Raw genomic sequence first — 57,671 nt, 5'->3', positions numbered from 1 at the left:
CTTGTTCACGGGCCAGCACATGGCCGCCCATGGGCGCGGTCAACTGGCCATCGGGCAGCTGACGGGTGGCGTCGGCGTCCATCAGGGTGATGGTCAGCGCAACCGGCTGGCTGAGACCTGGGGCCCAAAAGTGCGCCTTGTTGCCCAGCTTCAAGCGCTTGACCTGCTCTTCATCCAGCCAGGTTTCGACTTTCCAGGGCTCATCGGCGGTCAACACGCCGATTTGCTCATGACGCGCCAGCCATTGGCCCACCGCCAAGTCCGGTTGCGTCCAGCGGAACACGCCTGCAAAAGGGGCCACCGGGGCAAACGGCGCCATCTGGTCTTGCAGCCTGCGCGCATCGGCTTGTGACATCTGAAACTGCTCACGCGCCAGCTTCAGGGGCTGACTGGAGGCATAAGCCAAACTGGTCGTGGCCGCCTGCCAGCTCAGGCGGGCACTTTTGGCCTGCGCCACATCGGTTTGTGCCAGCAATTCCGGCTCGCTCATGCGGGCCAGCAGCTGGCCTTTGGCCACCCGGGCGCCATCGGCCAGGGGCAAGGCCTGCAGCTGCGCAGGGCCGGGCGCATAAACAGGCCACGACTGCCCGGGCCGCAGCATGGCATGCGCGGTGATCAATGTGGGCAGGGGCAGCGCCATGAGCGCGCCCAGGGCCAGCAGCAAAGCGCCGCTCCACAGGCTGCGCCGACGCTGGCGAATGACCGCCGAACGCTGCATCCAGGCCACGATTTCAGAGCGGATCGGATTCACGATGAACCAGTAAATCTCGATGACAAACAGCAGCACCCCGAGCAGCTTGGTGAACAGGTGGTACACCATCAAGGCGATGCCCAGAAACAGCACCAGCCGGTAAACCCACACCGCCAATGCAAAGACCACCATGCCCCACTGCCCCAGTGGCGTCATGCGCTCGGGCGGCGCTTCGCCCAATTGGAACAACCATTCACGCAACTGCCAGCGCGCCAGCGCAAAACTGCGCGCGTGCAAATTAGGCAAGTTCAACAAATCCATGGCGATGAAATAGCCATCAAAGCGCATGAAGGGGCTGGCATTGATGGCCAGCGTGGCCACCCAACTGAGCGTGGCCACAAAAAACGCGCTGGAGCGCAAGCCCCCGTCCGGCAACAAGGCCCAGGCCAAGGTGGCCCAGCAGGCGATCACCAGCTCGGTGACGATGCCCGCCGCCGCAATCTGCACACGGGCGCGCCGTCCGGGCAAACGCCAGGCCTCGTTGGTATCGGTGTAGGCCATGGGCCACATCACCAAAAACGCTACCCCCATGCGCGGCACACGGCAGCCTTGGCGCTTGGCGGCAAAAGCGTGCCCCAATTCATGCAGCACCTTGACCACCGACAAGGCCACCCCATAAGACAGCAAGCCTTGCCAGGTGAAGGTGTCCACCAAAGTGGCCGTGAACAAGCTCCACTGCTGCATCACCTGGTACACGCCCACCAAAAGCACCAAGCCGGTCAGGGCCATGAAGCGACGCGAGAAAAACACCTCCGCCACGCCCATCCAGCGGCTCAGCCAGGCATCGGGTTTGACCAGCGGCATGCGGAAAAACAGATAGTGGTGAACCAGCCAGGTCCAGACGCTTTGGCGGGTGCGGGCCACTTTTTGGGCCATCTCGGCGGCGGCTTTGGCATCAGTGGGCAGCAGCAGCTCATGCTGCGACAAGAAGGTCATCACCTCTTCGATGTGCTTGGCCTCGATTTGCAAAGGCGTGTCCCGCGCCACCGCATGCACGATGGCTTCGGTGTGCCCCAGACCCCAGCGCGACAAGACCTCCCAGGTCAGCCAATCAATCTGAAAGTATTGCTGACGCACCGGGTCATGCAGCACCCAGCTGGGCTGCCCCTCGGAACTGGTGGGGCCGGCAAACACATCCAGCTCTTCGCGCAACAAGGGCCAGGCCATGTCAGAGCCCCAAACTGGTGCGGATCAAGGCCAGCGGCTTGCGCAGCAGCCAGTAACCCAGAAAAGTCCACTCGCCACTCACGCGCGCCGTGCCCTTTTGCCCCACGCTGTGGGGCGTGGGCGCCAGCAGCCGCGCACGCAAGCGGTATGCGTAGGTGGCATCGGGCCGCAGCACGGCTTCATGCGACAGGTAGGTCAACTCGGCATGCACGGGCGACAAAGGGCTCGATTGCAAAAACAAGGTGAGCGTCGAGCCCACGGGCAGCTGCACCACATCGTCGAGCGGCAGCCAGGCCTGGACCTCGATGTCGCTCGGGCGGGCGATGCGCAAAATCTGCTCGCCCACCGCCACCGGTTTGCCCACCCAGGTCAGGGGGTCGTCCAGCAAGACCATGCCCGCGCCGCTGGCGCTGACCTGGGTGCGCTGCAATTGGGACTTGAGGAACTCGTACTCGCTGCGCCGCTCCTGAATGGCACCGGCCACAGCCGCCAATTCGGCCTTGTACTTGGCATCATCCAGGGCCAGTTGATGGGTCTGGCGAAATTGCGCCTGCGCCGTCTCCAGCGTCTGCTGGGCCACCGCCACACGGCTTTGCAGCAAAGCCTCGTCAAACTCGAACAGCTGCTGCCCGCTGCGCACGGTCTGGTTGGGCTGCACATGAAAACGCGCAATCACCCCCTCGATCGGGGCGCGCACCACCACAGGCTGGGCAGGCACCAGCTCGCCGGGCGCCAGCACCGTCATGCGCACCGGCAAAAACAACAAACCCAGCAGCACCGCCATCAACCAGACCCCTGGCCGCTTGAACCAGGGCTTTTGCCCGGCCAGGCGCCACTGGCGCCGCCAGCTGCGCAAACGCTGACCCAGCGCAGGCCTTTGCTGCCGGGCCAGTGCACGCCAGGCGTGTTGCCACACAGACAGCCAGGCCATGAGTTTGGCTTGGTCGGCTTCAGAAAACTGCACATCGCGGGCCAGCAAGAGGCGCGCACCCGGCGCCACATCCAGCGGCAAACTGAGCGCGTTTTGTGGCCACCATTCGGCCCAGCTGGGCTGCTGCTGCGCTGGCAAGTCGAGCGCACTCAAGGCCTGCACACCCGGCTGCGATGCCCAGGGCTGGGCCAGCAAGGCCTTGACCCAATCGAGGTAAGGCGTGTTGTGCTCCACCTGGCTGACGCCCGACAAGGCGCGCACACCTTCGTCGCCCAGCCACAACACCGCTTGCCGGTAAGGCAGCAACGCGTGGGTGGTGTTGCACAGCAAAAACGCCAATTCATCGTGTGACTGCGCCTGCCTCGCTTGTTGACCCAGCTCGAACAGGGTCAACAAGGGCGAATTGTCCAAAGCCGCTGGTGGCCCGCTTGATTGAGTCATAAGGTATTCAATTTATCCATTCGCCCTGCAGTTTGCCAGAAGCCGTCCACTGGCGCGATTGCGCCAATTTGTCTGACAAACCCACACGGCCAGTGCTCTGAGCCTCAGCACCGACCTTGATGCGCAGTACCGTAACCGCCGCCTGGCCGTGCTGGTCCAGGGCCATCAGGCGCAAGACCACTTCACCTTCCACCACATCGGGCGGGTTGAGTGTGATGACGCCGGTCTTTTGGTCCACTTTCACCCAATGCGGTGCGGCCTCGCCGTCGAGCATGTCCACCGAAAGCCGCACCACGGCCCGGGGGTCATGGTGCACAAAGGTGTCCGGTGGCAGGGTGAAGACCAGGCTTCGCCCCGCTTCGATCTGCAAATCGGGCAAGCCGCGCAGCACGCCAAACAGGCCGTCCAGGGGGCTCAAGCGCACAGGCAAGCCCTCGGACTGCGTGGTTGTGGTTTCGCTCAGCAACTCCAGGAACTGGCGCAAGCGAATGGCCTCACGCTCCAGGTTTTGCTGCCGCTGGACCCAATCCTCAGGCACGGCAGGCGCTGTCGCTCGCGTCCAGGACGAAGGGGTGTCTTCCACCCAGGATGGCAGCTCGGCACGCTGCGCCATCGCTTTGGCTGCGGGCACCACCTCATCCAAAGGCATGAATGCGGTAGGGCCACCTGCGCCTTTGCTCAACGGGGCCTCCTGCTGCGTCAACGGCTCCAGCCACGCCGTCACGCCCGTGAGGGGCGCGGGTTCAGATATGGGCGGTTCTGGCGCTGGCGCTGGCGCTGGCACTGGCACTGGCACTGGCACTGGCACTGGCTCAGGCACTGGCTCAGGCACTGGCTCAGGCACTGGCTCAGGCACTGGCTTAGGCACAGTAACGGGCACCGACTTGTCCAGCTGCACAGTGTCGGCCAAAGCGGTGGCGTCACCCACCTGGTTGCTGACCGACAGGCTCAGGCTCACGGGCCCATCCGACAAGGCACGCAAATCCACGCCCTGCAGCGCCCAACGGCCCTGACTGTCCACGTTGGTCACCGCAGTGACGGTGTGCACACCGTCGCTGAACACCACCGTCAAGGGCTGGCCCGCTTCCACGCCTGTGGTGCTGCCCGACAAGTTCACCTGCCCGGCTTCACCCGCAGTGATCACGCCATCGGCGGCCACAGGGAAAGACTCCAGGCGCACTTGCGGTGCTTCACGCACGGCCGCCACAAAGCCTGGGTCGAACACGACGCCATCTGCCACGCCATCGTCATCGCCACGCCCACCATCACGGATGAACAGGCGCACCAGGTCGATGAACCCGTCGCTGTTGGTGTCCAGGAATTTGGCACCGGTGCCGCTGGCCTCGTCCCAGGTGAAGGCCCACACGCCTTGGCTACCCACTTTGAAATAGGTGTTGTAGAGACCCTCGGCAACTTTCACATCGACTTCATGCACCTGCCCCACATAGGCGCTGAGCACCTGTGCAGACAGCGCATCGACGGCGGTTTCATCCACATCCCCCAGACGCACCACTTGCGGATAGTGACGGAATGAAATCACGTCGGTGGCCGCAAACACGTCGGCACTGTCCAGCTGGCTGCCCGACAAGGCCTGCGCCCGCTCGGCTGCGGTGACCGCACGGCTGGTGACGCTGTCGATTTGCACCTCCACCCGCAGTTGACCGCCAGGGTTGTTCACCGGATCACCCAACAGCGCCTGCATATTGCCCGCGCCCTGACGGGTGGTGTCCAAGGCCATGACTTGGCCTGCAGAGGTTTGGAAAGTGACCACATCGCGTTGATCAGCATCATCCAGGCCATCGCCGTTGATGTCGCCAAAGTTCTTCTCGTTGGAAAACAGCACCCCGTCGCCATCCAGAGATTCCAGATCCATACCGTTTTGCGGCGAGACGATGCGCATCTGCAAGGACGGACTGACTGTGGACACATTGCCCGCCATGTCCTGGAACTGGTACTGCAAATTCCAGTTGCCTTCGGGCAGGGCCGACAGCGGCATCAGCGTCAACGTGGCCACATGGAACAAGCTGGGCACTGCCCGGCCATCGACCAGCAAGACCACATTGGCTGTGCCGTCTGGCAAGTTGTCCACTTTCAGGCGCACCAGCCCGCTGGGCGAGGGGTTGCCGCCTTCGGGCACTGGCGCATTCTGTGGCGCCGTCTGTGCAAGCAATTCGCTGATCCATCGGTAATCCTGCACCCGAGCCTCGCTGGTACGCAGCGGATCGGCACCGTTGTCGCGCACGACCTGCAAGACCAGGCTGCGGGCAGGGCCCGCCAAGAGCTGCGCGTCCGGCCATTGAAGCAATGTGCCGTCCACATGCGCGGTCAAGTCAGTCCAGCCTGCAGCCACCCAGTTGGCATCCGCGGGCATGGCTTGCAGGCCATCAAGTCGGCCATAGACGCGGTCAAAGATGCCCAGTGGCGCATTCAGGGTGCCACTGATGAACTGGTTGTTGTTGGCCGTGATGAAATCGCTGGCCGACGGACCGGTGTCGCTCGACAACTGAACCCCCACCACACGGGCCAGGCGATCGGTGACGGTGAAGACCAGGCCTTGCAACGCAGACAAACGGGCCACATCGCGGCCATCGTCGGCCAGGTCCACCAACTCCGACACCACCACCGCCAGCTGTCCGGCCGACATGCCCGTGGTGTCCACACCCAGACGCTGCAGGTCGGCCACGCTCAGCGAAGCCGCTTGGCCCGCCACCACCGCCATGAGGCGCTGCACCGTATCGGCCAGAACTTCAATCTGCGCCACCGTCGACACATCGGCCGCTTGCATGTTGGCGATGCTGTCGTTCAGCAAGGCCAGCGCAGGCGCGGTCAAGGCCGCAGCTGTGGTGGCGCCGATGGCGGCGTAATCGGCCGCTGTGGGCTGGCTGTCGGGGGTGGCATCCACCAGCGTGCCGTTGGCTTCGGCCAGGATGCGCGCACACGCATCGACCACGGCCTGCACTTTGGCGGCCGTATCCAGCACTGCGCCTTTGGCAGCCGCACTGCTCAAAGCCGAGTGAATGGCCGCCAAATTGCGGGCATCCACACCGGTGATCTGCGCGTATGCAAAGTCGGCCACAGCGGGCGCGGCCGCCGTGGCATCTTGCGTGTAACGGGTGAGCACGGCCAGCGCCGCGCTTTGGCTGGCTTGCTGCAGCCAGCTGCGCACATCGGTCATGGACTGCAGATCAGACGGATTGACCGCTGGCGACTTGAGCAAGTCGGCCAGCGCCACCAGCGCTGTGCCTTGCACACCGGTCATGCCCAGGGCTTGCATCTCGGCCACTGTCAGGGGCGATGCCGGGTCTTGCCCATCGGCCAGGCTCATGAGCTTGTCCACGGTGGAGGCCAGCGATTGAAGCTCGTCCACCGAGTCGACCAGATAGAAAGGCTGATCGGCCAGCACCGCGTCCATGAGGCGCAGGCCCTCGGGCGACAAGGCTGCCGCCGTCACCGCGCCGATGCGGGCATAGTCTGCCGCCTGCACCTGGAACTGTGGCGAGGCATCGGCCGCAGGACCATTGGCTTCGGCCAGGATGCCGGCATACGCATCGACCAGCGCCTGCACATCAGGCAAGCTGGCGATCGCATCCCCCGTGATGGCGCTGCTGGCCAGTGCACTGTTGAGCGCAAACACATTGCGACTGTCCACGCCTTGCACATCGGCACGCTGCCAATCGGCCAAGGTGGGGGCGGCACCACTGTTGCTGCTGGCATAGCGCTGCAAGACCTGCAACAAATCGCCCCGCACCGTGTTGACCAGGCCCTGCAAGGCCGCCAGATCGGTCACACCAGCACCGCTGTCGGCTGTCGCGGCCACCGCCGCCAAAATCGCGCTCAGGTTGAAGGGCGTGACACCGCTCAGACCCAGGGCCTGCAAATCGGCGGCGCTCAAGGCCACGCTGGGCGTACCACCAGCGGCGGTCACCAGCAAGGCCTGAACCGTGTTGGCCAGCGCTTCGATCTCGGCCACGCTGTCGATGGCAGACGTCGTCTTGTCGGCCATCACCTGGTTGAGCAACTGCTGGCCAAAAGAGCCATCAGACAGCGCAGCCGCTGCAGTGGCACCAATGGCCGCATAGGTCGCGGCCTGCGGATTGGCTGCCGTGCTGTCGGCGGCCGCGCCATTGGCTTCGGCCAAGATGAGCACATACGCATCCACCATGGCCTGGATTTGGGCCGCTGTGCGGACCTGCTCGCCCTGCACTGCGCTGCTGGCCAGCACGCTGTTGATGGCCGCCAGGTTGTTCGTGTTCACGCCGCTGACACCGGCCACGAGGTAATCGGCCAGTCGCGGCAATGGCGCAGCCGTGTCGTCTGCCGACTGCGCAATGACCGCCAAAGCCGCCTGAATGACCGCCTGGGCTGCTTGACTGCTGCGAATCACCTCGCTGACGCTTTGCTGCAAGTCATTGAGGCTGAGCACACCGCTGCCCGCTGCCGATCCTGCGGCCACACGGGCCAACACATCGGCCAAATTGTCGGCATCCACGCCGAAGATACCCAGAGCAGCAAAGTCATCCGCGCTCAATGCGGGGCTGGCCGCCAGGCCTGCCGCCGTGTGCATCAGGCCCTCCACCGTCTGGGCCAGGGCGTCGATCTTGCTGACCTGATCGACCGCTGTGGACTGCGCATTGGCGATCACATCGAGCAGCAATTGCTGAGCCACCGAGCCGTCTGCCAGCGAGGCGGCGGCAGTGGCACCGATGGCCGCAAAGGTGGCCGCAGTCGGGTTCACGGCACTGGCATCGGGTGCGCCGCCATTGGCTTCGACCAGCACCAACTGGTAGGCATCGAGCACGGCCTGCAAGGCTGCAGGCGTGACAGTCGAGATGGCACCGCTTTGCAGGGCATCGAGCAGCGCCAGGCGATTGGCCTCGGTCACACCGGTCAGGCCCGCTTGCACCCATACATTCAGGTTGGGGTTGCCCGACTGGGTGTCGACCACGGCTTGCAAGACACCGATGGCTGCTGCTTGCTCAGATGCCGAAGTCACCACGCTTTGCAAGCGGGCCAGCGAGTTGATCGCATCCCCGGTATCGGGCGTGCTGACCAAGGCAGCCAGCACTGCGTTCAGATTTTGAGCCGTGACGCCTGTGACCCCCAGCAAGGCGAAATCCGCCGGTGTCAGCGCCTGTGCAGGCGTCAAGCCAGCGGCCGTCTCCAGCAGCGCCGAGGTGATGCTGGCCAGCGCCTGGATCTGCGCCACGGTGTGCACCGCTGGCGTCGTTTGTGCGCCGATGACATCGTTGAGCAGCGCCAAGGCGTTTTGCCCCAGGGCCGTGTTTTGCGCCGCCACACCCAGGTCCACGCCGATGCGCTCGAAGCTGGCCGCCGTGGGGTCGCTCACGGTCAGGTCGTTGGCGCTGCCATTGGCTTCTGACTGGATGCGGTTGTACGCATCCACCATGGCCTGCAAGGCCTGCGCCGTGATGCCGCCGCTGAACGGCTGTGTGGCCAGCGCCTGATTGAGGAACGCCCGTGTGTCGGCATTCACAGCGCTCACACCCAGCAAGGTGTAGTCGGCCAGGCTTGGCACGGCAGCGTTGGCGGGGTCATTGGCATAGGCCTGCAAGCGGGCTTGCGCATCCACTGCGGCTTGCTGATCACGCACGGTGGTCAATACCAGCGTTTGCAGCTGCGCCAGCGTCTGAATCTGGCTGCCGTCATTGGCGGTGTTGGCGATGGCGCTCAGGACCTGCGCCAAATTGGCGCTGTCCACGCCAGAAATTCCCAAGGCCAGGAAGTCTGCCGGGCTCAGGGCCTGGTTGGCAGTCAATGCACTGGCCTGGCTGGCCGCCACCACCATGAAGCGCTCGGCCAGGCTGGCCAGCGCATCGATCTTGGCCACGCTGTCCAGCATGGCCGGGCTGGCGGAAGCGATCAGATCGTTGAACAAAGCCAGCGCTGCCGAGCCAGGGCGCAAAGCAGCCACCTGAGCAGCACCGATCAAGGCGAAATCTATCGCCACAGGCACCACGGCTGGGGTGGCATCCAGCGCCTGGGACAACACGGCCTGGACCGCACGGGCCAGTGCGTTCACTTCGCCGGAGGTGTCCACGGCCGTGCTGGTCTGGCTGGCCACCACGTCTTGCAACAAAGCCATGCCGCTGGCGTTGCCACGCAAAAGGCCCAGATCAACCCCCATCGCTTGGTAGTCAGCAACGCCCGGATTGACAGCGCTGTCGGCATCTCCTGCTGCGCCATTGGCTTCCGCCAGGATGCGCGTGCAGGCATCGACCATGGCTTGCAAGGCCCCCAAGGTGCTCACACCCGAGCCATCATCGGCAGACGCGGCCAGGGCCGACTGCACGGCAGACAAATTGCCTGCCGTCACAGCCGTGAGGCCCAGAGCCTGCAACTGCGCCAGCGTTGGCACGCCTTGGCCTGCGGCACTGGCCACCACCGCCTGCACAGCATCGGCCAGCACTTGCAGTTTGGCCACACTGTCCACATCGGCTGCGGTTTTGCCGTCAATCACTTCGCCCAGCAGCCCCAGCTTCAAGGCGCTGTCCATGCCATTGATGCCCAGCGCCGCATAGTGCGCTGACGTTGGGGGCGTGCTGTTGCTGGCCTGGCCATCTGCGCTTTGCAAGACAGCGGCATAAGCATCCACGATCACCTGAACGTCTGCAGCGCTGTCGGCTTGCACGCCGGTGATGTCTCGATCGGCCAGCACGCTGTTGACCATGGCCACGCTGGGTTGAGCTGCGGCACCCACACCGGCCACACCGGCCAGCGTGTAAACGTTCAAGTCAGCCGATGCGGTACGGTCGATTTGCGCCGAGCTGCTCAGCACAGCCGCTGCGGCCTGCTGCGCCGCTGCAGTCGCTGCACCCGAAGCGGCGTTGGCTGCTGCCACGCTGGCAGGTTCGGTTTCGTTGGCGGCAGTGGCGGCGGCCTGGGCTGCTGCTGCGGCTGCCGTCGCCGCTGCGGCTGCGGAACCAGCTTCGACTGTCGCTGCTTGCGCTGCGGCTTGTTTGACTTCCAATGCCGTCAGCTCCTCTGGCGTTGCCGGACTGCTCAAGGCATTGACTGCCTCGTCCAAAGCAGTCTTGGCTTCTGTTGCTGCCTCGGCTGCCGCTGTTGCTGCAGTGGCTGCGTTGGCAGCTGCCGTGGCCAGGTCAGCCACTTTGGCGTCGGTTGCTGTTTCGCTGGCCGTGGCCGATGCGGTGGCGTCGGTGCCCGCAGTGCTGGCAGCGGAGGCGGCAATGTTGGCATCACCCACGCTGTCAGGTTCGGCTTCGCCTGCTGCTGCGGCGGCGGCCTGTGCTGCGGTCGCAGCCGCTGTGGCGGCTTGCGCTTTCGCTGCGGCATCTGCGGCAGCATCCAGCGCTGCGGCTTGTTTGGCTGCGACATCAGCCAGTTCGTCTGCTGTTGCCGGATCGCTCAATGCTGAGACGGCGAAGTCCAGAGCGTCCTTAGCTTCAGTTGCTGTTGCAGCCGCTGTTGTCGCTGCGGTCGCGGCATCAGCGGCTGCCGTGGCAAGGTCTGCCACTTTGGCGTCTGTCGCGGTTTCGCTGGCATTTGCGGCAGTTGTTGCGGCTGAGCCTGCTGCGCTTGCTGCATTCGCAGCGGCGATGGCTGCTGCCACGCTGTCAGGCTCGGTTTCGTTGGCGGCTACAGCGGCGTCCTCGGCTGCTCTTGCGGCATCACTCGCCGCTGCAGCTGCGTTTGCAGCGTCGACTGCCGCTGACTGTGCTGCGGCCTGTTTGTCTTGCACTGCCGCCAGTTCTTCTGGCGTTGCCGGACTGTCCAGGGCATTGACTGCCTCGTCCAAAGCAGTCTTGGCCGCTGCTGCTGCATCGGCTGCCGCTGTTGCTGCATCGGCTGCGTTGGCAGCTGCCGTGGCAAGGTCTGCCACTTTGGCGTCTGTCGCAGTTTCGCTGGCATTTGCGGCAGTTGTTGCGGCTGCGCCCGCTGCGCTTGCTGCATTCGCAGCGGCGATGGCTGCTGCCACGCTGTCAGGCTCGGTTTCGTTCGCGGCTACAGCCGCGTCCTCGGCTGCTCTTGCGGCATCACTCGCCGCTGCGGCTGCGTTTGCAGCGTCGACTGCCGCTGCCTGTGCTGCGACCTGTTTGTCTTGCACTGCCGCCAGTTCCTCTGGCGTTGCTGGACTGCCCAGGGCATTGACTGCCTCGTCCAAAGCAGTCTTGGCTTCTATTGCTGCATCGGCTGCCGCTGTTGCTGCAGTGGCTGCGTTGGCAGCTGCCGTGGCAAGGTCTGCCACTTTGGCGTCTGTCGCGGTTTCGCTGGCGGTGGCAGATGCAGTGGCGTCGGTGTCCGATGCATTTGCAGCTGTGGCCGCACTGATGGCAATGGCAACGCTGTCGGGGACTGTTTCACCGGCCGCTGAAGCGGCGGCTTGCGCAGCGGTCGCGGCAACTGTGGCTGCTTGTGCTTTCGCTGCAGCATCTGCGGCAGCAGCCAAAGCTGCGGCTTGCTTGACCTCTACGTTGGTCAATTGCTCTGCAGTTGCCGGACTGCCGATGGCATTGACTGCCTCGTCCAAAGCAGTCTTGGCCGCTGTTGCTGCATCGGCTGCCGCTGTTGCTGCATCGGCTGCGTTGGCAGCTGCAGTGGCCAAGATGGCCACTTTGGCGTCTGTCGCGGTTTCGCTGGCATTTGCGGCAGCTGTTGCGGCTGCGCCCGCTGTGCTTGCAGCGGCGGCAGCATTGTTGGCAGCTGCCACACTGTCAGACTCGGTTTCGTTCGCGGCTACAGCGGCGTCCTCCGCTGCTGTTGCGGCATCACTCGCCGCTGCGGCTGCGTTTGCAGCGTCGACTGCCGCTGCTTGTGCTGCGGCTTGCTTGACCTCTACGTTGGTCAATTGCGCTGGCGTTGCCGGACTGCTCAAGGCTTCAACTGCGTCGTCCAAAGCAGTCTTGGCCGCTGTTGCTGCATCGGCTGCCGCTGTTGCTGCATCGGCTGCATTGGCAGCTGCCGTGGCCAAAATGGCCACTTTGGCGTCTGTCGCGGTTTCGCTGGCATTTGCGGCAGTTGTTGCGGCTGTGCCCGCTGTGCTTGCAGCGGTGGCAGCATTGTTGGCAGCTGCCACACTGTCAGACTCGGTTTCGTTCGCGGCTACAGCGGCGTCCTCCGCTGCTGTTGCGGCATCACTCGCCGCTGCGGCTGCGTTTGCAGCGTCGACTGCCGCTGCTTGTGCTGCGGCTTGTTTGACCTCAACGTTGGTCAATTGCGCTGGCGTTGCCGGACTGCTCAAGGCTTCAACTGCGTCGTCCAAAGCGGTCTTGGCTTCTGTTGCTGCATCGGCTGCCGCTGTTGCTGCATCGGCTGCGTTGGCAGCTGCCGTGGCCAAGTCTGCCACTTTGGCGTCTGTCGCAGTTTCGCTGGCCGTGGCCGATGCAGTGGCGTCGGTGTCCGCTGCATTTGCAGCTGTGGCCGCACTGATGGCAATGGCCACGCTGTCAGGGACTGTTTCACCGGCCGCTGAAGCGGCGGCTTGCGCGGCGTTCGCGGCAGCTGTGGCCGCTTGTGCTTTCGCTGCAGCATCTGCGGCAGCAGCCAAAGCTGCGGCTTGCTTGACCTCTACGTTGGTCAATTGCGCTGCAGTTGCCGGACTGCTCAAGGCTTTAACTGCGTCGTCCAAAGCAGTCTTGGCCGCTGTTGCTGCATCGGCCGCCGCTGTTGCTGCATCGGCTGCGTTGGCAGCTGCCGTGGCCAAGATGGCCACTTTGGCGTCTGTCGCGGTTTCGCTGGCCGTGGTCGATGCGGTGGCGTCGGTGTCCGCTGCATTTGCAGCTGCGGCCGCACTGATGGCAATGGCAACGCTGTCGGGGACTGTTTCACCGGCCGCTGAAGCGGCGGCTTGCGCAGCGGTCGCGGCAGCTGTGGCTGCTTGTGCTTTCGCTGCAGCATCTGCGGCAGCAGCCAAAGCTGCGGCTTGCTTGGCCTCTACGTTGGTCAATTGCGCTGGCGTTGCTGGACTGCCCAGGACATTGACTGCCTCGTCCAAAGCAGTCTTGGCCGCTGTTGCTGCATCGGCTGCCGCTGTTGCTGCATCGGCCGCGTTGGCAGCTGCCGTGGCCAAGATGGCCACTTTGGCGTCTGTCGCGGTTTCGCTGGCATTTGCGGCAGCTGTTGCGGCTGCGCCCGCTGTGCTTGCAGCGGCGGCAGCATTGTTGGCAGCTGCCACACTGTCAGGCTCGGTTTCGTTCGCGGCTACAGCGGCGTCCTCGGCTGCTGTTGCGGCATCACTCGCCGCTGCGGCTGCGTTTGCAGCGTCGACTGCCGCTGCTTGTGCTGCGACCTGTTTGTCTTGCACTGCCGCCAGTTCCTCTGGCGTTGCTGGACTGCCCAGGGCATTGACTGCCTCGTCCAAAGCAGTCTTGGCTTCTATTGCTTTTGTAGCTGCCGCTGTTGCTGCAGTGGCTGCGTTGGCAGCTGCCATGGCAAGGTCTGCCACTTTGGCGTCTGTCGCTGTTTCGCTGGCGGTGGCAGATGCAGTGGCGTCGGTGTCCGATGCATTTGCAGCTGTGGCCGCACTGATGGCAATGGCAACGCTGTCGGGGACTGTTTCACCGGCCGCTGAAGCGGCGGCTTGCGCAGCGGTCGCGGCAACTGTGGCTGCTTGTGCTTTCGCTGCAGCATCTGCGGCAGCAGCCAAAGCTGCGGCTTGCTTGACCTCTACGTTGGTCAATTGCGCTGCAGTTGCCGGACTGCCGATGGCATTGACTGCCTCGTCCAAAGCAGTCTTGGCCGCTGTTGCTGCATCGGCTGCCGCTGTTGCTGCAGTGGCTGCGTTGGCAGCTGCCGTGGCCAAGATGGCCACTTTGGCGTCTGTCGCGGTTTCGCTGGCATTTGCGGCAGCTGTTGCGGCTGCGCCCGCTGTGCTTGCTGCATTCGCAGCGGCTATGGCTGCTGCCACGCTGTCAGGCTCGGTTTCGTTCGCGGCTACAGCGGCGTCCTCGGCTGCTGTTGCGGCATCACTCGCCGCTGCGGCCGCGTTTGCAGCGTCGACTGCCGCTGCTTGTGCTGCGGCTTGTTTGTCTTGCACTGCCGCCAGTTCTTCTGGCGTTGCCGGACTGCTCAAGGCTTTAACTGCGTCGTCCAAAGCAGTCTTGGCCGCTGTTGCTGCATCGGCTGCCGCTGTTGCTGCATCGGCTGCGTTGGCAGCTGCCGTGGCCAAGTCTGCCACTTTGGCGTCTGTCGCAGTTTCGCTGGCCGCGGCCGATGCAGTGGCGTCGGTGTCCGCTGCATTTGCAGCTGTGGCCGCACTGTTGGCATCACCCACGCTGTCAGGTTCGGCTTCGCCTGCTGCTACTGCTGCGTCCTGTGCCACTTTCGCGGCAGCTGTGGCTGCTTGTGCTTTCGCTGCAGCATCTGCGGCAGCAGCCAAAGATGCGGCTTGTTTGACCTCTACGTTGGCCAATTGCGCTGGCGTTGCCGGACTGCTCAAGGCTTTAACTGCGTCGTCCAAAGCAGTCTTGGCCGCTGTTGCTGCATCGGCCGCCGCTGTTGCTGCATCGGCTGCGTTGGCAGCTGCCGTGGCCAAGTCTGCCACTTTGGCGTCTGTCGCAGTTTCGCTGGCCGTGGCCGATGCAGTGGCGTCGGTGTCCGCTGCATTTGCAGCTGTGGCCGCACTGTTGGCATCACCCACGCTGTCAGGTTCGGCTTCGCCTGCTGCTGCTGCTGCGTCCTGTGCCACTTTCGCGGCAACTGTGGCTGCTTGTGCTTTCGCTGCAGCATCTGCGGCAGCAGCCAAAGCTGCGGCTTGTTTGACCTCTACGTTGGCCAATTGCGCTGGCGTTGCTGGACTGCCTAGAGCATTGACTGCCTCGACCAAAGCAGTCTTGGCCTCTGATGCTGCATCGGCTGCCGCTGTTGCTGCATCGGCTGCGTTGGCAGCTGCCGTGGCCAGGTCTGCCACTTTGGCGTCTGTCGCGGTTTCGCTGGCCGTGGCCGATGCAGTGGCGTCGGTGTCCGCTGCATTTGCAGCTGTGGCCGCACTGATGGCAATGGCCACGCTGTCAGGGACTGTTTCACCGGCCGCTGAAGCGGCGGCTTGCGCGGCGTTCGCGGCAGCTGTGGCCGCTTGTGCTTTCGCTGCAGCATCTGCGGCAGCAGCCAAAGCTGCGGCTTGCTTGACCTCTACGTTGGTCAATTGCGCTGCAGTTGCCGGACTGCTCAAGGCATTGACTGCCTCGTCCAAAGTAGTCTTGGCCGCTGTTGCTGCATCGGCTGCCGCTGTTGCGGCATCGGCTGCGTTGGCAGCTGCAGTGGCCAAGATGGCCACTTTGGCGTCTGTCGCGGTTTCGCTGGCCGTGGTCGATGCGGTGGCGTCGGTGTCCGCTGCATTTGCAGCTGCGGCCGCACTGATGGCAATGGCCACGCTGTCAGGGACTGTTTCACCGGCCGCTGAAGCGGCGGCTTGCGCGGCGGTCGCGGCAGCTGTGGCTGCTTGTGCTTTCGCTGCAGCATCTGCGGCAGCAGCCAAAGCTGCAGCTTGCTTGACCTCTACGTTGGTCAATTGCGCTGGGGTTGCCGGACTGCCCAGGGCTTTTACTGCGTCGTCCAAAGCAGTCTTGGCCGCTGTTGCTGCATCGGCTGCCGCTGTTGCTGCATCGGCCGCGTTGGCAGCTGCCGTGGCAAGGTCTGCCACTTTGGCATCTGTCGCGGTTTCGCTGGCGGTGGCCGATGCGCTGGCGTCGGTGCCCGCAGTGCTGGCAGCGGCGGCAGCATTGTTGGCAGCTGCCACACTGTCAGACTCGGTTTCGTTCGCGGCTACAGCGGCGTCCTCCGCTGCTGTTGCGGCATCACTCGCCGCTGCGGCTGCGTTTGCAGCGTCGACTGCCGCTGCTTGTGCTGCGGCCTGTTTGTCTTGCACTGCCGCCAGTTCTTCTGGCGTTGCCAGACTGCTCAAGGCATTGACTGCCTCGTCCAAAGCAGTCTTGGCCGCTGTTGCTGCATCGGCTGCCGCTGTTGCTGCATCGGCTGCGTTGGCAGCTGCCGTGGCCAAGATGGCCACTTTGGCGTCTGTCGCGGTTTCGCTGGCATTTGCGGCAGCTGTTGCGGCTGCGCCCGCTGTGCTTGCAGCGGCGGCAGCATTGTTGGCAGCTGCCACACTGTCAGGCTCGGTTTCGTTCGCGGCTACAGCGGCGTCCTCGGCTGCTCTTGCGGCATCACTCGCCGCTGCGGCTGCGTTTGCAGCGTCGACTGCCGCTGCTTGTGCTGCGGCTTGTTTGACCTCTACGTTGGCCAATTGCGCTGGCGTTGCTGGACTGCCTAGAGCATTGACTGCCTCGACCAAAGCAGTCTTGGCCTCTGATGCTGCATCGGCTGCCGCTGTTGCTGCATCGGCTGCGTTGGCAGCTGCCGTGGCCAGGTCTGCCACTTTGGCGTCTGTCGCGGTTTCGCTGGCCGTGGCCGATGCAGTGGCGTCGGTGTCCGCTGCATTTGCAGCTGTGGCCGCACTGATGGCAATGGCCACGCTGTCAGGGACTGTTTCACCAGCCGCTGAAGCCGCGGCTTGCGTGGCGTTCGCGGCAGCTGTGGCCGCCTGTGCTTTGGCTGCAGCATCTGCGGCAGCAGCCAAAGCTGCGGCTTGTTTGACCTCTACGTTGGCCAATTGCGCTGGCGTTGCTGGACTGCCTAGAGCATTGACTGCCTCGACCAAAGCAGTCTTGGCCTCTGATGCTGCATCGGCTGCCGCTGTTGCTGCATCGGCTGCGTTGGCAGCTACCGTGGCCAGGTCTGCCACTTTGGCGTCTATCGCAGTTTCGCTGGCTGTGGCTGCAGCAGTCGCGGCTGTGCCCGCTGCACTTGCAGCGGCGGCAGCACTGTTGGCAGCTGTGACGCCAGATGGCGTTGTTTCACCAGCCGCTGTGGCAGCTGCTTGCGCGGCTGTTGCGGCAGCAGTCGCTGCTGCGGCTTTGGCAGCGGCATCCGTGGCTGCTGCTTGGGCAATGGCCTGCTTCGCTTCGACATCGCTCAACTGCGCTGGCGTTGCCGGATTGCCCAGTGCTACAACGGCGCTCTCCAAAGCTGCCTTGGCCGCTGTCGCTGCAGCTGCGGCTGTTGTGGCATCAGTTGCGGCAGTGGCGGCAACTGCTGCCAGGTCGGCCACTTTGGCGTCTGTGGCTGTTTCGCTGTCTGTGGCTGCAGCAAGCGCAGCGGTGCCCGCTGCGCTTGCAGCGGTGGCAGCAGCGTTGGCAGCTGTCACGCCAGATGGCGTTGTTTCACCAGCCGCTGTGGCAGCCGCTTGCGCGGCTGTTGCGGCAGCAGTCGCTGCTGCGGCTTTGGCGGCGGCATCTGCGGCGGCTGATTGGGCAGCGGCCTGCTTGGCTTCGACATCGCTCAACTGAGCTGGCGTTGCCGGATTGCCCAGTTCTGCAACGGCGCTGTCCAAAGCTGCCTTGGCGGCTGTCGCAGCGGCTGCGGCTGTTGTGGCTGCAGTGGCGGCAGTGGCGGCAACTGCAGCCAGGTCGGCCACTTTGGCGTCGGTCGCTGTTTCGCTGGCTGTGGCTGCAGCAATTGCAGCGGTACCTGCTGCGCTTGCAGCGGCGGCAGCGGTATTGGCCACATCCACGCTGGATGGCGTTGTTTCACCTGCCGCTGCGGCAGCAGCTTGCGCGGCTGTTGCGGCAGCGGTCGCTTCTGCGGCTTTGGCAGCAGCATCAGCAGCAGCTGCGAGCGCAGCCGCTTGGTTTGCCTCTACGGCGCTCAACTGTGCTGGCGTTGCCGGATTGCCCAGTGCTGCAACGGCGCTTTCTAACGCTGCATTGGCGGCTGTCGCTGCTGCTGCGGCTGTTGTGGCTGCAGTTGCGGCATTGGCGGCAACTGCTGCCAGGTCGGCCACTTTGGCGTCTGTCGCTGTTTCGCTGGCTGTGGCTGCAGCAGTTGCAGCGGTGCCCGCTGCACTTGCAGCGGCAGCAGCACTGTTGGCAGCTGTGACGCCAGATGGCGTTGTTTCACCAGCCGCTGTGGCAGCCGCTTGCGCGGCTACCGCGGCAGCGGTCGCTGCTGCTGCTTTGGCGGCGGCATCTGTGGCTGCTGCTTGGGCAATGGCCTGCTTGGCTTCGACATCGCTCAACTGAGCTGGCGTTGCCGGATTGCCCAGTTCTGCAACGGCGCTGTCCAAAGCTGTCTTGGCGGCTGTCGCTGCAGCGGCTGCCGTTGTGGCTGCAGTTGCAGCCGTGGCAGCGGCGGTGGCCAAGCTGGCCACTTTGGCGTCGGTCGCGCTTTCGCTGGTTGTGGCTGCAGCAGTTGCGGCTGCTGCAGCTGTACTTGCAGCTGCAGCAGCACTGTTGGCAGCAGCCACGCTGGATGGCGTTGTTTCTCCAGCCGCTGTGGCAGCAGCTTGCGCGGCTGTTGCGGCAGCGGTCGCTTCTGCGGCTTTGGCAGCAGCATCAGCAGCAGCTGCGAGCGCAGCCGCTTGGTTTGCCTCTACGGCGCTCAACTGTGCTGGCGTTGCCGGATTGCCCAGTGCTGCAACGGCGCTTTCTAACGCTGCATTGGCGGCTGTCGCTGCTGCTGCGGCTGTTGTGGCTGCAGTTGCGGCATTGGCGGCAACTGCTGCCAGGTCGGCCACTTTGGCGTCTGTCGCTGTTTCGCTGGCTGTGGCTGCAGCAGTTGCAGCGGTGCCCGCTGCACTTGCAGCGGTGGCGGCAGCGTTGGCAGCTGTCACGCCAGATGGCGTTGTTTCACCAGCCGCTGTGGCAGCCGCTTGCGCGGCTGTTGCGGCAGCAGTCGCTGCTGCGGCTTTGGCGGCGGCATCTGCGGCGGCTGATTGGGCAGCGGCCTGCTTGGCTTCGACATCGCTCAACTGAGCTGGCGTTGCCGGATTGCTCAGTTCTGCAACTGCACTGTCAAGCGCGGTCTTGGCCGCTGTTGCTGCTGCAGCCGCCGTTGTGGCTGCAGTTGCAGCCGTGGCAGCGGCCGTGGCCAAGCTGGCCACTTTGGCGTCGGTCGCGCTTTCGCTGGTTGTGGCTGCAGCAGTTGCGGCTGCTGCCGCTGCACTTGCAGCGGCTGCAGCACTTTTGGCATCAGTCACGCCCGATGGCGTTGTTTCACCAGCCGCTGTGGCAGCAGCTTGCGCGGCTGTGGCGGCAGCGGTCGCTGCTGCGGCTTTGGCAGCGGCATCAACGGTAGCCGCCAAGGCCGCGGCCTGCTTGGCCTCCACGTCTGCCAACTCAGCGGGCGTTGCCGGACTGCTCAAGGCTGCAACCGCACTGACCAAAGCCGTTGCAGCTGTTTCGGCGGCTGTTGCTGCAGCCGATGCGGCGGTGGCTGTACCCTCGGCATGGTCAGAAGCACCTGCCAACACCAGCGTTTGCACAGCCGCAAGGCTGCTCAGCTGCGTGGCATCGGTCACGCTGGCCAGTGCGGCTTGCACGGCTGCCAGGTTTTCAGCGGTGACCCCCTGTACACCCAAACTGGCCAATTGCGCCAGGCTGGGCGTGCCGGCCATGACGGCTTGCACGGCATCGGCCAAGGCTTGCACTTCGCTCACGCTGTCAACTGCGCCAAAGGCTTGGCCGTCGATCACATCGCCCAGCAAGCTGGCTTTGTCTGCGCTGTCTACCCCGGTCACACCGATGGCGGCGTATTGCGCCTGTGAAGGCGCTGTCGTATTGTTGTCCGATGTGCCATCGGCGTGGGCTTGAATCGCCTGGTACGCATCGACAATGGCCTGCACTTTGGCCACCGTGTCGGTCTGGGCGGCAGTGACGGCACTGCTGGCCAAGGCGCTGAGGATGGCGTCCAGGTTGCTGGCATCGACCCCGGTCACGGCGCATGCCGTGAACACAGCCAGGTCCGGCACCGCGGCGGAACCACTGCCGTTGCTGTCTGCATAAGCCTTGATCACGTCCAGTTCAACTGGGGTGACGGGCTCTGGCGTGGTGTCGATCGTCAAACGCTGCACCGCCGTCGTGGCCACATTGCCCGCTGCATCGGTCACTTGCGCCCGGAACTGGTAGCTGCCATCAGCCAGATGGACCTGGGCTGTGGAGGTGGCGCTCCAGCTTGCGCCGCTGTCGGTGGACACTTGGTACACCACGCTGGCATCGGCGTCTGGATCTGTCAGTTTCAGATCAAAGCTGTTGTCGGTGGTGTTGATGCCACCTGACTGGCTGACGCTGTCGGCCAAGCCCTCCAAGCTCAACACGCCTGCTGCCACAGCGGTGTCAATCGTCACGCTGTGCACATTGCTCAAGCTCAGGTTGCTGTCGGCATCCAGCATCTGCGCGCGGAACTGGTAGCTGCCGTCTGCCAGCGGGCCTTGTTCGGCCGAAGTGGTGTCCCAGTTCAACCCGCCGTCTGTCGAGACCTCATAAGTCACCAAGGCCGCCGGGTCTTGACCCGTCAAAGACAGCGTGAAACTGTTGTCTTGCGTCAGGCCATCACTGTCGCTGTCGCCGCTGTCCGTGAAGGCCAACAAGGACAGTGTTCCGACGGCCGGTGCTGCGGTGCTCACGGTCAAGTCAAACAGACTGGCCATGGCCGATATGTTCAGTGCCCTGTCGGTCGACAAAGCGGTGAAGCTGTAGGTGCCATCGGCCAGCGGTGCATCGGTCAGGTCCAGGGTGAAGACCCCTGTGCTGTCGGCTGTGGGGGTGCCCAACAAGATCCCGTCGCGCCAGACTTCCACCACAGCACCCGGCTCGGCCATGCCTTGCAGCACCTGCTGCTGCACCTCGGAAATCAAGGCCGTGGGTGTGCCGCCTACGGTGCCAAAGCCCGTCAATGTCGGGGCATTGGGCGCTCGGGTGTCCACCAGCAGTGGCAAGGGCTCGGACCTGGAGGACACATTGCCCGCCAGATCCAAGACTTCCGCCATCAGGCTGTAGTGGCCATCGGCCAGATCAGCGCTCGGTTGCCAGCTGAATAGCCCATCCGCATCGGCCTGAACCACCGGCTCGGTGTTCAGACCGGTGCCCAGAATACGCACCTGGGCATCGGGCTCGGCGCTGCCCGTCAATGTAGGCCGTGCCTGGCCTGTCACATCAGGACCTGTCAGGCTGGTGGCCAAGGGGGCCGTCGTGTCAACCGTAACGCTCAGGGCACCACTCACCTCACTGGTGTTGCCCGCTGCATCCAGGGCGACAGCGGTGTAGTGGTAAACACCGTCTGCCAAGCGCTGTGCAGGCGTGAAGCTGAATTGCCCATCGCTGACGGCCACAGTGGCTTGGAGTGAACTGCCCAGATACACCTTGACCCACTGCGCGCCCTCAGCACGGCCCGCCAGCGTGGGCAGGGTGTTGGCCGTGATCGCGTCGCTGGCACTGCGCCCGCTGTCGGTGTCAACGGTCAAACCGCTCAGGACAGGCGCAGTCGGTGGCGTGCTCATCAGCGTGATGCTGCGCGTGATGCGGCTGACGTTGCCTGCAGCATCGGTGGCGCTCACGGTCAGGTTGGTGAGGCCATCCTCGCCCAAGGCCTGCAGATCGGTGGCACTCAGCTCCAGGATCCATTGCCCCGTGGCGTCGGTCGTGGCGGGCAAGTCCAGCATGCCTTGCGCACCGGTCCAGGACAGCTGCACCGAAGCGCCTGCTTCGCTGCTGCCGCGCAAAATCAGGCCTGCAGATTTTTCTGCGGCATTGACGATGTCATTGCCCGCCACAGCGGCCACCGACAAATTGGGAGCCGCCGTATCGACGTTGACCACCAGAGGCGCACTGAGGCCACCGATATTGCCTGCCGCATCGCGGTTCTTGACCGTCAGGCTGTGCTCGCCATCGAGCAATGCTGTGCTGGTCACACGCCACTGGCCAAGGCTGTCGGCCACCGCCACGCCCACCGTGGTGACGCCGTCCAGCAAAACCACTTCACTGCCGGGCTCCGAGGTGCCAAACACCGTCAAGCGGCTGTCGCGGGTGAGCAGATCTCCGGCCTCACCGGTGTCGTTCTCCAAGCCGTCAATGCGTGCTGCAAACGGCGATGTCTTGTCCAGCGTCACATCCTGGACGGCACTGGCGGCGCTCAGATTCCCGGCCGCATCGAGCAAGCGGGTCGTCAAGGCATAGACACCTTCAGGCAAAGCGCTGGCCAGGCTCACCCCGACCACGCCTTCAAGGACCTGGGCCTGCGTCAACACCACACTGCCCAGCACCTGCGTGCCCTGCAACAGCTGCAAGGTGTCACCGGCCACGGCCTGGGTGTTGGCCAGGCTGACCGAGAAACGCGGCAACAACTTGCGCGTGATCTGATCGGTGCTGGAAACGCCCGTGTCATCTGCAGGCAGCAAAGTGGGCGCAGAACTTGCTGTGGGCGCTGCCGTGTCCACCACCAGGTTCAGCACTGGCGAGTCGGGGCTGCTCAGCGCCACACCCGTGCGGTGCACCAGGCCCACCAGGGTGTACAGGCCATCGGCCAGGTCCACCAAAGGCTGCACGGTCACGGTGGTCTGGACAGCGGGGTCAAAGCCATCGGCCAAAGTGGTGCTGCCCAGCAAAACCCGGGCATTACCCGAGGGGCCTGCGTTGGTTTGCCACAGTTCCACCACATCACCGGCCACCAGGCTTGCGCCTGCGACTTGGGCAGTGTCAATCTCCAGCGTCACCACGGGCCGCTTGACCTGGGTGCGGTTATCGCTGGCAGAGCGACCACTGTCGTCACTGTCGTTCAGGTCCGGGGCGCCGGGGGCGTCCGGCACGCGTGTGTCAATGCGCAAGTCCAGGGCATTGGCCGAGAACACGCGGGTGCCCGAACGGTCCGTCAACCGCGCGTTCAAGGTGTAGAGGCCATCGGCCAAAGGCGCTGTGGCCCCCAACTGCACCGTTGCCACGCCTGCGCTGACTTGCTCAGACGTCAGGCTGATTTCAGCCCACACATCGCCCGCCGCATCCACCAGCGCCAGCATGTCACCGGCACTGGCCCTGCGGCCTGCGCCATCAAACAGCACGACCTGCAGCTTCGGTGCATTCACCGATGTGCGGTTGTCCACATCGCTCAGGCCCAGGTCATCTGCCGTCAGCAAATCGGGCATGCCCGGCGCTGCCAGAGGCGTGGTCAGCACCTCCACCGCATGGGTCAAGGACGTGCTGTTGCACGCCACATCGGTGACCACCAGGCGGATGCTGCGCCCTGAACCTTCGCCCAGGGCCGCCAGGTCATCGGCGCTGAGCGCATACGACCATTGCGTGCCAAAACTCTCGGGCTCCACGGTTCTGGCCGAGCCCCCGGTGCCCAGCACCAGCGTCAAGGCGGCCCCCGCCTCGGCCGTGCCGCTCAGCGTCACGCCCTGCTGCCAGTCGGCCGTATTGATGATGTTGTCGTCCGTGACGGCATCCACCGACAGGCTGCCTAGGGCAGGCGCTGCGGTGTCCAGCTGCACCACCAGGGTGGCCGAATAGGCGCTGACCAGGCCCGCGGCATCGGTGGCGGTGGCTTTGAAGCCATAACGACCGTCGCTGGCCAAGGCCGCGGGCAAGTTTGCCGACCAGCTGCCATCGGCCCCGGCGGCCACCGTCACCAGCGGACTGCTGCCCAGCACCAGGGATGACAAGTTGTAGGCATACACCTTCACGGTGCTGCCCGGCAAGGCCGTGCCGCTCAGACCAGGCTGAGCCAGGCGGGTGATGCGGTCGGTGTTGCTGCTGCCCGTGTCGGTGGCAGAGCTCAGGCCCGTGATCACCGGCGCCAGGGGTTGCGTGGCATGCACCTTGAAGTCAAACGTGCGCATGCCGCCCAAATTGCCCGCCAGGTCTTCGGTTTGCACCGTCAGGGTGTAGGCCCCGTCATCGAGCACGCTGGCACTGTCGTCAAAGCTCCACAAGCCAGTCACGGCATCTGCCGTGACCACACCCAGGAACTGCCCATCCAGAGCCAGTGATACGCGAGCGCCCGCCTCGGCCTGGCCAGAAAAACTCAGGTTGGCACTGGGCACCGTGTCCGACACCTCAAAAGCCACGCCGTTGAGGGCCAGACCGTTGACAGCGGCCGGTGCCGTTGTGTCCACCGACACGTTGAACACCGCAGAAGCTTCGCTGGCATTGCCTGCCAGGTCCACCGTTTTGGCCTGGAAGGCATAGTCGCCTTCCTCCAGTGCCAGGCTGCCCACATCAAACACCCAGGCCCCTGTGCTGCTGGCCGTGGTCACACCCACCAGATGGCTGGCGTCGGTGCCGCCCATATAGACCTCGATGCTGGCGTTGGGCTCTGCCGTGCCGCTCAATTCGAGCGCGGCGCTGTTGCTCAGGTGGTCGGTCTGGCTGCCCCCGGTGTCCGGCGTCATGGCGCGGATGATGGGTGCATCGGGCGCCACGTTGTCCACGCTCACCACAAAGGGGTTGGACGCCAGGCTGGTGTTGCCCCCCAGGTCACGGCCAATGGCGGTGTACACATAGCGGCCATCGGCCAGACTGCGCGGCACATTGCCCACCAGATCGTTGAACACCCAGGTGCCGCTGGCCGTGGTCTGCGCACTGCCCAGCTTGACGCCGTTGCGGTACACATCGACCCAGCCACGGGCTTCTGCTGTGCCGCTGAGGACCTGGGTTCGGGTGCGGGTCACGCCATCGGTGTCCTGGCTGCCGGTGTCGGCTTGCACCGCCAGCACCTGCGGCACCTTGGGCGCTTGCGCATCAATGATCAGGGTAAAGGCCGCACTGAGCGGGCTGACATTGCCTGCGGTGTCGGTGGACGTGAGCACGATGGCATAACGACCATCGGCCAGGTAACTGCCGTTGGTGTCAAACGACCAATGGCCCGAGGCATCGGCCAAGGCTGTGCCCAGCACCACATCGTTGGCCACCACTTTGACCACTGTGCCTGCTTCGGCCGCGCCTTCGAGCAGCGGTCGGTTGTTGCGCGCATAGCCTTCCAGCGTGGTGATGTCGATGCCCAGGCCGTCGATCTGGGCCAGCGCAGGCTGCACCGGCGCCACCACATCGAGCACCACATTCAGCACACCCGACCAGTCCGAAGCCACGCTGCGGGTGGCCCCGGCATTGAGCACGGCAGCGGCCACGACGCGGGCCTTCAGGCCCAGCAATTGGCCTTGCACAGCCTCCAGGCCTGTGGCCTGTGCGGGCATGTTCACAATCACGCGTTCCATCGCGATCTGGGCGGGGGTCAACACCACAGTCTTGAGCACCGTGCTGCCGGTGTCATCCAGCGCAATTTGCAGACTGTCGCCCACCGCCACGCCTTGCGGGATGCTGATCGACAGGCGCAGACCATTGACCCGGGTGTTGTTGTCCAGGCTGGATCGGCCGGAATCGTCTTCGCTCAGCAAATCGGGCGTGCCCGGGGTGGCGGGCAGGTTCAGGTTGCTGACAGCGTCCGAACTGACATAGAAGCTGGCGGCATCGTTGCCCGCCAAGTCCTGCAAAGCCATGCCGTCGTCAGCGGCTGAAGGATCGGTATAGGCCAGGGTCACCGCCTGACCGCGCGTCACGGCCTGGGCCAAGGTGATGAGCAAGCGGGTCTGCGTGCTGTCGCTGGCATCCCGCGTGACAGAAAGCACGTCCACCAGCTCGCCATCCACCGCCACGGCAAACGCTTCGGCAGGCAGTGCGGACTGCACCGCTTCGCTCAGGTTCAGGGTGATCAGATCACCATTGAAGCTCAAGCCCCCCAGCAACTGCGGGCGCACCCGGTCGGCAGGCTCGGTCAGCACTTGCGCGTTGTTCACGGTCAGCGTCAGCACCGAGGTGGTGGCCAGCAGTTCGGCATCGGTGGCCGAGAGATTGCCCGCCATGTCCACACTGCGCAGCACAATGCTGTGCGCGCCTTGCTTGAGGGCCGAGCCGTCATAGGTCAGCGCCCAGGCGTTGGCGGCCGACTTGACGCCCGCCTCACCCAGCAAATACAGGCTGCTGCCCACCCGGTCATAGACCTGGACCTTGACCACATCGGCCAGGGAATCGGTGGCAGCGCGTGTGGGCAAAGCGCCTTCCAGCGTGAACATGCGGTTGAGCGTGGTGCTGGCCGTGCGCGCCGCCAGACTGGCGGTGGTGTTGCTGTTGCTGCCATCGCCCAGATACAGGCTGGCGGTGAAGGGATCGGCTGGCGGCCTTGTTTCGTACAGCAGGTTGTAGCTGCCCGTGACCGAGCCGGGGTTCAGCCCCTTGTACAGCGGCGTATTGCCTGCGGCATCCACGATGGCACCGTCGATGTAGTAGTTGCCCGGCGTGTTGCCCTTCATCTGATCGCGCGTCAGCGCAAACAGCACCTGCCCGGCGTCAATATCGGCCGCAGTCAGCAAGGTGTCGACCGTGGTGTGCGCCGTGCCGTTGAGGTAATTGAGCACACGCACCCGGGCCGTGTCGCCCACACGGGCGTCGGCGGGCAAACGCATCACCGCTTGCGGCGGGGCGTTGGTGATCTTGTCGTTGTTCAGATGACCGCTGTCCACGCTGGCGGTTTCCCGCAGGTTCAGCCACAGCGGCTTGGTGGCCGTGAAGTCGATGGTGATCGACAGCGGCGCACTGGCCACCATGTTCCCGGCCACATCGTTTTGCACCACGATGTAGCGGTGCACGCCTGCTTTTTGGTAGGCGCTCAACTGGAACTCAAACACACCGGTGCTGGCGTGGGCCAGCACAAAACGTGCATTGAGCGCATTCAGCACCAGCTCGGACGGCTCCACCACACCCGAGCCATTGCGGTCTTCATAAATGCTGATGCGCGCACCGGGCTCGGCCACGCCCACCAGCGTGGGCGAACGGCTCTTGGTGACGTTGTCACCCAGTGTGCCGGTGTCATCGGTGGCTGAATTTTTCAGGGCCACTCGCAAGGTGGTGGCCGTGTCGCTGCCCACGGTGGGCGTCAGTGGCAAGGCACCTGTCGTGTCCACCACCAGACTCAGGGCGGCAGACGCCGGGCCCCGGTTGCCGCCCACATCCCAGGCGCGCCAGGTGATGGCGTGCGTGCCGTCGGCCAGGGCCGGGCCTTGGTAGCTGAAGACCCAGGTCGAGGCGCTGGGCATGACGGCAAAGCCCAGGCTTTGGGTGACACCACCAAAGGTGTCAAACAACTCCACACGCGTGGTGCCCGTGGGCAAGGCGCCAGACGATGCGAAGCTCAGGTCCGTGCCCCGGTTCACCCGGTTGTCGGTGTTGTTGACATCGGTGCTGAAGGTGCCGCTGTCGTCCACCGCCACCAAATCGGGCGCAGCGGCCGGGGCCGTGGGCAAGGCGTTGTCCACCACCAGCGCCGTGCGCAAAGTCACGCCCGCGCTGGCATTGCCCGCCCGGTCGATCATGAAGGCCGTCACCGCCGTGCCGGCTGAATACGTCACGGCCGTGCCCGCATTCATGGCGGTGGTCGGTGTGAAATCAATGTAGCCTTTGGCCATGTCCGCCGCTTGAAGCGTGACCAGGCCCAGCTGGGTGCCGGTCACCAAAGAGCTGGTGTTGATGCGGACCCTGTCACCCGGCACCGCATCGGCCGGCAAGGCAATTCGGAATGTGGGCGTGTTGTCGTTGGTCTTGCCGTCGTAGGGCGAATCCCCCGTGTCGCTGGTGGCGAGCAGCACCATGCTTGGTGGCGCCAAGGCGCTGGTGTCCACCGTGAAGGCCACCGCCTCGCTCACTTGCTCATTGCCTGCCACATCGGTTTGCACCACGCGCAAGTTGTAGGCCCCCACGGCCAGGCCGCGCAGGTCCACCGTGTAGGCCCCGGCCCCATCGGCCACCACCGTGCTGGTGATGACGGTGCCGGTGTCCTTGGTGTAGAGCGCCAGATTGTCTTCACCCAGATCGCGTCGGCCGTTGTTGTTGCTGTCGTTGAAGACGCTGATGCGGGCATTGGCCTCGGCCACGCCACTGAGCGTCAGGGCATTGACATTGCTGGTCAGGCGGTTGACCGTGTCGGTCAGGTCGGCACTGGCCAGGCTGGCCGTCAGGCCCGTCGGTGCGTTGGGGTCGATGGTCACGTTCAGCGTTTTGGCAGCGCCCTCGTTGCCCGCAAAGTCGACCGGTCGGACCGACATGGCATGCACCCCATCCGACAGGGTCACACCCGCAGGCAGGGTGAACGAAAAGATATTGCCGCCCTGCACATTGCCCACACTGGCACGGCCGAGAAGTTGCCCACCGTCGTACACGTTCAGCCAGGCGATTTCGGCCACATTGCTCACCGCACCGGTGGCGTTGAAGGTGATGCCCTGGTTCAGGCGCGTGATGTTGTCGGTGCTGCTGCGTCCCAGATCATCACTGTCTGCCAGGTTCAAATCCACCGCCAGGACCGGTGCCGTGGTGTCGATGGTCAGGTTGGGGATCGCGGTCAGCGTGGACGACTTCACCCCACCCTGTGCGGTGTAACGGAAGAAGTTGGTGCCCGTGCCCACTGTCAATGCCGTCGTGGCCACATCCACATAGCCCTGGCTCAGGTGGGCAGCCGTGAGTGTGGCCGTTCCTTTGCGGTTGACATCGTTGGCGCCTGCAGTGCTGGCATTGAAGATTTCCACCAAACCGCCCACAGCAGCCCCAGTGCCCAGGTACACGCGCAAAGTCGGGCTGGTGGTGTTGGTGATGCGGTCATAGGCCGAAGCCCCCAGGTCCGAAGCCACCGTCGGCGCGATGCTGAACACCGCCGAGGACGGCAAACCGCCCGCCACGGTGAGCGTGGTCACGGTGGCGGCCTGGCTGATGCTGCCTGCGCCGTCGATCAGCTGCACACTGATCAGGTTGTTGTAGGTTGCTGCGGCCAGCGCCTGGTTGGGCAGCACCTTGAGCACCACAAAACCCTGGGCGATGTCGCTGGCCGTGACGCTGGCGCGGGCCAGCTCGGTGGCGCTGTTTTTCATGACCACCAGGTCACCCACTTGCACCACGCCGTCGCCGGTAACCGGCAAGTCGATGCGGAAACTCGGCTGCGCCAGCACGGTCAAGCCGTCTTCATCCGGCGTGATGCCGTCAGCTGCCAAAAGGCGCGGCGTGCCGGGCAGCATGGGCATGGTGCGCTGCGAAGTCACCACCAGTGCATCGCTTTGGGTGCCGATCAGCTGGCCCTGGCCGTCCAGGGCGATGGCACGCAAACGGTTCACGCCGCCGGGCAAGGTCACTGTGCTGGCCGTCAGCAGGCCTGCCGCGTCGGTGCTCAAACTGGTGCTGATCAGCTCGCCGCTGTCGAGCAAGCCGTTGTTGTTGCGGTCGTTGTAAAGCCAGACCGTGGCGTTGGGCGCCATGCGGCCGGTCAAGGAAATGCTGTTTCCCGAGATCAGCTTGTCGTCGGGGTTGCCTGTATCGACGCTGGCGTTGTTGCCAATCCACAAGCGGTTGGCATAGGCCTTGACGGGCGTGGTGGCGCTGTCCTCGAAGTCCAGCACCAGGGTGCTGGAATAGGCGCTCAGATTGCCCGCCGCGTCGCTGGAGCGCACCAGGATGTTGTGGATACCGCTGCTCAGTGCGTTGCCGCTGTGCGTCCAGACCCAGCTGTTGTTGGCCAAGACCGGCGCGGTGCCGATCAGCACTTCGCCGTCATAGATGGACACCAGCGCGCCAGAGGTGGCCGTGCCGCTGAGCGTGAAACCTCGGCTCATGCGGGTGATGCGGTCGGTGTTGCTGCTGCCCGTGTCGGAGTTCAGCAGCGTGACCGTGGGCGTGGCCGGGGCGGTGTTGTCGGTGGTGTAGCGCGGCAGCACCACCGGTGCGCTCAGGTTGCCGGCCTGGTCTTCCAGACGGGCGCTGATGGCGTTGGTGTAGACGGTGTCGGCCGCCAGGGTGAACCCACTGCCCACCGCGCCCACTTTGCTGAACGTGCTGATGACCGCAACGCCCGCGCCCGGGGTGTCGGTGATGGTGGCACCACCGGCCGTGAAGCCCAGGGTGTGGCTGGCCACGGGTGTGATGGCTGTGCCCGCCGACAAGGCGATGGCATCCACGGTGCTCAGCTGCTGGTTCCAGGTTCGATAGTTCAGGATCTGGCCGTCAAAGTAACCGCCATGAAAGGCGTGGCCCAGGCGTTGTTCGGTGTCCCAGTTGTAGTCAGAGCTGGTGCGGTTGCCGTGCGCCCGCAACACGCCATCGACATAAATGTCGGTCCCTCGGGCGCCCAGGGTAAAGACCACGCGGTGCACCGCGCCATCGGTCAGGTTCAGACCCGTGGTGTAGATGACCTCGCTGTTCCAGACATAAGAGCCGATGTTGCCGTCGGGCGTGACCCACAGACCTCGGTCATAGGCGCCGCCACTGGTCACCGCAAACAAGCCCCCGCCCGTGGTGGTCTGAAAAACAATTTCCCGACTGACGCTGGTCTCGGGCTCGTTGAGCGAGAAGTTCAGATAGCCGTTGCCCGTGAAGCTCAGCACCGATTCGGTGGTCACCCCGTCGCGGGGGTCAAAGTCCACATAGCCCCGGTCCTTGTCGGCTTGCGTGATGAGCAAAGTCGCCAGCACCGAGGTGGTGTTGTCGGCCGAGTACAGACGGATTTTGTCCCCCACGAGTGCTTCGGCAGGCAAATTCACGCGCACGGTGGGCTGCAAATTGCTCACGATGCCGTCGGCCGCAAACACGCCGTTGTCACCCGCGATGATCTGGATGCCCGTGGGCCGCTGCGCCAGGGTGTCCACCACCACGGTGCTGACGGCCGACACGCTCATGGCACCGGCCACATTCGTGGCCAGGGCATACAGGCTGTGGGTGCCCGCAGGCAAGGTCAAGCCCAGGCTGTAAGTGGTGCCGCTCAAGGTCGCGGTGCCGAGCAACTCGCCATCGTCCATGCGGGCGTTGCCGTTGCGGTCCCGGAAAATCTGCACCGTGGCCCCGGCTTCCGCCGTGCCCGTCACCGTCAAGCTGGTGTTGCGGGTCAGGCCGTCGTTGTTCAGGTTGCCACTGTCCGTGGCGGTGGTCAGCGTGGGCGCGCTCAGTGGCGAGACCCGGGTGTCGATGGTCACCACACGGTCGGCCGAACGGTTGCTCACCGAGCCGGTGATGTTGACCAGGCCATAGCCGTCGGCCGTGCCTGTGGTGGCCAGCGTCATGGCCGTGCCTGCGGTCCAGGCGGCGTTGACGGCAGCCGCGGTCTGTGCGGGGTTGCCGCCGTGCGTCCAGTATCGGGCGCCGGTGCTTCGGATCTGCAAAGCGGTGCCGCTGGTGCTCAAGACCACCGCGACCATTTTGGTATGCACCCCGTTGTTGTAGACCGCGATCCAGGTGTCGGTGGTGCCTGCCAAACGGACAAAGCTGGCATGGCCACTGGGGCCGCCATCGACGGACTTGCCGTTCATGATCGCGCTGCTCAGCTCGACCAGATCGACCCGCGAGGCACTCAGGCCGGTGGACGTGGCGGTGCTCGTCAGGTTGCTGCCATAGCTCAGACGCTGCGCGCTGTTGCCCGCGGCGTCGAGTTCAACCACGCTCAGCTTGTGGACGCCATCGGCCAAGGGCGCTCCGGTGTAGACAAAAACGTAGGTGTTATCAGCCCTCACATCCGCATGGCCCAGCACGGTGGCCGTCGGGCCTGCCTGGTCGAGCACCTGAATGCGCGTGACGCCCTGGCCGCTGCTGGCGGTGCCCGTCAGCGTGAAGCCCGTGTTGATGGCCATCGTCAGGTCGGTGTTGGCCGCACCCCCGGAAAGGGCTGCGTCATCAGCGCTCAGCAATGTGGGCTGTGCGGGCGCCACGGCGGGTGCCGTGGTGTCGATGCGCAGCATGGGCAGGTAACTGCGTGCCACCACATCACCTTGGCCGCCCACGCGGTAGTCCACCGTGATCGGGTTGCTGCTGGTCGAAGCCAGCGTGGCGCTCAGATCGGCATAGCCCCGCGCCACATCCGTGGCCGTCAGGGTGTAGGACAGCACGGTGGTGCTGCCTTGTTTGAGCGTCAGGGTGTCGCCGCTGGAGACACCTGTTGCCAGGGCCTGGCGCAAGCTCACTTGGGCGCTGCTGCTGTAGGTGGCCTCTGTGCCTGTGGGGTTGAGCAGCTTGGGCGCGGCCCACAAAGGGGTTGCATCGTTGACCACCAAAAGCGGCTGCGTTTCCACATTGCCCATGCTGTTGCCTGCGGCATCGCTGGCGGTCACGGTGACGATCGGGTTGGCACTTCTGAAGCTGCTGGTCGGCACGCTCAAGCGCCAGCTGCCCTGGGTCGCATCCAGCACCAGTCCGTTGCTGGTGGTGTAGCTGTTGCCATCGACCGTCACACTCAGCGAGGCCGTGTTGAACTTGTCAAAGCTCCCCGTCAAAGTGGTGCTGACCGGCCAATTGCCCGCTGCCGTCATGGCCAGCTGGGCGGCGCTCTGCCTTGTCAGGCGCAAGTTGTCCAGATCCAGATAAGCATTGGCCGTGAGATCTTGCGTTGTGCCATACAGCACGCGCACACGCTGCCCGGCGTCCTGGGCCAGGGCTGTGTATTGAAAACTCAAATTTTTGAAAGTGCCATCCGCTCCCAGATCACTGGTGGTGATCACGCGACGCGACAAGAGCGTCGCCGTGGTGCCATCGGTGCGGAACAAAGCCACATGCCCGCCCACCACCAAGGGGTGCGCTGCGAAAGTTCCCCCGCGGTTACCCACATCCACACTCAAGGTCAAGAGATCACCCGTGCTCAGCGTCGTGGTGGTGTCTTGGTAGAACTGCACACCTCCAGCCACATTGGGCTGATAGATGTAAGCCATGTTGTTGTTGGTGGGATAACCAAAGTTAGAGGTCAAGGGGTCATACAAGCCGGTATCAATGCTGCTGCTACCGACCTTGGTCCAACCGGCAGGCGTGATGCCACCTTGAATGAATCCGGCAGCCACCGCATCGGTTTCGAAGTCAGCGTTGGTGATCAGGTTGTTGGGCGGGAACTGCCCTATGACGGCCAAGGGGTCCACCGTGGGGCGGCCCGGCGGCGTCAAGTCCACGCTCAGGCTGAAGGTTTGCGAAGCCACACTCAAGTTGCCTGCCCGGTCCAATTGCACAGCACGCAGCGCGTGCGTGCCTTGGGGCAGGTTCACATCGAGCGTGAAAGCGCCTGTGGTGCCGTCGGCATTGACGCTGCCCAGCAGTTCGCCGGTGTTGATCAGGCCATTGCCATCGGCATCGTCAAACACCAGCACTTTGGCGCCCTTGTCGGCAAAGCCCCTGAGCGTCAAGGCCGAGCTGTTGCGGGTGATGCCATCGCCCGTGGGCGTGGTGTCGTCCGGGCTGTCGAGCGTGAGTGGGGGCAGCTTGGCCGGGCCGTTGGTGTCAAAAGCCACCCACAGCAAGGCGCTGGGTGCCGATTTGTTGCCCGCCAGGTCCACCGCCTTGACGCTGAAGCCACGCGTCACGTCCGCATAAGGCACGCCGCTGTACGTGAAGCGCCAGGTGCTGTTGCTGCGGTCCACCTGCGCCACGCCGATCGGGGTGGTGGCGCTGCTGTCGTCATAGACCTCGACGCTCACCACATCGGCCGCGATGGTGCCGCTCAGGGTAAAGCCGGTGCTGATGCGGGTGATGTTGTCGGCCGAGGTGCCGCTGTTGTGGCTGCCTGAAGCGGCCGTGGTGAAACTGTCGTCTTCGGCGATCAGGTCGGGCGCTGCCAGCGCCGCTGGCGCGGCTTTGAGAGTCAACGAGGGCATGGACACCGTGGCCCCTGCGTTGCCTGCGGCGTCGGTGATCTGCGCCCTGATGGTGTCGTTGTAAGTGCCCGCCGCCAGCGCTGAGGCGCTGACTTGGAGGTCCGCATAGCCTGCACTGAGCATGGCGGCGGTGACGCGGGTCGAGGCCAGCAGCGTGCTGGCATTGAGGACCGAGACCGTCTCATCCACCCGGGTATCGGCGGTGTTGAGGCTCACGCGGAACGTGAGATCACGCCCGGCGGCGGTGAAGGCATCGTCGCTGCGCTGCCCGCCGTCGCTGCTGCCCAGCAAAGCGATGCCCACAGGTGCCATGGGCGGCTGCAGGTCGATGTTCAGGCTGACGGCCTGGCTGGCCAGGCTCTGGTTGCCCGCCTTGTCAAAGGCAATGGCCCGCACGTCGTGGCTGCCCGCAGACAGCACTGCGCCGTCGGCATTGAACTGCCCATAGGCATTGGCCGTGACTTCGGCGATTTGTTCGTCGGCGTCCACCAGGCTGTTGTTGTTGAGGTCGTCAAACACCACCACGCGTGCGCCTGGCTCTGTGTTGCCGCTGAAGCGGGCCACGGTGCCGGTGTTGGTCAGTGCACGGGTGACGCCGCCATCGGCCCAGGCTGTGCCCATGACCAGGCTGGGGCGGCTGATGGCCGTGTCCACCAGCACCGTGCGCAGGGCCGAGCGTGCGCCCACATTGCCTGCCGCGTCGATGGCGGCCACGCTGAAGCTGTGCGCCCCTGCGGCCAAGGGATGAGCGCTGCCGGTGTTGAAGCTGTAGTTGCTGCCCGTGAGTGTGGCTTCGCCAATTTGCACCGTCTGGGTCGGGGTGTAGCTGAAGTCAAAGCTGGTGATGTCATACCCCCCGCCTGCGCCACTGCCGGCGATTGCGATGGTGCTGACCGGTTGCAGCCAGGCGGCGTTGAGCAAGCTGGCGTCGGTGCTCTGGTTGCCACGCGCCCAGGCTGCGCCCGCGCTGCGTGCAAGCAAGCTGCCGTCGGCGGCCAGGCTCAGGCTCAGGGCCACCATGCGGGTGGTGTTGCTGGCCGCATCAAAAGACGCCAGCAACCAACGGTCGGTGCTGCCAGTTTCGCGGTAGGCCACGGCGGGCACAGGCGCACCGATGCCTGCACCGTCCAGATAGGCGTTGCTGATGTTCACACTGGCCACACCGGCCGGGAACGCCAGTTCCACGCCTTGCACCGCGTACTGCGCCACATCGGCCACGCTCAGGGTCAAGCCCGCGCCGGGGTTGTAACTGCCGGTGCGCGTCTGTGTGGTGTCTGCACGCGTGTCGTACACCAGCACGCGCACCGTGTCTGCGGGCACGCTGCCGCTCAGGCTCAGGCCCGTGTTGCGCTGGGTCAGGTTGTCGGTGCTGGAGGTGCCCGAGTCGCTGCTGGCCGACAAGGTCGGCGCGGCGGTGATGGCGGGGCCACTCACGTCCACCACCAAGGGGTAGGTGGCGGGCGATTTTTCGCCTTCGTTGCCTGCGCGGTCGGTCAGGCTGGCCGTCAGGTTGTAGGTGCCTGCAGCCAGGGCCACCATGTCGGGCAAGGTGAATTCGGCCACGCCGGTTTGCACCTGTGCGGCGCTCAGGCTCAGGGCATACAGCACGGTGCTGCCGTTGTAGAGGCTCAAGCGGTCACCCACGGCAGCATCGGCGGGCAGGGCCACGCGCAAGCTGGGGGTGGTGTCGCTGGTCACGCGGTCAGCGGCGCTCACGCCTTGCACCGCCAGGTCCACCGGGGTGTCGCTGCTGGCCAGCACATCCACCACGCCGGGTCGGCCCGGTGGTGTGGTTTTGACGGTGATCACCAAGGCCTCGGACACCTCGCCAATCGGCATGGCGGTGCTGGCGTTGTAGGCCATGGCGCGCAAGCGGTGCTCGCCGGTGCCCAGGGTCAGCGACAAGGAAAAAGCCCCTGTCGTGGCGCTGGTGGTGGTGGGCGCGCCCACCGCTTCGCCCAGCGAATACACACCGTCGTTGTTCAGGTCTTCAAAAATCTGCACCGTGGCGCCCGCCGCCAAAAAGCCGCTGACCCAGAAGGCGTTGACATTGGTTACCGCGTCATTGCGGCTGTAGCCGCTGTCATAGGCCGAGAGCAGACCCAGCTGGCCCATGCCCAGCACCTGCACTTTTTCAGTGGTGTCCACCAGCAAACGCATAGGGGTCGCAAACGGGCCGGCATTGCCCGCCTTGTCAATGAAGCGGGCCGACAGGGTGTGCAAACCCGGGGTCAGCGCCGGGCCGTCGTAGGTGACGTTGATCTGGCTGACGCTGCCCACCGGGGCGCGCATCAGCAGGGTCTGGCTGTCCCAGACCTCGATGAAACGGATGCCCTCATCGGCCCCCGTGGCTTGGAGGGTAAAGCCCGTGTCCAGCGCCGTGATGTTGTCGGCCGCGCTGATGCCGGTGTCGTCTTGCGTGAGCAAGGCCAGGCTGCTGGGCGCAGCGGGCAGCGTGGTGTCCACCGTGACCCAGGGCAAGTTGCCACGGGTGTTGGAAAACCCGCTGGCATTGCCCGCCTGGTCGATCATGCGGGCGTAAATGCCCGCGCTTTGCGTGCCGTCGTAGTTGCCCGACAGGTTCTGGGTGGACTTCAGGTCCACATAGCCCCGGGCAATGTCCAGTGCCGTGAGCAGGCGCTGACCGATCAGGTTGGCGCCAGTGAAGCTGGCCGCTCTGTACAGCTGCACTGTGTCGCCCAAAACGGCATCGGGGGCCAGGTTGACGCGGAAGGTGGGCCGGGCTGTGGCGACCACGCTGTCGATCAGGCTGGTGCCATTGTCCTGGCCGGGTGCCAAAGCCACGCTGACGGGGCGCTGCACCACGCTGTCCACCACCACCGGCAGGGCGCTGCTGGGCGCACTGATGTTGCCCGTCACGTCGGTTTGCACCAGACGGATCTGGTGCTGGCCCTCGGCCAGGGTGCTGGTCAGGGTCAATGAGAAAGTGCCTGCGGCCGTCACCGTGGCGCTGCCCGCCAGCACTTCGCCCGGATCGACCACGCCGTTGAGGTTCAGGTCGTCAAAAGCGGTGACGGTGGCACCCACTTCGCCCTGGCCTTTGATGACCAGGTTGGTGGCGGTGCGGGTGCGCCAGTCGTCTTTGGCACCCGAATCGCTGGTGGCCACCAGCCACAGGTTTTTGGGCGCTTCCACCCGGGTGTCGATGCTGAGGGTCAGGGCCGCCGACATGGCGCTGCGGTTGCCCGCCTCGTCCACCGCCACGGCGGTGATGGCGTGGCTGCCTGCGGCCAGGGCGGTGGCCGTGGCGGGCAAGGTGAAGACGTAGCTGAGGTCCGACCGCACACCGGTGCTGCCCAAGTAAACGCCGTTGGCGTACAGCAGGACTTGCACCACGTCGCTGTTGCCCACCGTGCCATAGAAGGTGAAGCCATTGCCAAAGCGCAACTTGTTGTCGGCGCTGCTGGCGCCACTGTCCGAGCCGGTTTCCAGGTTGGGCGCTGCCAGGGTAGACGGGGGGGCCAGGTCAATTTCCAGGCGTGACAGGACCGTGGCGGCGCTCTCCAGCGTGCCCGTGGCTTGCAGACGCAGCACGCTGGCACTGATGGCGGCAGTGCCGGTGTAGTCGGTGCCGGACGTCAGCAAGGTCTGGCCTTGCAGATCGACATAGGCCCGCGCAATGTCCTGGGCGCTCAGGGTGTAGCGCGTCAGCTCGGTGCTGCCTTGCAGCACACGCAGCACATCGCCTTGCACAGCGCGCAGGCTCAAGCCCACACGCAGCACCGGGGCCAGTTTGGCCGTGGATGCATCGCTGGCCAGATAGCCCGTATCGCTGCCCGGGGCCAGGCGCACAAAGGTCGGGGCCAGTGTGTCGGTGGGGGCTGCACGCACCAGCAGTTCGTTGGCGCTGCTGTCCACACTGGTGTTGCCCGCCAGATCGGTGGCCTGCACGATGACTTCGTAAGGCGCTGCCGCCAGCGCCAGCGCTTCACTGGGGCGCAAGGCCAGTTGCCAGGTGCCGTTGGCGGCGTCCAGCACCAGACCGGCCACGGTGGTCAAAGTGCCGCCGCCAATCGTCACCGTGCGCCCGGCGCTCACGCCGTAAGCCACGTTGTTCAGGCGCACCGTGAGCAGATCGGTGTTGGCCGCATCGTAGGTGCCGCGCAGCACCGGCGTGGTGTCGTCGGTGGCCTGCAAGGTGACCGTGGGGCGCTCGGGGGCCAGCTCATCGACCACCAGCACGGCAGCCGCGCTGATGGCGCTCCAGTGGCCTGCGATGTCTTCTTGCGCCACGCGCAAATAGTGGGTGCCGGGTGAGAGAAAAATGTTGCTGAAGGTGTACAGACCGTTGCCATTGGTGTTGGCGGTGGCCAGCAGTTCCAGGCTGTCGACCTTGGCGTCGTTGTTGCGGTCGTTGTACAGACGCACGCGCACCGTGGTGACCACGCTGGGGTCGGCATAGCCGGTGAAGGTGACGCCGGTGCTGACGTTGGTGATGCCGTCGTTAGACAAGCGGCCGGAGTCGCTGGCCGCACTCCATTTGGGCGGCAACAAGCTCGCCCCAGGCTGGGTGTCAAATGCGACCACCAGCGGCACCGACAGGGGGCCGAAGTTGCCCGATTCATCCAGCGCCCGGGCGGTGAAGGTCCGTGTGGTCTGGCTGTAGGACGCGCCGGTGTAGGTGAAGCTCCAGGCGGTGTCGCTGAGCAAGCTGGCAAAGCCCAGCGAGGTGCTGCCTTCAAACACTTCGATGCGGCGGGTGCCGCTGGCCATGGCCCCCTTGATGGTGAAGCCGGTGCCGATGCCCGTGATGTTGTCGGTCAGCGAGCGGCCGCTGTCTTGTGCATCGCTCAGGTTCAGGCTGGTGGGCGCAGCAGGGGCGGTGTAGTCCACTTGCAAAGTGGGCACCACCAGGCGCTGGCCGATGTTGCCCGCCTGGTCGATGATGTAGGCGCTGAGCACCCAGTTGACCCCGTTGTTCGAGTACGCAACCGACGACGATTCAAACAGGTCGTTGGCCAGCTTGATGTCCACATAACCGCGCCCGGAGACCGGCAAATCGGCCAGGGTGACGGTGTAACTGGTGGTGTAGGCGTTGGGGGTGGTGTAGTAATTGCCGGGCTGCGAAATCCAGACCACATCGCCCACTTTCACGTCGCTGGGCAGGCCCACGCGCAGCACCGGGCGGCTCAGGTTGATCAGGCGGTCAATGCTGCTCAGCCCGGTGTCCTGGCCCGGCGCCAGCGCCAGACTGACCGGGGGCGATGGCGGCTGACGGTCCACCGTCAAGGCCAGCGAGGCCGAGGCCAGGCTGGTGTTGCCTTGCACATCGGTGGCAATGGCACGCAGCTTGTGCTCGCCCGAGCCCAGACTGACCGACACCGTAAAGGCCCCGGTGCTGGCATTGGCCGTGACGGTGGCCAGCCATTCGCCATGGTCCACCAGGTTGTTGTCGTTTTGATCGTCAAACACCTGCACGGTGCTGCCCGGCTCGGCTTTGCCGCTCAGGCCAATGCTGCTGACCGTGTTGGTGATCAGGTCGGTTTTGGAGCTGCCTGAATCGGCCGCCGGGTCCAGCACCAGCCGACTGGGTGGCAGCAAGCTGTCGTCGATCACCACGCTCAGGCTGGCGGGCGTGCCCTCGGTGCCCACCAGGTCAACAGCGCGCACGCTCAGGGTGTGCACGCCAGGCGCCAGGGGCCTGCCGGTGTAGGTGAAGCTGAAAAACTGCGGCGCATCGGCGTCGATGCCCGGGTAGGTCTCGCCCAGCAAGGTCTTGCCGTCATAAATCCGCAGCGACACCGTGCCCACTGGCGATGTGCCCGTCAGGGTCAAGCCGGTGCTGCGCTGGGTGCGGTTGTCGGTGATGCTGGGGCCGGTGTCGTCGTCGTCAATCAGATCCAAGGCCGTAGAGGCGGCCAGGCCCACCGTGCTGATGATCAGCGGCGGCAGTTTCAGGTCCGGGCTGGCGTTGCCTGCCCGATCCAGAATGCGCACGGACAAGTTGCTGTAAGTGCCGTCCACCAGTTTGCTGGCGGGCGTGATGTCCAGGCGCGCGGTGGCGCAGGCCAGATCGCGCAAGGTGATGGATTGGCGGATCAGCACGGTGCTGCCGTTGAGCAGCAGGACTTCATCGCCCTCCTTCACGCCCTCGGGCAGGCGCAGGTCCAGGCTGGGGTTGGGGCTGCTGGAGACGCGCACGCCGTCGTCGTTGATGACGTCCACGCCGTTGACCGCTGTCAGCTGGGCAAAAGTGGGGGTCAGCGGGACATCCACATCAATGGTGATGGGCAGCACGCTGCCCACCAGGCTGACCACGTTGTCCTTGGTTTGCTGGGCAAGGATGCGGTGTGCGCCGCTGCTGAGGATCACGTCTGCCGAGAAGGCGCCCGTGGTGGCGTGGGCCGTGACGCTGGCCAAAGTGGTGGTGTTGGCGTTGTAGGTCGTGAGCGCCTCACCGGCGTCCAGCACGCCGTCGGCGTCGATGTCGTCGAACAAGACCACCGTGGCACCCGGTCTGGCCAGGCCACTGAGGGTGATGTTGCGCGCCGCATTGGCCGGGCTGGTGATGCCGTCGCCCTTGACGGGGCCGGTGTCATCGCCGCTGTCCAGCCAGAGGAATGAGGGGTCGAACGCACGCGCATCGACGCGCACGAACAAGGCCGCAGAAGCCGGGCCTTCCACGCCGTTGGCGCGCACGCCCCGGGCATAGACCGTGTAAACGCCGTCGGCCAGCGCCGGGCCTGCATAGGTGAAGCTGTAGGCGCTGCCCATGTCGCCAGGTTTAACGCTGCCCAAAAGCGTGTCTCCGGCATAAAAATTGACCTGGCTGGCATTGGCGCCTGCCGAGGTGCCCGTCAGGGTAAAGCCCGTGGCCTGGCGGGTGACGATGCTGCTGCCTGTGCTGCCCGGGGCCTGGTCTGCGGCCAGGAAGGTCATGTTGGGTGCGCCGGGCACGCCGTTGACATCGACATACAGGCGCGGCATGGCGCCGATGTAGCGGTACAAAGAGGTGGCACCGCCCGCCGGATCGCCCGCGAGGTTTTGCGGATTGCCTGCAGCATCGACCGTGCGCCCGTAAATGCCGCTGTAGCTGCCCGCATAGGGGTTATAGGTGCCGCTCAGGTCCTTGGTGCTGGTCACGTCCACATGGCCACGCGCCAGGTCGTTGGCGCTGAGCTGCACACTGCCGATCAGGTAGTGCGGGTGGGTGCTCATGGCGTTGTACAGCTCGATGCGATCGCCTGCGCGCGCCTGCGGCGCCAGAGTCACCCGGAAAGTGGGGCGGGCATGGCTGGTGATCTTGTCGTCGGCAAACAGGCCATTGTCTTGCCCGGGGGCCAGATCAATCGTCAGGGGCGGCTGGGGCGAGCGGTCCACCGTGAGCCGGAAGGCTTCGCTGGCAACGCTGGTGTTGCCTGCCAGATCGGTCTGGATGGCGCGGATGAGGTGCACGCCTTCGGCCATGCTCCAGGTGCGGATTGACGCGCTGAAATTGCCACTGCTGTCCACGGCGCTGCCCGAGGGAACGGTGAGCTCTTCGCCCTGATCCAGTAGGCCGTTGTTGTTGGCATCGTCAAACAGGCGCACCTGGGTGGTGTTGGCCCCGGCCTCGCCTTTGCCAGTGAAGATGAAGTCACTGCTCAGCGCGCTGTTGGTGATGCTGTCGCCCACAGTGGCGCTGTCGCGCGACTTGTCCAGGCCCAGCTGGGTGGGTCTGGCGATGCGGCTGTCCAGGGTCAGCGCCAGTGCCGCCGAGGGGGCACTGGCGTTGCCCGCAGCGTCGATGGCCACCACGGTGAAATTGTGCTCACCCTGGCTCAGCGCTGGCGCCGTGCTGGGGTAATAAAAACTCCAGCGGGGCGAGCTGTCGTTGCTCACGCCGGTGCTGCCCAGCAGCACGCCATTGGCATACACCTGCACTTGCACCGTTCTTTCTGCCGCGTGGACCACGCCACTGAGGCTGAAGCCGTTGGGCCGGTTGAACACGGCATCGGTGTTGCTGCTGCCGCTGTTGTCACCGCGCTCCAGCGCAGGCGCTGGCGGTGCGGTGGGGGCGGTGCGGTCCACCACCAGGGTGGGCAAGACCGCATTGGCGCTGGTGCTCACGCCGCTGTCGCTCAGGCGCTGAATTTGCGCGGCAATCGCGTTGTTGCTGCCCGGGGTGTAGGTGTTGCCGTTGGTCAGGGCGGTTTGCAACTGCACATCGACCCAGTAAGCCGCCGCGCCACTGCTGCTGCGGTTGAGCAGGTCGGCCGCGCTCAGGGTGTATCGGCCAAATTCGGTGGTGCCCACCAGCAGTCGCAGGGTGTCGCCTGCACGCACGCCCTGCTGGCCGTCCACATTGAGGGCCACGCGCAGCACGGGCGACAGGTTTTGGGTGATGCTGTCGTTGCTGAGCACGCCGGTGTCGGAGCGGCTGTCGCCCGGCAGCATGCTGATGCCCCGGGGCGCCAGCGGGTCTGTGGGCACGGCGCTGACCAGCAAGGCATGAATGCTGCTGTTGACCGCGCTGTTGCCCGCCAGATCGGTGCTTTGCACCGTGACGCTGTAGGCCGTGGTGCTGACCGGCAAGGCCCGCTCACGCGGGATGGTCAGGCTCCAGGTGCCTGTGGTTGCGTTCAGGCTCAGGCCATCCACGGTGGTGGTGGTCACGCCGTCAATGAGCACCTCACGTCCGGCCGCCTGGCCATAGGCCACGCCGTTGACGCGCACGGTGAGCGTGTCGGTGTTGGCAGCGTCGTAAGTGCCTCTGAGTGTGGGGGTGCTGCTGCTGGTTTGCTGCAGGGCCACGGTGGGGGCATTGGGGGCGACTTTGTCGACTTCGATGCGGGTGACGGCGCTGGGCAAACTCCAGTTGCCCGCCAGATCGTCTTGCACCACACGCAGGTGGTGCACGCCCGGGGCCAGGTTCAGGCTGCTGAAGGTGTAGGCACCTGCGGCGTCGCAGGCCACCTGGGCCACCTGCACCCAGGGTGCAGGGCTGCCGTCGGCCAGCATCAAAGCGGCGTTGCTGCCGTAGTCGAGCAAGCGCACCTGAGTGTGGGGTGCGCTGCTGGCGGCGGCGCTGCCGCTGAAGGTCAGGCCCGTGCTGTTGCGGGTGACGCCGTCGTTGGCCAGGCGCCCGGTGTCGTCGGTGGCCAGCAGGCTCACAGGCATCAGGGTGGCCGGGGGTGTGGTGTCAATGGTGACGGTCAGCGGCGTGGTGCTCAGCGCGCTCCAGTTGCCCGCCTGGTCCATGGCGCGGGCCGTGAAGCTGTAGCTGCCGTCGGCCAAATTTTGTTGGGTGTAGCGGCCATCGGGCTGCGGAATGCCCCGGTAGGTGAAGGTGCTCCAGTCCTGCCCCGGGTTGGCTACCGTGCCCAGGCTCACGCTGCTGCCGTCGGATGAGGTCATGAAGACCTCGATCAGCTGCGCTTCGTTGTCGCCGTAGATGCGCATCGAAAAACCACTGCTCTGGTTCGTCACGCTGTCGTTGAAGGCGCGTCCGGTGTCGCTGCTGTAGAGCAGCATCAGATTGGAAGGCACGGCAGGCGCGGTGCGGTCCACCGACAGCGAGCGCAGGGTGTAGACCGCATCCAGGCTGCTGGCGTTGCCTGCGGCGTCGATGACCACGCCGATCAGGGTTTCCTGATATGTCGCGGCGTTCAAGCCGTTGGGCACCAAGGCGCGGTCGGGGGCGATGTCCACATACCCTTGCGCGATGTCTTGCGCCGTCAGGGCCTTGCGCGCCAGCACGGTGGCGCCGTTGCGGAACTCGAACACGTCACCGGCCTGGGCGTTTTGCCGGGCACGGACATCGTCGGCGCTGACCGGCAGGCCAAAGCGCACGGTGGGGAAGGCGGTGTTGATGCGGTCATCGGCCGTCGTCAGACCCGTGGGGTTCAGTGCGGGATCGGTCAGCACCTGACCCGGGCGCACCGCGTGGGTGGCCATCAAGTCCACGGTGATGACCAGCGCGTTGCTGGGCGTGCCCAGCAGGCCTGTGGCATCCACCGAAACTGCGCGAATAAAGTGGGTGCCGCTGCCCAGAGCAATGTCCTGGCTGAACGCACGGGTGCCTGCGGTGGGCACGATGCTGTTGCTCAGCAGCTCGCCTTCCTGAATCACGCCGTCGTTGTTCAGGTCGTCAAACAGCCAGACGCGAGCGCCATCTTCGGCAATGCCGCTGATCGTCAGTGCAGTGCTGTTGCCGGTGATGCCGTCGCTGTTGCTCAGGCCCGTGTCATCGGCCGCTGCCAGGCGCAGGGCATAGGGCGGTTTTTGCAGGGTGCTGCTGGCAGGGGCCAGGCGCAGGTTGATGGCTTTGTTGTGGCTGTCGCTGAGCAGGCTGTAGGCTGCGCCGCTTGCCTCCTGGCCAGGCGTGGTGCCCAGGGTCAGGGCGCTGAGCGTGCCGGTCAGGGTGCCCGAGTATTTGATCAGGCTCCAGGTGCCCTGGCCCAGGCCGCTGAAGCTGCTGAGGCCTTGCACTTGCACCGTGCCGCCCAGCGTGAGGTTGCTCACGCCGGTGATTTCATCGTCGGCCAGGCTGTCGCCGTTGGCCGCCAGATGCAGCTGCAAGGTCGAGCCGCTGGCCAGCACCAGGATGCCACTGATGTTCAGCGGGCCTGCGCCCGCTGGGCCGTCGGTGCCGCCCGGGCTCAGGGTGGCGCCGCTGTTGACGGTGGTGGTGCTGGCGCCCACGGTGCCGTTGCCCGCCAGGGTGGCGCCCGTGTTGACCACCAGGGGGCCGGTGAGCACGCTGTTGTTGGCCGGGTTGCGCCCGATGTCCAGCGTGCCGCCGTTGACGGTGGTGGTGCCTGAGAAGCTGCTGGTGGGGCCCTTCAGGGTGAGCACGCCCGTGCCCTCTTTGATGAGGCCGCCGGTGCCTGTGATCGTGCCGCTGTAGCTGCTGCTGGCGTTGCCCGCGCCCACGGTGAGCACGGTGGCGCCCATCACCAGGCTGCCTGCGCCCGAGAGGCTGGCCATGCGCTCGGTGCTGGCGGCGGTGCCGCTCAGGGTGAGGGTGGCGCCGCTGGCCACGTTGACCTCGGTGCTGGCCGACAGGCGGTTGCTGCCGCCGCTCAGGGTGAGGCCGCCGTCGGCCACGCTGGTGGCACCGGTGTAGGTGTTGGCCCCCGACAGGGTTTGAATATTGCCCAGCGATTTGGACAAACCGCCAGATCCGGAGATCACGCCCGAGAAGGTGGCTGCGGTGCTGGCATGCCCCAGGCTGAGCGTGGCGCTGCCCAAAGTGACCGCGCCCGAACCGCTGAGCGTGGACAGGGTCTGGCTGAAACTGGCCAAATCGAGCACGCCGGTGGCGGCCACCGCCACGGCGCTGCTGGCCGACAGGCGCTGGGCTGCGCCCATGACGAGGCTGCCGCCGTTGACGTTGGTGGCACCGGTGTGGCTCCAGACGCCGCTCACCGTGAGGGCACCTGCACCCTCTTTGGTGACCACGCCCGTGCCGCTGACCGGTGCGGCAAAAATGCTGTTGTTGCTGCGCGAGAACCTGAGCGTGCCCGCGTTGTTGACGCCCGAGGCGTTCAGACTGCCGCTGCTGCCGCCCGCGCCCACTTGCAAGGTGCCGCCCGCATTGACCGTGACGGTGCCGTTAAGGCTGGCATCGCCCGCCAAAATGGCCGCGTTGACGCCACTGCTGAGGACCACCAGGCTGCCCGCGCCGCCCACATTGGCGTTGAGCTGCAAGCTGGCCGCCGCAGCGTCCAGCGTCAAGGCGGCGCCATTGGTCACCGAGACCGCATTGCCCAGCGTGCGCGCTGCACCGGTGGCCGCTCTGAGGCTGGCATTGGCCTGCACCTGCAAGCTGCCTGTGCCCAGGGCGGCATCGCTGGTGGCCAGGGCGATGGTGCCCGCCTCCAGCACGGTGCCGCCCGTGTAGCTGTTGGCACCATTGAAGGTCAACACGCCCGTGCCGCGTTGCACCAGGGTGCCGCTGCCGCTGATCCAGTTGGCCGCCAGGCTCAGGGCGCTGTTGCTGCTGAAAACCAATCGGGCGTTGTTCACCACGGCGCTGGTGGCGGGCAGGGTCAGCGCCGCGCCATCGGCCAGCTGCAAGGTGCCTGCGCTCACGGTGGTGCTGCCGGTGTAGGTCTGCGCGCCGGTCATGACCAGGGTGCCGCTGCCGGTTTTGACGAGTGCGCCCGTGCCGCTGATGACCCCGGTGTAGCGGGTGGACGCATCGGTGCCCCCCACGGTGAGGGTGGCTGTGCCCAGCGAAATCGAGCCGTTGCCCGCGATCGAGCCCACGCTTTGTGCGAAGCCCGCCAAATTGAAACCCACGTTGGTGCTGGTGTTGAGCACCACATCGCTGCTGCGTGAGGCCAGGTTGGCCGCACTGAAGGTGATGCTGCCTGCATGGATGGTGGTGACACCACTGTAGCTTTGGGCCACACCCATGGTCAGCGTGCCCGAGCCCACTTTGCTCAGGGCGATCAGCCCTTTTGCATCCGTGCCGCCATTGGCCAGCACCGTGTTCAGGGTGAAGCTGCTGTTGTAATTGCCCAGGGTCAGTACGGTGGTGCTGTTGCCCAAGTTGTTGATGACCTGTCCGCTGCCGCTGAGCGTATTGAGGGTCAGGTTCTGGCCGTTGGTGTCCAGCGTGCCACCACTGTTGACAAGCACATTGCTGTAGATGCTCAGTTGCGCATGGCCTGCACCGGCCAGTCGGGCGGTGGCGCCCGATTTGATGTCAAGCGCCACCACATCCACGCCGCTCAGCGCGTTGACCGCGCTGGTGCCCGAAGCTTTGTCCAGCACCAGCGTGCCGGCATTGACCACGGCGCGGCCGGTGTTGCTGACGGCGCCGCCCAAAGTCAAGGTGCCTGCGCCTTCCTTGACCAAAACACCACTGCCGCTGCTGCTGAAGGTGCCGGTGAAACGGGTGCTGCTGTTGTTGCCGCCCACGGTGAAAACACTGGCGCCCAGGGTCAGCGTACCGGCCCCTTGCAGCGCGCCGATGCGCTGGGCCAGGCCGTTGGCGTTGAGGGTGGCGACATCGGCGATCTCGACCACGGTGTTGTTGGCGTTGCTGGCCGCGCCCAAGGCATTGGCCACGCCCAGGGTCAGGGTGCCCCCACTCACCAGGGTTTCGCCGGTGTAGGTGTTGGCGGCCGACAAGGTGAGGTTGGACACCGACTGCACCAAGCGACCTGCGCCCGAGATCACGCCCGAGAAAATCTGGGCCTGCGTGGAGGCGTGTTCCAGCGTGGTGCCAGCCGCCAGGCTGATGCTGCCGCCGTAGTTGGCGCCTGCGCCCAGATAGCCTGCGCCACCCAGCCTGAGCGTGCCGCCGCTCACGGTGATGTTGCCCGACATGGTGTCGGCCCCGGTCAGGATCAGGGTACCTGCGCCTTGCTGAGTCAGGCTACCAGCGCCGGTGATGGCGCCGCTCAACGTCACATCTTCGCTGCGGTTGATCACCAGGCTGCCCTGGTTGGTGATGGCGCTGGCCAGCACGGACGCGCCCTGGCGGGGGCTGCCGTCGTTCCACTGCAAGGTGCCGCCGCTGATGGTGGTGGCGCCGCTGTGATTGAGCTGGCCCGTCATGATCTGCGTGCCCGTGCCCAGTTTGATGAACACGCCCAGGCCTGCGCCGTTTTCGTCCAGATTGCCGCTGAAGGTGCTGGTGCCTGCAGCGTTGTAGCTGCCCGCCTGGAAGTTGTTCACCCCCACCGTCAGGCTGGCGGCGTAACCGGGGAAGCCGATCCTGACGGAGCCACTACCCGTCAGGGCGTCCACACGCACGGCCGCCTCGACCGTGTTGAAGACCGCGCCTGCGGCCACATTCAGGCTCGACAGGTTGTTCGTCCAGACCTCGTTGGCGTTGTTGCCGCCTGCAAAAGTGCCCTCGCGCACATCAATGAGCGCACCAGCGCCCATGGCAAACGTGGCCGGGCCTTGCCAATACACCATGCCCTGGCCGGTCTTGCTCAGGGTGCCCGAACCCGTGAAGAGGACCGCGCTGTTGTTTTCGTTGAAGTTGCGGCGGGTGTCGGCCCCCACATCGAAATTGAGCGTGGCGCCCGCAGCAATGGCAAACGAGGGCGAGGCATAGCCATTGGTGGCGGTGACCACCGCACCGGCCGTGGCCAGTGTGGGTGTGCTCAGCGACAAGGTGCCGTCGTCAATCACGGTGGCGCCGCTGTAGCTGTTGGCGTTGCTCAGCGTCAAGCTGCCTGCGCCTTGCTTGGTCAGCGAAAGTTTGCTGGTGGCGCCATCGGCGATCACGCCGCTGAACACCTGGTTCACACCCGCAGCCATGGCCGAGCCCACCGCCAGATTGACCGTGCCGCTGGCCGCGCCGCTGCGCACATCGCCTGCGCCCTCCAGCCCGCCAATGCGGTCGCTGACGTTGAGCTGGTAGACGCCGCCACGCGCCACGCGCACGCTGCTGACATCGTTCAGGCTGCCGCTGACGGCCAGCGTGCCCGAGCGGATGTCGGTCGCGCCGCTGTAGGTGTTGGCCCCGCTCAGCACCAAGGTGCCGTCACCCGTTTTGACCAAGCCACTGCTGGCATTGGCCCCGGCCAGCACGCCGCCATAAGTGACGGTGGCATCGCGCGCCACTTCGATGGCGCCGCTGCCCGTGATCTCCAGCGTGCGCGTGGCCGCCAGCGTCAGGCTGCTGGCCACCTTGAGGGTGGCACCGTCGGCGATCAACACACGCGCTGTGCTGGCGCCCAGCTGGGCGTCACTGGTGATGGTGAGCGTGCCCGCGTTGACGCGGATGTCGCCCGTTTGGCTGTTGGCGCTGCGCAGCACCAGCTCGCCTGCGCCGGTTTTGGTGAAGCTGCTGCTGCCGGTCAGGGTGCCGTCAAAGCTCAGGCGGTTGTCGGCGGCCACGTCGATGGCACTGACTTTGCCGTTCAGGGTGCCGGGCACCAGTGCATGGCCCGCATCGTCTTGAATGACGGCGCTGTTCAGGTCGATGGCACCCAAGCTGAAGCCGTCGGCCACCATGGTCTGGCCGCTGCTGGCGGTGTAAACGAGCAGGCCAGCAGCGGCGTTTGAAGCGGCCGCGTCCAGGGTGGCGATCAGGGTCTCGCCCCCCACCGTGAGGGACAGGCGGGTGCTGGCCAGGCCAGTGCTGGCGCCCACGCCTTCGCTCAGCTGCAGGCTCAGCTGCAGGCTTTTGCCACTGACGGCCACGCTGACCGATTGGACCGTGGGGGCCGTGCTGTCAAGCATGAGGCCCAGTTTGTCCAGCAAGTCGCTGCTGAGCACCGAGGCGCTGTCCACCTGGCCCAGCACCACTTCGAGTTGGGCGTCTGCGCCACGAGCGGCGCTGCCTGTGGCGTCGGACGAGGCGGCAACATCGGCCCCCAGCACGGCGTGCAATTGCTGCAAAAACACACTTTGTGTGCCCTGGGCCGCGACATCGCAGCCATACAGCAAGACATCGGCGCCGGGCGTCAGGGCGCTGCGCCAGGCGGCCAGTGCCTGGGCATGCTGGCTCAGGTAGGCCTGGTCCACACGCGTGTCCCCAAAGATCAGGGCGCCGGGTTCGCCGTGGCTGATCAGGTGCAAGGCGGTGATGCCCGTCTCTTGCGCCAGCACATCGGCCAGGGCTTGCAGGGGCTCAGCATCGGCGGCCAGCACGCGCAGCTGTGCCTGCGGGTATTGCGCCTGCAAATCGGCTTTCAGGGCCGACAGCTCGGCCGACAGCACGATCAGTGCATGGGCGTCTTGCGGCGCGAGCGTTTCTGAGGGGGACAGCGCGTCGAAGACCATGGCGGCCTCGGACTCGGCAGCCGGGTTCAGGGCCTTGCTTTTTTCAGGCTGCACGCTGCGCGCTTCAGGCTGCGCAGCAGGGGCCAAAAGAGCGCGACCGGCTTCGGGCAGGCGGTGCAGGGAGGAGGTCTGCTCGTTCGGGGACAAAAGCTTGTCTGTGGCTTTGCCCAAGGCTGTGTCCAGGGCCGCACCGTCAAACATGAGGCGCTGCTCCAGCGCCAGCATGCGGGCGGGCTGACGCTCGCGGCGCTGTCCTGGGGCGGTCGCGGGCTTGGGCGCCTGTGTGGCCGCATCATGGTTTTGAACAGAGGTGGCGGGGGCCACGGGCGAGGTTTTTTTCTTCATGACGGACCATCAGCAATGAAAGAAACACCCCTTGTCGGGGGATCTTGGCAGGCCCCGGCAAGGGGGCCTTGGGGGCTCAGGGTGCAGTGGGCGTGGCCATCGCCACACGGCCACTCATGCCGGCCTTCAATTTCGCGGGGGGGTTGAGCAGTTGCGCCACCACCTTGACCGATTGGCTCACCGGGTCCACCCGGGTGCCCGTGCGCAGCACTTGCGCCTTGATGTTCAGACCCAGTTCATCCACCAGGATGAACACCTCGTCGCCCGGCGTGATGCGGCGCAACCAGGTGGACGGCGCCAAAAATTCAATCTCGTAGCCGCCATCGTCCAGCACCACCATCAGGGCCTGGCCCGGCTGCACGAACTGGTGGTTTTGCTGCAGGTGTTCGCCCACCACACCGTTGAAGGGGGCCGTGATCGTGCACTTGGAGACTTGGGTTTCCACAATCCTGAGTTCTGACTGCAAGCGCTCGACGGCATTGCGCGCCAGTGCCAGATCGGTCTGGCTGCCCGCTTCGAGCTGGGCCAGGCGCTCTTGGGCCTTGAGCTGCAGCTGCGCGGCGCTCACTTCGACGCGGGATTTGTCCCTTTGCGCCACAAACAGGCTGCAATCGAGCCGGGCCAGCACATGGCCTTTGTCAAAGCGCCTGCCCTCGGGCAGCATCAAGCTGAGCACCCCGCCCACTTCGGCAGCGATCGTGGCCTGGCTGCGTGCACGCACCTGGGCCCGGATATCGACATTGGCCAGGCCCGACGCGCTGGGTGCCCCCCAGCTTGCACCCGGGGCGGCTCCCGAAGCTGTTGTCGCACCATGGGTCAAACTGCGAGCGGCTGGTGTTTCAGTGCCCGCTGCAACAGGTGCCACATATCCGGCAATCCGATACCCGGCCGACATGACCCAAGGGCCTGGCGCCGAGGCCAGGGGCACGGCTGCAGGTGCAGGTGCAGGTGCAGGTGCAGGTGCGGGTGCTGGTGCAGGTGCTGCCGGTGCTACCGGTGCAACTGCGGGTTTGGAGGCAGACGCTGCAGCTTGTGCCTCAAGCACTTGTGCCTGGCTCAGCTGCGCGCACACGGACAGGGCACAGAATAGCCCGGCGACTTGGATCATTCGGATCATTTTTTATCTTCCGTCCCTGTGACCGGCTGCACTTGGCTCCAGCTGATGCGCAAGTTTTTCTGGCGCACCCGCTCGGTCAATGTTTCCAACGGCTGACTCAAGGGCTGGTGGTCCATCTCCTGCCCCAAAGCTGCCTGCAAACGGCTTTCGGCCATCTGCACCTGTGCCAAGGCCTGGTAACGCCTGAACTCGCTGAGCAAGGCATTGCTTTGGGTGGACACGGTTTCCAGTCTGCCACGCAGCAAGGCGGTCTGCAAGGCTTGACTTTGCTGCATCAGGCGCTGGTCAATCTCCCACATCTGTTGCGCACGGGCAAAGCCATTGGCGGCATTTTTCAAACCCATGCGCGCCATGTGCACCTGGGTGAGCACCGCCATCTGGGTGACCATGCGGCGCTGGTCCGCCAGCTGCACGCCCGCTTCGGCCAAACGCGCTTGCACCGGCACGGTCAGCAAGTTCAGCAAGTTGAAGCTCAGGCTGGCACTGGTCTCCATCCAGTTGTGATGCACCAGATAACGGTCACTGTCATAGCGGGCGCTGCTGTTGAAGTTGAGCGACGGAAACAAGCGCAGCATCACTTTGCGTGTTTCTTCGCGGGCCATCTGGCTCTGGATGTAGCTGTCGCGCACATCGCCGTTGTGCGCCAAGGCCATGTTTTCGAGCAACTCGGTGTTGTCCAGGCCGTCCAGCATCACGCCTTTTGGCCATTCCACCTGCAGCACAATGGGCTGGTTCAAGGGCAAATTGACCAAGCTGGCCAATTCCACCTCTGCCGGGGCCAAGTCTTGCTCGATGCCTTCCAGCAAGCGGATGTTTTCCACCAGTTGCCGCTGGTAGGCCAGCGCTTCTTGAGGGGGGCGCACGCGCTCGGATTCGATCTGGCGAGAGGCTTTCAAGGCCTCATCGGCTTCATCAATGACTTGGCGCAATTTGCTGCGCATGGCCTGTGCAGCAGCAGCCCGCCAAAAGGCGTTGCGCACATCCTGCATCAGGGTGTGCATGGCCTTGCGGCGTTTTTGCTCGGCAATTTGCGCCCGGCCATCGCTTTGGCGGGCGTTGAAATACGCCACTGCCGTGTCCAGCACGTTCCATGAAACGCCCAAGTCTCGCTGCACGCTGCTCAAGTCTTGCGTCGGCGTGTCCACACCCAGGCTCTGCCTGACCTTGTCCCGCTCGGTGCGGTTGACGCGGGCATTCACGCTGGGCAGCATCTCCAGCAAAGAGGCACGGTAAGTGCCCGAAGCCAGCAAAGCCTCCATCTGGCGTGCGCGCAAGTCCAGGTTGTATTTGAGCGCGCGCGCCATGGCGGCTTCCATGCTCAAGGGGCCTTGCAGCGCATCCACATGTTTTTGCGAGGTCTCACGGTCTTTCTGGTTTTGTTGCGCAAAATCAGCCAGCGGTCCCGGGGCCTGACTGTCAGGAATCACCGCGCAAGCCCCCAGCAGCACCGACAGCGCCACACCCAGGGCAGAACGCCCCATCTTGCGGACCCTGCCCACCCCAGCTTGATCCCTCCGCCCCACAAACAAGAGATGGCCATCATCCCTTGCTGGTTTGAATTTTTGACAAATAGGATGAGTCATTGGTTTAAAAATGCTAACAACGTTAAAGCTGACATTTTCAGCAATTCAACCAATATCAGTAATACCCAATTGGGTAACGCCCATGCGCGTTTGCCAGTCACCACCTCGGGTTTTGCGGGTACAGCCCCTGCTGACCATGCAGGCTCCGACAGTACAGGCTTCGGCACAAGCCCATGTCGGCTCTGTTAACACCGACCCACACATACACGCCCCCGTAGGTCGGCACTCGCAGAGTCCGACGTTTGTCCGCTTTGGCACAAGCCCTATGCATGGCCGACATGTCAGTCGTGAACTGACAATACATACAGCTGTTTTTTTATACAGTAAACTGATCAACCTCTGAAACACTCAGGAAGACAGCATGAAACAGCCAATCATCATCCCTTGGGACGCCGCTTTGGACGCCCTGCGCTCAGCAAGCTGGGCCTTGCTGCTGGCAGGTGCGGTGCTGGGCCTTTTGGCCGATCCGGCCGAATCGGCCAATTCAGACGCGATGCACGCCTGGGCCAAAGGTGCCATCATGGCCGGCGCAGGCCTGTGGTCAGCCTGGGCTTTGCTCAAACCCACGCAAGTCGTGCCGCCCTCGCAGCGGCAACAGATGTAAAAAAGCCCTGTCGAAACAGGGCTCTTCACCTTGGCCAGCCCCGGTGTGACCGGTGGCGCCGTTCAGCCCTTAAGAGCTGAACAGGAAGTTCATCACGTCGCCGTCTTTCACGACGTAGTCCTTGCCTTCGGCGCGCATCTTGCCCGCATCCTTGGCGCCTTGCTCACCCTTGTAAGTGATGAAGTCGTCAAACGCAATGGTCTGAGCGCGGATGTAGCCCTTTTCAAAGTCGGTGTGGATCACGCCAGCCGCTTGCGGGCCGGTGTCACCCACATGGATGGTCCAGGCGCGCACTTCCTTCACACCCGCTGTGAAGTAAGTCTGCAAACCCAGCAAGCTGTAGGCCGAGCGGATCAGGCGGTTCAGGCCGGGCTCGTCCTGACCCAGTTCCTTCAAGAACTCCAAACGGTCCGCGTCGTCCATTTCGGACAACTCGGCTTCGATCTTGGCGCAAATGGCCACCACGGGCGCGTTTTGCTTGGCGGCAAAGGCCTTGAGGCGGTCGAGGAAGGGGTTGTTCTCAAAGCCGTCTTCCGACACGTTGGCCACGAACATGGCGGGTTTGGCCGTGATGAAGAAGAACTGCTTGAGTTCAGCGCGCTCTTCCTTGCTGAAGTCGATGGTGCGCACCGGCTGGGTGTCGTTCAGCGCTGCTTGGCACTTTTCCAGGATCGCCATTTGCTTGACAGCGTCCTTATCGCCGGAGCGGGCGATTTTGCTCACGCGGTGGATGGCTTTTTCCACAGCGGCCAAGTCGGCCAGGCACAACTCGGTCTGAATCACCTCGATGTCGGCAATCGGGTCCACCTTGTTGGCGACGTGGATCACGTTGTCGTCTTCAAAGCAACGCACCACGTTGACGATGGCGTCGGTCTCGCGGATGTGGGCCAAAAACTTGTTGCCCAGGCCTTCGCCCGTGCTGGCCCCGGCCACCAAGCCGGCAATGTCCACAAACTCCACAATGGCCGGCACGATGCGCTCGGGCTCAACGATGGCGGACAACTGCTGCAGGCGCGGATCGGGCACCTCGACCACGCCGGTATTGGGCTCGATGGTGCAAAAGGGGTAGTTTTCAGCGGCAATGCCAGCTTTGGTCAGGGCGTTGAAAAGGGTGGATTTGCCCACATTGGGCAGACCCACGATGCCGCATTTGAGGCTCATGGAAGGCTTTCGGTGATTCGGAGGACAGCGGGCGATTTTAGCGGGTGCCCTGTCCGGCAGTGAGCACGCCCCAATGTCCCCGGTGAGCGGCTGCGATGGGCGGCCTCCTTACAATGCGGGCATGGCATCTCAACCCGATATTTGCATCCGTGGCGCAGGCATTGTGGGCCGCACTTTGGCCTTGCTGCTGGCGCGTGAGCGGCTGCGCGTGGCGCTGGTCGACCAGCCGCCCAAGGCAACTGCGCCGGATGTTCGCGCCTACTCACTCAACATCGCCGCACAGCGCTTGCTGCAAGAGCTGCGCTGCTGGCCCGAGGGCACGGCCGTGACCCCCGTGCACCAGATGCAGGTGTTTGGCGACCATGGGGGCGCATTGACTTTCGGCGCGCAAGACCTGGGCGCAGGCGAACTCAACTGGATGGTGGATGTGCCCGTGCTCGAAGCACGTCTGGCGGCTGCGGTGCAATTTCAGCCGCTGATCGAGGTGGTCAGCGCCCCGGTGGCCGCGCCCCTCACGGTGGTGTGTGAAGGCCGCACCAGCCAAACCCGCGCCGAGCTGGGCGTCGCCTTTGACATCACCGCATACCCCCAGCACGCAGTGGCCACTCGACTGAGCTGTGAGCAGCCCCATGGCGGCGTGGCCCGCCAGTGGTTTGGCTGGGGCCAGGCGCCCGGCTTGTCTGAGCCCCAGGCCGAAATTCTGGCCTTGCTGCCCTTGGGTGGCGAAGGCGGTCACGACGTGGCGCTGGTCTGGTCGGTGCATCCTGGTCGTGCTTCTCAGTTGTTGGCCATGCCGGGTGATGAATTTGCAGACACGCTGAGCCAAGCCAGCCATTTCACCCTGGGCCGCATGACGCTGTCGGCCGAGCGGGCCGTCTGGCCTTTGCAGCTGGCCCGCGCCGAACGCTGGATTGGCCAGATGCCCGGTCAGCCCAAACAGGCTTTTGCGCTGGCGGGCGATGCGGCGCATGCCCTGCACCCCTTGGCCGGCCAAGGGCTGAATGTGGGCCTGGCCGACGTGGCCGAGCTGGTGCGCGTGATTCAGGCCAAGGAATTCTGGCGTCCCCTGCACGACCAGAAACTGCTGCGCCGCTACGAACGCGCCCGCCAAGCCGACGTGCAGGCCATGGGCTGGGTCACCGACAATCTGCAGCGCCTGTTTGCCCAGCCCGGCCCGGTCTGGCAAAACCTGCGCAACTGGGGCATGCGAGGCTTTGACCGCAGCGGCCCACTCAAACACTGGATGACGCGCCAAGCCATGGGCGCCACCGACACCCCTCCAGCGGCCTGAGCCCAGGCCCTGCAACACACAGAAAAGAGATCCCATGAAATTTGTACGTCCGCTGTTGGTTTCGCTGTTGGCACTGGCCATCAGCCCGGTTTTTGCCCAAGAAGCCACCATTCGCAAAAACCTGTCCGAGCGGCTGAGCAACCTGCCCAAGATCGACGAAATCAGCAAAACACCGATGAACGGCCTGTATGAAGTGCGCATGGGCAACGATGTCATGTACAGCGATTCCGAAGGCAACTTCCTGATCCAGGGCGCGCTGATCGACGTCAGGCAAAAGCGCAACCTGACCGAAGAGCGCATGGAAAAACTCTCGGCCATCCCCTTTGACCAACTGCCCCTGAAAAACGCTTTCACCCAGGTGCGTGGCAATGGCAAACGCAAGCTGGTGGTGTTTGCCGACCCCAACTGCGGTTATTGCAAGCGCTTTGAAAAAGACCTGCAAAAGCTGGAAAACGTGACGATTTACCACCTGCTCTACCCCATCCTGGGTGAAGACTCCAAAACCAAGTCCAAAAACATCTGGTGCGCCAAAGACAAAGCCAAGGTCTGGAACGACTGGATGGTCAACGGCACGGCCCCCGCTGCGGCCAACTGCGACACCGCTGCCATCGACGCCATCGTCGAATTTGGCAAAAAACAACGCATCACCGGCACGCCCACTTTGCTGTTTGCCGACGGCACCCGTGTGCCCGGCGCTGTGCCCATGGCCCAAGTCGAAAAACTGCTGAACGACATCAAATGAGCCCCATCAAGCACCCTGAAGACAGCACCTGGCGCCTGATCCGGCGTCTGGGCTATGCCGGACTGATTCCCTTTGTTTTTCTGGCCCTGTGCCTGTGGCTGGTCGGGCCTGAGCTGCACCCCTATGTGGCGCTGTCCATGCAAGGCTATGGCGCGGTCATCGTGTCTTTTCTGGGCGGCATCCACTGGGGCGTGGGCTTTCGCAATGCGCTGATCACGCCGCAGGCCCCGCCCATCCATTTCACCTGGGGCGTGGTCCCCACGCTGCTGGCCTGGGTGGGCGTGATGATGCCTGCCTTTGCAGGCCTGCCCTTGCTGGGTTTTGTCTTGATAGGCTGCTACGTGATGGACCGCCGCACCTGGCCCGCAGCAGGCCTGGCCCCCTGGCTGCCCATGCGCTTGCAACTGACCACCGTGGCGTCGCTCAGCTGCTTTCTGGCCGCTGGGGCGACTTGAGTATCTTGAACGACGTCGGATCAACCAGCATTTGTTGGGGCTGAAGCCACCGACCTACAACAAACCTTTCGCCGTAGTTCGGCACGCGCAGAGTCCGCCGTGTTTGTTCAGCCTGCGCGGCGTGCCTTCACCGCATCCGACAGCACCTGCAGCAGGCCTTCGCTGTCGTCCCAGCCAATGCAGGCGTCGGTGATGCTCTGACCGTAGGTCAATTTCGCCACATCATGCTGACCAGGCGTGAACTTCTGGGCACCGTCCACCAGGTGGCTTTCGACCATGACACCGAACACCTGGCGTGAACCGCCGCTGATCTGCGCGGCGATGTCCTTGGCCACGTCGATCTGACGCTCGTGCTTTTTGCTGCTGTTGGCGTGGCTGCAATCCACCATCAAGGTGGCAGGCAGCTTGGCGGCTTCAAGTTCCTTACAGGCGGCGGCAACGCTGTCGGCGTCGTAATTGGGGGCTTTGCCGCCGCGCAAGATCACATGGCAATCCTTGTTGCCCTGGGTCTGCACGATGGCGACCTGGCCGTTTTTGTGCACCGACAAAAAGTGGTGGCCACGGGCTGCAGCCTGGATAGCATCGGTCGCGATCTTGATGTTGCCATCCGTGCCGTTCTTGAAGCCGATGGGCGCCGACAGGCCCGAAGCCAGCTCGCGGTGCACTTGGCTTTCGGTGGTGCGGGCACCAATGGCGCCCCAGCTGATCAGGTCACCAATGTACTGGGGCGAGATCACGTCCAGGAACTCGCTGCCTGCGGGCAAGCCCTGGCGGTTGATTTCGATCAGCAGCTGGCGGGCAATGCGCAAGCCTTCGTCGATGCGGTAGCTCTCGTCCAGGTAGGGGTCGTTGATCAGGCCCTTCCAGCCCACGGTGGTGCGGGGCTTTTCAAAGTACACGCGCATCACGATCTCGAGTGTGTCGGCGTATTTTTCA

The 57,671-nt window shown here is 64.7% G+C and carries 12 protein-coding genes (2 of these 12 cut by a window edge); 5 read left to right on the top strand and 7 right to left on the bottom strand.

Annotated features, from left to right (window positions below; genetic code table 11):
* The 5 genes from AMM33_RS11660 to AMM33_RS11635 form a co-directional block, all read right to left on the bottom strand.
* A protein-coding gene (locus AMM33_RS11660; RefSeq protein ID WP_090141494.1) for a site-2 protease family protein crosses the window boundary here: on the bottom strand, positions 1-1,918 show its 5' portion. It extends 191 nt beyond the left edge of the window; 1,918 of the gene's 2,109 nt are visible here — the first part of the coding sequence; its start codon is at positions 1,916-1,918; the stop codon falls past the left edge of the window.
* Position 1,919: 1 nt separating this feature from the next.
* The gene (locus AMM33_RS11655) at positions 1,920-3,245 is read right to left on the bottom strand and encodes an efflux RND transporter periplasmic adaptor subunit (RefSeq protein ID WP_228768089.1); all 1,326 of its coding nucleotides are present in this window, start codon (positions 3,243-3,245) and stop codon (positions 1,920-1,922) included.
* A 52-nt stretch (positions 3,246-3,297) separates the two neighbouring features.
* On the bottom strand, positions 3,298-49,782 hold the full coding sequence (locus AMM33_RS11650) for an Ig-like domain-containing protein (RefSeq protein WP_090141492.1): 46,485 nt from the start codon (positions 49,780-49,782) through the stop codon (positions 3,298-3,300).
* 76 nt (positions 49,783-49,858) lie between these two features.
* The gene (locus AMM33_RS11645; RefSeq protein ID WP_194945409.1) at positions 49,859-50,899 is read right to left on the bottom strand and encodes an efflux RND transporter periplasmic adaptor subunit; all 1,041 of its coding nucleotides are present in this window, start codon (positions 50,897-50,899) and stop codon (positions 49,859-49,861) included.
* Complete coding sequence (locus tag AMM33_RS11635; RefSeq protein ID WP_194945408.1) at positions 50,896-52,380, bottom strand: TolC family protein; 1,485 nt, start codon at positions 52,378-52,380, stop codon at positions 50,896-50,898. Before AMM33_RS11635 ends, AMM33_RS11645 begins: the two co-directional genes overlap by 4 nt.
* Positions 52,381-52,431: 51 nt before the next feature.
* Between AMM33_RS11635 and AMM33_RS22465 the strand changes: the two genes are divergently transcribed.
* Entirely contained in the window at positions 52,432-52,671 is a 240-nt protein-coding gene (locus AMM33_RS22465) for a hypothetical protein (protein ID WP_228768088.1), read from the top strand.
* 172 nt (positions 52,672-52,843) lie between these two features.
* Entirely contained in the window at positions 52,844-53,086 is a 243-nt protein-coding gene (locus AMM33_RS11630; RefSeq protein WP_090141488.1) for a hypothetical protein, read from the top strand.
* Between the two features lie 69 nt (positions 53,087-53,155).
* On the opposite strand, the gene ychF is transcribed toward AMM33_RS11630, so the two are convergent.
* Positions 53,156-54,247 carry a redox-regulated ATPase YchF gene (gene ychF, locus AMM33_RS11625; RefSeq protein ID WP_090141487.1) on the bottom strand — a complete coding sequence of 364 codons (1,092 nt, stop codon included), beginning with the start codon at positions 54,245-54,247 and terminating at the stop codon, positions 53,156-53,158.
* Positions 54,248-54,368: 121 nt separating this feature from the next.
* Here ychF and AMM33_RS11620 point away from each other — a divergent pair, with 121 nt between their 5' ends.
* Genes AMM33_RS11620 through AMM33_RS11610 form a run of 3 tightly spaced genes read left to right on the top strand, consistent with a single transcriptional unit; the run spans position 54,369 to position 56,735 of the window.
* On the top strand, positions 54,369-55,538 hold the full coding sequence (locus AMM33_RS11620; RefSeq protein WP_090141528.1) for an FAD-dependent monooxygenase: 1,170 nt from the start codon (positions 54,369-54,371) through the stop codon (positions 55,536-55,538).
* Between the two features lie 34 nt (positions 55,539-55,572).
* Positions 55,573-56,280, top strand: coding sequence for a DsbC family protein (locus AMM33_RS11615; protein WP_090141486.1), 708 nt, complete (start codon positions 55,573-55,575; stop codon positions 56,278-56,280).
* Positions 56,277-56,735, top strand: a complete 459-nt coding sequence (locus AMM33_RS11610) for a DUF3429 domain-containing protein (RefSeq protein WP_090141485.1) — start codon at positions 56,277-56,279, stop codon at positions 56,733-56,735. Before AMM33_RS11615 ends, AMM33_RS11610 begins: the two co-directional genes overlap by 4 nt.
* 107 nt (positions 56,736-56,842) lie before the next feature.
* On the opposite strand, the gene AMM33_RS11605 is transcribed toward AMM33_RS11610, so the two are convergent.
* Positions 56,843-57,671, bottom strand: partial view of a 3-deoxy-7-phosphoheptulonate synthase gene (locus tag AMM33_RS11605; RefSeq protein ID WP_090141484.1) — the 3' portion only. Its footprint extends 293 nt past the window's final position; only the last 829 of its 1,122 coding nucleotides appear in the window; its start codon lies off the right edge, out of view; it ends in the stop codon at positions 56,843-56,845.

The organism is Limnohabitans sp. DM1, assembly GCF_001269385.1.
Lineage (GTDB): Bacteria > Pseudomonadota > Gammaproteobacteria > Burkholderiales > Burkholderiaceae_C > Limnohabitans_A.
The sequence above is the reverse complement of the archived record's forward strand: the minus strand, read 5'-3'. Positions and strand labels throughout refer to the sequence as shown.

Coding starts and splice junctions, on each gene's coding strand:
- AMM33_RS11650 (WP_090141492.1), bottom strand. CDS start 49,782: ATGAAGAAAAAAACCTCGCCCGTGGCCCCCGCCACCTCTGTTCAAAAC.
- AMM33_RS11645 (WP_194945409.1), bottom strand. CDS start 50,899: ATGATCCGAATGATCCAAGTCGCCGGGCTATTCTGTGCCCTGTCCGTG.
- AMM33_RS11635 (WP_194945408.1), bottom strand. CDS start 52,380: ATGGGGCGTTCTGCCCTGGGTGTGGCGCTGTCGGTGCTGCTGGGGGCT.
- AMM33_RS22465 (WP_228768088.1), top strand. CDS start 52,432: ATGGCCATCATCCCTTGCTGGTTTGAATTTTTGACAAATAGGATGAGT.
- AMM33_RS11630 (WP_090141488.1), top strand. CDS start 52,844: ATGAAACAGCCAATCATCATCCCTTGGGACGCCGCTTTGGACGCCCTG.
- ychF (WP_090141487.1), bottom strand. CDS start 54,247: ATGAGCCTCAAATGCGGCATCGTGGGTCTGCCCAATGTGGGCAAATCC.
- AMM33_RS11620 (WP_090141528.1), top strand. CDS start 54,369: ATGGCATCTCAACCCGATATTTGCATCCGTGGCGCAGGCATTGTGGGC.
- AMM33_RS11615 (WP_090141486.1), top strand. CDS start 55,573: ATGAAATTTGTACGTCCGCTGTTGGTTTCGCTGTTGGCACTGGCCATC.
- AMM33_RS11610 (WP_090141485.1), top strand. CDS start 56,277: ATGAGCCCCATCAAGCACCCTGAAGACAGCACCTGGCGCCTGATCCGG.